Here is a 57,671-nt window from a genome sequence, read left to right as displayed (position 1 = left end):
GGCGTTGATCTGCGACAGGGTCTGGTAGGCTTCGAGCGCCACGGGCGCATTGGCCAGCACCCCCAGCAAATTGGACAGGTAGCCGGCGCCCTGCTCGGCCGCGGCCAGGGCAGCGCGGGTGGGTTCGGGCGCACTTTGCGCGGTGTGGACGGTCAAACGGGCCATGAGAGTCTCCTGGAAGACGTTCGATGAAAACACGATTGTGCGGCCGCACCGCGAAGCGCGACAATGCACGGGGATCGCAAGCTGATGCTCGATCTTATCGACTTTCAGCAATGCCCATATAACCATGCCATCTACTGCCTCCCCGAACACCGACCAAGCCGCCGTCGACGCCCTGCTGCTGTCCAGCCTGGAAGTGCAATCCAGCTTGTATCACCTGGGCCAGTATTGCGGCAATTGGACGGCCAGCACCAGCGGCCGGGCGCGCGCCAGCTTTCACCTGATCCTGCACGGACGCTGCCGGGTCGACCTGGGCGGCGAGCAGGCGCCGCTGACCCTGTCGGCGGGCGACGGCGTGTTCTTCCTGCGCGACGTGCCGCACGCGCTGACCCCGCTGGACCCGCCCGATCCCGGCGCGCCCGCCTGCCGCGCGATGCAGCCGCTGGCCCCGGCCCAGCCCGATGGCACCGGCCTGGCCTGCGGCTTTTTCCAGTTTCGACCCGGCCTGGCCGACCTGCTGGCCGACACCCTGCCCGACGTCCTCTTGCTGCGCGCGGGGGACGAGCGCTATGCCGGCGCGCGCGGCGTGTTCGACCTGATCCTGGGCGAAACCGCGCGCGAAGGCGGCGCGTCGGCCGTGGTGCTGGAACGCCTGACGGACATGCTGATCTTCTTCATGCTGCGGCATCTGGCCATCCACGACCGCCACGCCTACGGCCTGTTCGTGCTGGCGCGCGACCCGGCCATGGCGGGCTTGCTCCAGGCCATCCTGGCGCGGCCCGAAGACGACTGGAACCTGGACGACATGGCGCGCCACGTGCATATGTCCAAAGCGACGTTTCACCGCCGCTTCACGTTGCACAGCGGCACCACGCCCGCGCAATTGCTGCAATTGCTGCGCATGCGCGTGGCGCGGCGCTTGCTGTCGCAAGGCGTGGGCATCCAGGATGCCGCCGAACGCGTGGGCTACCGCTCGCAGGCGGCGTTCAGCCGGGTGTTCCTGCGCACCGAGGGCGTGGCGCCCTCGGCCTGGAGGAAAGGCCTGAAGCCCGGGGCTTAAGACAGCCCCAGCAGCAGATCGGCCAACAGCGCCGGATGCGTGATGTGCGCCTCATGGGGCGCCGCGATGTCGACCCAGTTCCAGCCCGGTTGCGACTTCACCAGCCTGCGCGATTCCTCCAGCACCGGCAGTTCAGGCTGGGTGCAGTGGATGTAGGTGCGCGGGCGGCCGTTGCCGATGGGATGCTTGAGCGTCAGCGGCGTGGTGTAGCTGGCCAGCGGATGCGCGGTCAGGCGCCGCTTGACCCAGGCTTCGTCGGCGCTGCCCGGCTTGAAGCCCCAGGCCGCGGGCAGCGGATCGGGAATCGGCACGGCCAGGCCGTTGGTGGCCTTGGACGCCGCCGCGATGCGGGCATCGGCATCCGCCTTGGGGTACACCGAAAACGCGTTCTGGCCGCTTTGCAGCACGATCGAGTCGAAGTACACCAGGTGCGCCAGCCGCTCGGGGATGCGGTCCGCCACGCCCGAGATCGGAATGCCGCCAAAGCTGTGGCCCACCAGGATGACGTCGTTCAGTTCTTCGGACTGGATCACCTGCACCAGGTCTTCGACGAAGGTGTCGATGGTGATGGCCGGGTTCAGCAGATGCGCGCGGTCGCCCATGCCGGTGAAGCTGGGCGCAAAGACGCGGTGACCGGCGGCCTGCAGCCGGTCGGCCACCGGCCGCCAGCACCAGCCGCCATGCCACGAGCCGTGCGCCAGCACGTAGGTCTTGGCGCGGGCGGCTTGCGGCTGGGCTGCGATGGCCGGGGCCGCCGCCAGCGCGGGCAGGCCCGCAGCCAGTTTCAACAGGTTCCTGCGGTGAATCATCGTCATGCCGTTCACACCTTGCCCAGGGCCTGGTCCAGATCGGCCAGCAGGTCGTCGATGTGCTCGATGCCGATGGACAGGCGCACGGTTTCTTCGCGCACGCCGGCCTTTTGCAGCTCTTCAGGGTTCAACTGGCGGTGGGTGGTGGACGCCGGGTGGGTCGCCAGCGACTTGGCGTCGCCGATGTTCACCAGGCGCGTGAACAGCTGCAGCGCGTCCTGGAAGCGCGCGCCGGCTTCGCGGCCGCCCTTCACGCCAAACGTGAACAGGCCCGGCGCCTTGCCGCCCAGGTACTTCTGCACCAGCGCGTGGTCGGGGTGGTCCGGCAGGCCGGCGTAATTGACCCATTCGACCTTGGCGTGTTCGCGCAGGTAGCGCGCCACCTTGACGGCGTTTTCCACGATGCGGTCCACGCGCAGCGCCAGCGTTTCGATGCCTTGCAGGATCTGGAACGAGTTGAACGGCGAGATCGCCGCACCCGTGTTGCGCAGCGGCACCACGCGGGCGCGGCCGATGTAGGCGGCCGGGCCGAAGGCTTCGGTGTAGACCACGCCGTGGTAGCTGACGTCGGGTTCGTTCAGGCGCTTGAAGCGGGCCTTGTGCTCGGCCCAGGGGAACTTGCCCGAGTCGATGATGGCGCCGCCCAGGCTGGTGCCGTGGCCGCCCAGGTACTTGGTCAGCGACTGCACCACGATGTCGGCGCCGTGCTCGATGGGGCGCAGCAGGTACGGCGACGGCACGGTGTTGTCGACGATCAGCGGCAGGCCATGGCGGTGGGCCAGTTCGGCCAGCGCGGCGATGTCGGTGATGTTGCCCAGCGGGTTGCCGACGGACTCGGCGAAGATGGCCTTGGTGCGGTCATCGATCTGCGCTTCGAAGGCAGCCAGGTCGCTGGGGTTGGCAAAGCGCGTGGTGATGCCGTACTGCGGCAGCGTGTGCGCGAACAGGTTGTAGGTGCCGCCGTACAGCGTGCTGGACGAGACGATGTTGTCGCCGGCTTCGGCGATGGTCAGGATGGCGTAGGTGACCGCGGCCTGGCCCGAGGCCAGCGCCAGCGCGGCGATGCCGCCTTCCAGGGCCGCCACGCGCTGCTCCAGCACGTCGGTCGTCGGGTTCATGATGCGGGTGTAGATGTTGCCCGCGACCTTCAGGTCGAACAGGTCCGCGCCGTGTTGCGTGTCGTCGAACGCGTAGGCCACGGTCTGGTAGATCGGCACGGCCACGGCGCGCGTGGTCGGGTCGGGACGGTAACCGCCATGCACGGCAATGGTTTCCAGCCGCCAGTCGGGCTTTTTCGCTTCAGTCATGTGTCTCTCCTTGAGATGCGTGATGGTGAGGGGATCAGGCGGCGAACCCGCGCGCGGCGCGCAGGATGCGTTCGATGTCCCCGTGATTGTTGTAGGCGCCGACGGACAGGCGCAGGTAACCATACTCGACAATGCTCGCCACCACACCCTCGCGGGCCAGGTGCGCCAGCGCGGCGGCCGGATCGGCCACGCGTACGGCCGTGGTGGTGCTGCGCAAGGCGTCGTCGGCCGGGGATACTACCTGCAGCCCCAGTGCGCGTAAACCATCGCTCAATGCCGTGGACAGCTCCATCACCCACGGTTCGATGCGTTCAGGCTGCGCCCATTCAATGAGATCCAGCGCGCCGGCCAGGCCGGCGATGCCGGGATAGTTCAGGTTGCCCGATTCCAGGCGGCGGGCATCGCCCGCGTCCGACACGGCCACTTGCCATTGCAGGCCGGCCTTGCCCAGCGTGGTCACTTCGGATGGGCCGATGTAGAGCGGGTCCAGCGCGTCCAGCAGCCTGGGCGACACGTGCAGGAAGCCCACGCCCAAGGGGCCCAGCAGGCCCTTGTGCGCGCCGCTGGCAAAGGCATCCACGCCCCAGGCATCGACCTCGGCGCGCAAAAGGCCCGCGCCCTGCACGCCATCGACCACCAGCCAGATGTCGCGTTCGGCGCAGCGCCGGCCGAGCTCGGCGATGTCGGTGCGCAGGCCCGTGCCGTACTGCACCCATGACACCGCGATGAGCCGTGTGCGGGCATCGACGTGCTGCCACAGGTCGTCAACCGTATAGCGGCCGGCGCGCGACGGCGGCACGCGCACCTGCACGCCGTGGCGGCGCAGATTGAGCCACGGCAAGGCGTTGGTGGGGTGTTCCTGGTCGTCGACGATGAGGTTGTCGCCCTCTTGCCAGGCCAGGCCTTGTGCGACGGTGTTCAGGCCTTCGGTGGTGTTCTTGGTAAAGGCCACGCGGCGCGCGTCGCCGCCGATCAGGCGGGCCAGGCGCGGGCGCAAGGCTGCCGCGTCGCGCAGCCATTGCGGCTTGTCGCTGCGGGCATGCGTGATGCCGTCAAAGAAGTCCGCCACCGCAGCGGCCACCTTGGGCGCCAAGGGGCTGGTGTAGGCGATGTTGGCGTAGGCCTTGTCGCGTGTGATGGGAAACAACTGCCTGAATTCGTCCTGCCAGCTCATGCGCGACCTTCTTCGTCTATGCAACTTGGTATGGACGGATTCTAGGTATATGACGCGAATCTGGATAAGGCTAAGTTCTCATAACCATATGACCATATAGTCGCTCGCCGCACGGGTGCGCCACCCTAGAATTCATGCCTTTCTTGCATATAACGAATACGGGAACGGCATGCGGTTGATCTCTCTTCTCAAGACCGCCGGTGTGGCGGCGGCGCTGGCTTATGCCGGCGCGTCCACGGCAGGCGTCACGGTCGACGCCATCAAGAAACGCGGCGAACTGGTGTGCGGCGTGAGCCAGGGCTCGGCGGGCCTGTCCATTGCCGACAAGCAGGGCCGCTGGACGGGCCTGGATGCCGACCTGTGCCGCGCGCTGGCCGCCGCCGTGCTGGGCGATGCCGAGAAGACCCGCTTCGTGCCGCTCAGTTCGCAGCAGCGCTTTCCCGCGCTGCAAGGCGGCGAGATCGACGTGCTGAACCGCAACACCACCATCACCTCGGGCCGCGATGCGGGCCTGGGCATCGTGTCCGCCGGCATCGTGTTCTACGACGGCCAGGGCTTCCTGGTGCCGCGCAAGCTGGGCGTGAAAAGCGCTGCCGAGCTGGATGGCGCGCAGGTCTGCGTACAGCCGGGCACCGTCAACGAACAGAACCTGGTCGACTACTTCAAGAAGAACAAGCTCACCTATCGCCCCGTGGTGATCGAGAACCTGGTGGAGCTGGAACAGGCCTTCTACGCCGGCCGCTGCGACGTCTATCTGTCGGATGCGTCCACGCTGGCCGCCAGCCGCGCCGCGCGCGCCGCCAATCCGGACGACTTCATCATCCTGCCCGAACGCATCAACAAGTCGCCGCTGGGCCCCTTCGTGCGCCAGGACGATCCGAACTGGACCGCGATCGTGCGCTGGACGGTGAACGCGCTGGTGGCCGCCGAAGAACTGGGCATCACGTCCAAAAACGTCGACAGCCAGGCGCAGAGCACCGATGCCCAGGTGCGCCGCCTGCTGGGCCTGGACCCGGGCATCGGCAAGAGCTTCGGCCTGGACGAAGGCTGGGCCCGCAACGTCATCAAGGCGGTGGGCAATTACGGCGAAGTGTGGGACCGCAACCTGGGCGCGGCCACGCCGCTCAAGCTGGAGCGCGGCCTGAATGCGCAGTGGAACAAGGGCGGCCTGCTGTATTCGCCGCCGTTCCAATGACATGATCGCCACCCTTGCCCTGCCCGCGAGCCCCGCCCTGAGGCGCTGGCTGCCCGCCCTGGCCTGGACCCTGGCGCTGGGGGGCATGGCCGCCGTGCTGATCCTGCACATCGAATCCGTGCAGGCGGCGCGCGGCATCCGCGGCGGCTTCGGCTTCCTGTTCCAGCCAGCGGGCTTTCGCATTTCGGAAAGCCTGCTGCCGGTCACGCCCGAAGATCCGTACTGGATGTCGCTTGCCGCGGGGCTGGTCAATACGCTGACGGTGGCGTTGGTGGCCATCCCCGTGGCGACGCTATTGGGCATCGGGCTGGGGCTGCTGCGCCTGTCGTCGCAGGCGCTGGCCGCGCGCACCGCCGCGGCCATCATCGCGCCGCTGCGCAACACGCCGGTGCTGCTGCAACTGTTCGTCTGGTATGGCCTGCTGCTGCGCCTGCCGGATGCGCGGCAGGCCTGGCAGCCGCTGCCATCGGTGCTGCTGTCCAACCGCGGGCTGGCGCTGCCCGCCCTGCACGGGTGGCTGCCGTATGCGCTGGCGGCGCTGGGCGCGTTGCTGGCCGGCTGGCTGGCGCACAGGCGGTGGGGCCGCGAGATCGGTTCTCGCTCAGGTCGGCTCGCCCAAGGCGCCACGTGGCTGCTGCCACTGGCGCTGGCCCTGCTGGCCTGGACGTTGCTGCCACCGGTGCAGGTCGATTTGCCCGTCCGGCGCGGCCTGGGCCTGCAAGGGGGCTGGCAGCCCAGCATCGAATTCGCCGCGCTGGCCATCGGCCTGATCGTGTTCCACGCCGCCTACATCGCCGACATCGTGCGCGCCTCGGTGCGCGCGGTGCCGGTCGGCCTGGTGGAAGCGGGCCAGGCCATGGCGTTGACCCCGGCCAGCGTCTTGCGCCGGGTCATCGCGCCCTACGCCGCGCGCGTCGCCCTGCCGCCGTACGCCAACCAGTGCCTGGCGCTGGTCAAGAACAGCACGCTGGCGATTGCCATCGGCTACCAGGAACTGATGGCCGTGATCAACACCGCCATCACGCAGACCGGCCTGGCGCTGGAAGGCATTGCCCTGGCCGTCGCCGTGTACCTGGGCCTGGCGCTGGCGCTGGGCGGCGCCCTGTCCACCTGGAACGCGCGCCATGCGCGTCATGGCCCCGGCGACAGCCACGGCGCCCGCCTGGGCGACCGGCCGGGCTTGCCGCTCCTGGGCGGGGACGCGCGCCGAGCACCCCCCTGGCGCCGTTGGCTGGGATCGGCCGTGGTGGCCGTGCTGCTGGCCACCGCTGCCTGGTCTGTACTGGATTGGGCCGTGCTGCGCGCGGTGTGGCACGGCGCGCCGGCCGAGTGCGCCGCGGCCGCCGGCGCCTGCTGGGCCGCGGTGACCGACAACGTGCCGCTGCTGCTGTTCGGCGCCATGGCGCCAGAGGACCGGCCCCAGGCCCTGGTCGCTTGCGCCGCGCTGCTGGCCGGCGTGACGGTGGCCTTGGGCGCCGGCCGCCTGCCGGCGCGCGTGCGCCTGGCGCTGATTGCGCTGGCGCTGGCCGTGACGCTCGGCGCGCTGTCCGGAATGCCCTGGGGCACGGCCATCGGCCCGTTGCGCTGGGGCGGCCTGCTGGTGACGCTGATCCTGGCGATCTCGGCGCTGGTGGCGGCGGTGCCGCTGGCGTTCGGGTTGGCGCTGCTGCGCCGTTCGGGCAGCCGTGGCGGGTCGCTGGCCGCCGCTGCCTTGATCGAGGCCGTGCGCGGCGTGCCGCTGGTCACGCAATTGCTGTTTGCCTCGTTCGTGCTGCCGCTGCTGTTGGGCGGCGGCGTATCCAAGTTCAGCATGGCGCTGGCCGCGCTGACGCTGCACACCGCATGCCTGCTGGCCGAGGTGCTGCGCGGCGCCTTGCAGGCCATCCCCGCGGGCCAGATGATGGCAGCGCGGGCGCTGGGCATGCGCCCCGCCGTGGCGTATTGGACGGTGATCTGGCCGCAGGCGCGCCGCATCGCCGCGCCCGCCGCGCTGGGGGTGTTCGTCGGCGCGGTGAAAGACACGTCGCTGGTCAGCATCATCGGCGTGTTCGACGTGCTGGGCGCGGCCAAGTCGGTGGTCGCGGGCACCGACTGGCGGCCCTATCACGTCGAGGTCTACCTGGCCGTGGCGTTGCTGTATTTCGCGGCCAGCCTGGCGCTGTCGCGCGTGGCGCGGGCCATGGAAGGCCGGCGGGGTTGAACTGGCCTGGCTAGGGCACCGCCGCCAGCCGTTCCAGCCAGGCGGGACGAGGCGCGGCGTCCAGCCAGTTCTTCACGATCAGCCCCAGTTCGGTGTCACCCGAAATGCGCAGCCGGCGCTGGAAGAACAGCGTGTCGGCATCGGTCTCGGCGCGCATCAGCGCCAGCAGGTCGGCCAGCCGCGCGCCCAGTTCCAGCTCGCAGGGCGACGCGTCCCAGCGCGGGCGGAAGGCGCCGCCCCGCACCGCGAAGCCGCTGCGCAAGCCCAGGTCTTCGATGGTGATGGCAAAGCTGCGGCCGTCCAGTTCCGGCGGCGGCGCCAGCCATTTCAGGCGCCGCGCCAGTTCCAGTCCGGCCGCGAAATGCAGCGAGGCCAGCGGCGCCGGCACGCGGCGCCCCAGGCGTGCCACCAAGGACGGCAAGGTGAAGGCGGCGTGGTTCATGCGCGCTCCTGCCAGGCGATGCCCGACTGGCCATGGAAATAGCCGTTGCAGCGGCCGATGCCGGCAGGCGGCGCCACCTCGTTCTGCACCCGGCCTTGGCGCACGGCGTCCAACGCGGCGATGGCATCCAGCGTGCCGCTCGATTGCGGGCTGACGCGCAGCACCTGCGCGCCCAGGTCCGCCAGGTACGCTGCCTGGTCCAGCAGATCCAGGCATGCGGCCGACTGCACCTGGATGCCGTTGATCGCCAGGAATTCGTGCGATTCGCGGGTCCGCATGTCCAGGCCGTCGGGATGCTCGATGCAGCGAAAGCCGCAGTCGTCCTTCTTCAGGCGGAAATGGCGCGCGGTAAAGCAGCGGGCCGAAAATGCCAGCGCCATGCGGCCCCACACCATGACTTCGGCCTGCAAGCCCGCCGGCCGCTCGGCCAGCAGCCGGGCCAGCGCGTTCACATGCATTTCCAGCGGCGCCACGAAGCGCGCCGCGCCTCGCGCGGCCAGCCATTCCAGCGTACCGCCGTGGTAGGCGTTCATGTGTGGGCCGGCCACGAACGGCCGCCCGCCCAGGTGGCGCAACGCGCCGACCTCGCCGGCTTCCACCATGAAGTCGCCCTGTTCGCACAGGCGCCGCAACGCCGCAGCCTCGGCGCCGGTTTCGATCAGCGTGCGGGCCGACAGCACCACGTCCTTGCCGGCGGCGCGCAGGTCGCGCGCCAGGTCCAGCCAGTCGTCGGCGCGCAGCTCGTGGCGTCGGCTACAGACGGTTTCGCCCACGTAGACGATGTCGACGGGGCTGTCGGCCAGCGCCGCATAGCATTCCAGCGTGCGCGCACGCGGCCAGTAATACAGCAGCGGACCCGCCGAAATGCGGAAAGCCTTGGGTGTCATTTCCATGGACGTTCGAATGCGCCTTGCGTGACTTGGGAACCCTCGGCATGGCGCGCCAGCATGGCGTTCCAGTCGGGGCGTGGGGAATAGCGGTTGGGGTCGGCATGGGCGCTGTCCAGCGCCGCGCGCAGCGTGGACACCACTTGCGTGACGTAGGCCGGGCTGCGCTGGCGCCCTTCTATCTTCACGGCCGACACGCCCATTTCGGCCAGCTTGGGCAACAGGCCGATGGCGTTCAGGCTGGTCGGTTCTTCCAGCGCGTGGTCGGCGTGGCCGTCGACCTCGAAGCGGCCCTTGCACAGCGTGGGGTACGCGGCCGGCTCGCCGGGTTCGTAGCGGTCGATCAGGATGCCGTTCAGGCGCGCGTCCAGGCGGCCGTCCTGCTCGACCCAGCGCACCGCGCCGGCCGGCGAACAGACGCCCTTGTTGTTGGGCGAATCGCCGGTGACATATGAAGACAGCAGGCAACGTCCTTCGGCCATGACGCACAGGCTGCCGAAGCCGAACACCTCGACCTCGACGCTGACGTTGGCGCAGATGCGTGCAATTTCGGCCAGGGTCAGCACGCGCGGCAGCACCACGCGGCGGATGCCGAACTGCGCTTTCATCAGCTCGATGGCGTCGGCGTGGGTGGCCGAGCCTTGCACCGACAGATGCAGCCGCAGGTCGGGATAGCGATCGCGGGCATAGCCCAGCAGGCCGGCATCGGCCATGATGACGGCGTCGGCGCCCAGCGCGCAGGCGGCATCGACCGCCTCGCGCCATTCGTGGCCGCGGCCGGGCTGCACAAAGGTATTGATGGCGAACAGCACCTGGCGGCCCTTGGCATGGGCCAGGGCAACGCCCTCGCGGATATCGCTTTCGGTGAAATTGAGCCCGGCGAAATTGCGGGCGTTGGTGGCGTTCTTCAGGCCCAGATAGACGGTGTCGGCGCCTGCCTCGATCGCCGCCTTCAGCGCGGCCAGGCTGCCGGCGGGCGCCACGAGTTCCAACGGAGAGGTTCGGGTATGCATGCCGGCCAGTCTAGGGGCCGGCCGGCGGCAAAGCCTTGTCGAAGATCAAATGCCCTGGCAACGAGCTAGGTCAAGCGTCACGCGGCGGCCGGTTCAGGCCGCGTCGTCGCCATGCAGGCCGTGCTCGACCGCGTACACGGCCACTTGCACCCGGCTGGTCAGGTTGAGCTTTTTCAGTACGTTCTGCACATGGATCTTGACCGTGCTTTCGCTGACATCGAGTTCGCGTGCGATGACCTTGTTGCTGGCGCCGCGCGCCAGGCACTGCACGATCTGGCGTTCGCGCGCGGTCAGGCGATGGCGTTCGGCCTGCCCCGGCGGCGCCTGGGCGGCCAGGTTGGCCTGGCCGCGGAATTGTTCGACCAGCTTGGCCGTCATGCTTTCGGCAATGACGGGTTCGCCGCCCGCCGCGCGGCGGATGGCCGAGGTCAGCACGTCGGCATCGATGTTCTTGAGCAGGTAGCCGCGGGCGCCGTCGCGCAGCGCCTGGCCCAGCTCGTCGGCTTCTTCGGACACGGTCAGGATGATGACCGCGCTGCCCGGCACGTCCTGCGTCAGCAGTTGCAGCGTTTCCAGGCCAGACAGGCCCGGCATGTTCAAGTCCAGCAGCACCACGTCGGGCTTGAGTTCCTTGGCGCGCTTGACGCCTTCGACCCCGTCGCCGGCTTCGGCCACGATTTCGAAATCGGGCTGGCGTTGCAACAGCAGGCGCATCCCCGAGCGGAACAGGGTGTGATCGTCGACGAGCAGGATACGGATGGGCATGGTCTTGATGGGCTCAGGCGGCCTGGCGTTCGGCGCCGGGCAGCAGCAGCGCGATGTGCGTGCCGTGGCCGGGACGGGATTGCATTTTAATCGTGGCTTGCATGCGCGCGGCGCGTTCGCGCATGATGTGCAGGCCGACGTGGGCCTCGCCGCGGCGCGCCACTTCGGCCGGGTCGTAGCCCTGGCCGTTGTCGATGATGTCCAGGCTGAAATCGCGCGCGTTGTGCACGCGGATCTCGACCCGATCGGCCTCGGAATGCTTGCGCACGTTGGACAGCGCTTCCTGCAGGATGAACAGCACCTGCAATTGCTGCTCGGGCGGCAGCGGCGCGCCCTCGCCCTGCTGGAACGCCAGCGTGACGGACAGGCCGGTCTGGCGGCGAAAGCGTTCCACCGTGTCCTGCATGGCGTCGCGCAGATCGCCCTGGCCCAGCTTGCTGCGGAAGTTGGTCAACAGCTCGCGCACGTCCTGGTAGCTTTCGTCCACGCCAGTGCGCAGCAGCGGCAGGATCTCGTCGATCTCGGCCTGGTCGCCGCGCTTGACCGCCGCGTCCAGCAATTGCAGTTGCAGGTTCAGGAAGTTCAGCCCCTGCGCCAGGCTGTCGTGCAGGCCCTGGGCTACCAGCCCGCGCTCTTGCACCACGGCCAGCTGGCGCGCCTGGGCGGAAAGGCGGCGGTTGTCCAGCGCCACGCCCAGGTGCTGCCCCAGGGTTTCCAGCAGCTGCGATTCGGACGGCGCCAGTTGCCGCGGGTTGCGGAAATGCAGCGAATACGAGCCCAGCACCTCGTCGCGGGTCACGATGCGAAACACGGCCACGCTGGCAAAGCCGTCGCGCTGGCAGTTCAGGTCTTGCGGCGCCGGCGCCTGGCGCAGGTCCTGAATGACGATCACGCCGGCCTGGCGCGTGGCCACGCCGCAGTAGCAGTCGTCCACCCGCATGCAGTGTTCGGATTCGACCAGGTCTTCGGACAGGCCCACCGACACCACCAGGTTGAGCGTGTCGTTGTCCGGGTCCAGCGCGCGGATGCTGCCGCCTTCGGCATCGAATTGCAGCATCACCCGGCGCAGGAAGCCCTGGCACATGGCCTCGATCTCGTTGGGCTGGTTCAGGAAGGCGGCCATGTCGTACAGCGCGCCGATGTCGCGGTTCTGCGCGGCCAGCTGGGCGGTCTTTTCGCCTACCCGCTGCTCCAGTCCCGTGTACAGGCCCTGCAATTCGTCGGCCATGCGGTTGAAGCCACGCGCCAGCACGCCGAATTCGTCGCGGCTTTCGACTGGCAGGCGGGTGCTGAATTCGCGCGCCGCCATGCGCTGCAGGCCGTCGCGCAGCCGCAGCACGGGCGAGATGATCCACAGGTACAGCAGGTAGATCATGGCCAGGGTGCCGGCGCTGGCAATCGCCGCCAGCACGCCCTGCGACAGCCGCAGCGACGTGGTCTTGCCGGCATTGTCCTGCTCGATCATGCGCACCAGGGCGTCCGCGCGGGCCACGAAATCGGGCAGCGTTTCCAGGTAGTCGGCGGCGTCTTCGCGTTCGATGGCACGCGCCGCCGCCGGCCGCATGATGCTGCGCCAGTAATCGGCCACGCCCAGCCATTGCTCGCGGATGGCCGGATCGTTGGGAATGAACAGCGGCCGCGCCGGGTTGCCGCGCGCCAGCCGGGCGATGGTGTCGTCCATCAGGCGCAGCTGTTCGTCGGTGCGGACCTGCCGGCCAGCCTGCGGCCGCATCAGTTCCACCGCCACCCGGTTGGCGCGCATGCGCAAGCTGCCGGTATCGTTGATGGCCGCCCCCGCGCCTTCCAGCTGCCACGACAGCCACAGCGTCCAGCTGACCATGCTGAGCACCACGATCAGCGCCACCAGCGAACTGGCGATGATGCGGGTGGACAGGCGATGTCGCGACGACGGCAGGCCGTCGGCATCGGCGGGGGTGGAAGACAGGGGCATGGAAGCGGGACTTGCAGGGACTTTCGAGGAAAATCGCAGACGATCAGTGTAGTTCAGTCCCGCCCGACCGTGCGCCGGATGAACGCGGCCACCGCCGCTGGATCGTTCAGGGGCAGGCACGGCAAGGCCGTGTCCAGCGCGGCGTCGGTCACCACCGCCAGGAAGCCGGGGTCGTCCCCGTGCAGCGGCGGCTTGCCCAGCGCCGGCCGGTAGACCTCGATGCGCGGAATGTCGGCCGCCTTGAAGCCTTCGACCAGCACCAGGTCGGCCGGCGCCAGCCGGGCCACCTGCTCTGCCAGCGACGGTTCCGGCGCATCGCGCAGTTCATGCACGATGGCGTAGCGAAAAGGCGAGGCCACCATCACTTCGCGCGCCCCGGCCAGGCGAAAGCGCGCGCTGTCTTTTCCGGGCGGCTCCATCTGGAAATCGTGGTGGCTGTGCTTGATGACGCTGACCGCCAGCCCGGCCGCGCCCAAGAGCGGCAGCATGGCCTCGATCAGGGTGGTCTTGCCGCTGCCGGAGCGGCCGGCGATGCCGAATACGGGGGTCATGCTGGCTCCGTGAACAAAGGACACACGATGGGCAGAAACGCGTCCGCCCGCGCCGAGTATGCCAGCAAAGCCCCCGCCACCAGGTCGAAATACCAGCCGTGCAGGGTCAGGTCGCCCGCCGCCACCCGCCGCCCCACGCAGGGCAAGGCTTCCAGGTTGCGCAGCGAAATCAGGATGGACGCCTGCTCGCAGGCCCGCCGCCGCTCGGCGCGGGACGCCTCGGGCATCTGGCTCAGCACGCGCTGGCGGGCCGGTTCGGCGATGTCCATCCAGCGGTTCAGGTAGTCGGGGTCGCCGTCGCTGCGGGCGGGCCGGTCCATCAGCGCGCGGATGCCGCCGCATTGCGCGTGGCCCAGCACGATGATCCGGCTGACCGCCAGTTGTTCGACGGCGAACTGGATCGCGGCCAGCACGCCGTGGTGGCCCTGGTCGCGGTCGGCCGGCGGCACCAGGTTGGCCACGTTGCGCACGGTGAAGATGTCGCCGGGGTCGCAGCCCAGCAGCATGGCCGGGTCGACCCGCGAATCGCAGCAGCCCACCAGCAAGGTACTGGGATGCTGGCCGTCGCGCAGGTTGCGGTACAGCGACGGGGTGGCTTCATAGTATTGGTGCTGGAAGCGCTGGAAGCCGTCGACCAGCCGTTCGATGTCACCCATGCGTTGGCCCATGCCTTACCCTCCCGTCTGCGACATGAAGCGCACGATGCGCTCGGGCCGGGCGTTGAATTCGTGCCTTTCCGGCTTGGCGGCGATACCGGCCCGGATCGCCGCTTGCAGCTCGGCATCGCTGGCCCCGCCGCGCAGCAGGCGGCCCAGCGGCATCTGGTCTTCCTGGCCCAGGCACAGGTACAGCGTGCCGTCCACGCCCAGGCGGACGCGGTTGCAGGTCGCGCAGAAGTGCCGCGACAGGGGCGTGATGACGCCCAGGGCCGGCGCCCCGGCGCCCGCCGTCCAGTAGCGCGCCGGGCCAGCGCCCTGCCCGGCCAGCGCCGGCACCAGGCCATGCTCGGCCGCCAGCCGCGCGCCCAGGGCGCCCAGGTCGGCATGGGTGTAGCGGCGGCCGCTGTCACCGATGGGCATGGGTTCGATCAGGCGCAGGATGAAGCCCTGCGCCAGCGCGTAGCCCAGCAGCCGGCGCACGTCGGCTTCGGGCGTGGCGGCGTGCACCACGCTGTTGAGCTTGATGGGGGCAAAGCCGGCGTCGCGGGCCGCCATCAGGCCGGACAGCACCGCGTCCAGGCAGTCGCGGCCGGTGATGCGGGAGAATTCGGCGGCGTCCAGCGTGTCCAGGCTGATGTTGAGCCGGCTGACCCCGACCGCGCGCAGCGCCCCGGCATGTCGAGCCAGCTGGGTGCCGTTGGTGGACACCGACAGGTCGGCTACGCCGGGCAGCGCCGCGATGGCGCCCGCCAGGTCCGCCACGCCGCGACGCAGCAAGGGTTCGCCGCCGGTCAGGCGCACCTTGCTCACGCCCAGCCCGGCGAACAGGCCCACCAGCCGCGCCATTTCGTCATGGCGCAGCCAGTTGGCGGGCGTCTCGAATCCCTTGAAGCCCTTGGGCATGCAGTAGCCGCAGCGCAGGTCGCAGCGGTCGGTGACCGATACCCGCAGGTAGTCGATGCGGCGGCCATGGCCGTCAACCAGCCCCTGCGGCGCCGGCGCGGCGCCCAACGAATCGCTTGCCGGTCGCGGGTTCATGACGGACTCCCGAAGACCCGGTCGTCCTCTGCCCCGCCCAGGTCGATGCCGCGCACGTCGGCGCGCTCGACCAAGAGCTTCACGTACTGGCGCCAGGCAGTGTCGCGGCTGAGCGCCGACAAGGCCGCGGCGATCTGCTCGCGCACCTCGTCAAAGCGCAGCCGCCGCCCCTCCACCCGCCGCGTCACCCGCACGATATGCAGGCCATGGCGGGTTTGCAGCACCTGCGGCAACAGGCCGCCGGCCGGCAAGGCGAACACCGCCTTTTCGAATTCAGGCACCGTGTCGCCGCGCCCCAGCTGCCCCAGGTTGCCGCCCAGCGCGGCCGAGGGGCAATTGGACTGCTGCCGCGCCACCTCGGCAAAGCGCGACGGATCGGCCAGCAGGTCCGCCAGCACCGCGTCGGCATGGGCGCGCAGCATGTCCAGGTTCACGCCCGGCGTGACCTGGAACAGGATGTGGTCGGCCTCGATCAGTTCGCCCACCACGAAGCGCTGCGGGTGGGACTGGTAATAGCGCAGGCAGGCGTCCTCGTCGGCCTCGGGCGTCGGGGCCTGGCGGTCCAGCAAGGCGCCGATGATCTCGTCCTCGCGGGCCAGATCCGGGGTGACGTCCAAACCCGGGGCGGCGCCCGGATCTGCACGGCGGTCGGCTCCCGAGCGCACGCCCTGCCCTTGATCCACGCCCTGCCGCGCCGCCTCGTCCAGCAGCACGCGCCGCAGCACCAGCGCCGTGATGGCGGCGCGCATGGGGTTGGCGGCATCCGCGTGCCGCGGCAGTTCTTGTTCCAGCTCGGCGTCGTTCAGTTCGACGCCATTGACGATCACAGGCATGTCCGGCTCCTTGGAAAACACGCCTCAGCGCGGGCGCACTAGTTGCCAAGCGCGGCCCAGGTAGCCCAGCGACGCAAAGCCGCTCCAGACATGCACCAGCCGGGTGAAGGGAAAGATCACGAACAGCGTCAGGCCCATGAACAGGTGCGCCTTGAACAGCAGCGGCACGTCGGCGATGTGGCTGGCGGCGTCGCCGCGCAGGGTCACGATGTGCTGCGCCCAGGTCATCAGGCGCACCATCATCTCGCCGTCCATGTGGCCGGCCGACAGCGCAATGGTCGACAGGCCCAGCAGCAGGGTCACCAGAATCCACAGCAACAGCAGCTTGTCGCCAGGGCGGGTGGTCTTGCGGATGCGCGGGTCGCTCAGGCGGCGGTGGATCAGGATCAACAGGCCGATCAGACACAGCCCGCCCATGACGCCGCCGGCCACCATGGCCACCGTCTGCTTGAGCGTGTGCGACACGCCCAGCCAGTCCCACACCGCCACGGGTGTCAACAGGCCCGCCAGGTGGCCGAAGAACAGCCCCAGGATGCCGATGTGGAAAAGGATATTGCCCAGCCGCAGCTGGCCGCGGTGCAGCAGCTGCGAGCTGTCCGTCTTCCAGGTGTATTGCTCGCGCTCGAAGCGCGCCAGGCTGCCGAGCAGGAACACCGTCAGCGCGATGTAGGGGTAGATGCCGAAGAGGAACTGATTCAGGGAATTCATGATGCTTGGGTCCTGAAAAGACGGGGATTCAATGGGCGGCTGGCGCGCGCGGATAGAACCGCACCGCCTGCGCGCCATCGCCCGAGAACGGCCGCAAGAGCGGCTCGACGCCATCGGGGCCGGCGCCGAAGGTTTCCATCGCCTCGTCCATGTCGCGCACCGGCGGCGCGGTCTGTTCGCGCGGCGTCACCCGCGACAGGCCGCGCAGCACGGCAAACACGCTGGCATAGGGGCTTTCGCTGCGGGCCAGGCGCGCGCCCACCGCCGCCAGCACGTGGATGGCCTCGTCCAGCAGGTCCTGCGCCACGGCCGGGTCGATCACGCCCAGGAATTCCAGGAACAGCGGTACGTGGTCCGGCAGTTCGGACACCACCGGCTCGAAGCCATGGCCGCGGTAGGTATCCAGCAGGTCTACCATGGCCTGGCCGCGGTCGCGGCTTTCGCCGTGCACGTGTTCGAACAGGTGCAGGGAGTGCGCCCGGTTGCGGTCGAAGGTGGCGACGTAGGTTTCCTGCAGGGCAATCAGGTCGTGGCTGGCCAGATGGGCAACCAGCGGTTGCAGGGTTTCCTCGGCGTCCGGGTGGGCGGCCAGCCGTTCTTCGAGTTCGGGTAGCGCATCCACCAGGTCCTGTTCGGGGTAGCAGAGCAGCGCGGAAAGCAGTTGATAGAGTTTCATGGCGTTTCTCCTGGGTCAGGCCGTGGCGGCCTTCTTGCGCGACTTAGGCATGTCGATGAAGATCTCGCTGCCCTGCGGCTTGCGGCCGAACAGCGTGCCTTCCGACACCCCGCCCGAGCAGCCGTTGCCGAAGGTGAAGCCGCAACTGCCCTTTTCGTTGAAGCTGTCTTCGACGATTTCCTTGTGGCTGCTGGGCACCACGAAGCGGTCTTCGTAGTTGGCGATCGCCATGATGCGGTACATGTCCTGCACGGTGGCATCCGTCAGGCCCACCTGTTCCAGCAACGCGGTGTCGCGTTCGCCATGCACGGTTTCCGACCGTTTGTAGGCGCGCATGGCCAGCATGCGTTCCAGCGCCTGCAAGACCGGCGCTTCCTTGCCGGCGGTCAGCAGGTTGGCCAGGTAGCGCACCGGAATGCGCAGGCTGGCCACGTCGGGAATCATGGCGCTCTTGCCCAGCGTGCGCTGCGGCATCTGGCCGGCTTCGGCCGCCGTCTGGATGGGCGACAGCGGCGGGATGTACCAGACCATCGGCAAGGTGCGGTATTCGGGGTGCAGCGGGAAGGCGACGCGCCACTGCACGGCCATCTTGTAGACCGGCGACTGGCGCGCGGCCTCCAGCCACGATTCGGGGATGCCCTGTTCGCGCGCGGCGGCGATCACCTCGGGCGAATGCGGGTCCAGGAACAGGCCCAGTTGCGATTCGTACAGGTCCTGCTCGTCGCCCACGGCGGCGGCGCGTTCGATCTGGTCGGCGTCATACAGCAGCACGCCCAGGTAGCGGATGCGGCCCACGCAGGTTTCCGAGCACACCGTGGGCTGGCCGGCTTCGATGCGCGGATAGCAGAAGGTGCACTTCTCGGCCTTGCCGCTGTGCCAGTTGTAGTAGATCTTCTTGTACGGGCAGCCCGAGATGCACATGCGCCAGCCGCGGCATTTGTCCTGGTCGACCAGCACGATGCCGTCGTCTTCGCGCTTGTAGATCGAACCCGACGGGCAGCTGGCGACACAGGCCGGGTTCAGGCAGTGTTCGCACAGGCGCGGCAGGTACATCATGAAGGTGTTCTCGAAGGTCGAGTACATCTCTTTCTGCACGCCTTCGAACAGCGCGTCGCGGCTGCGCGCGGCGAATTCGCCGCCCAGGTCGTCTTCCCAGTTCGGGCCCCAGACGATCTTGTCCATCTTCTTGCCGGTCAGCACCGACACCGGGCGCGCGGTGGGCGGCGTCTGCGACAGGGGCGCGTTCTTCAGGTGTTCGTAGTCGAAGGTAAAGGGTTCGTAGTAGTCGTCGATCTGCGGCAGGTTGGGGTTGGCGAACAGGTTCGCCAGGATGCGCAGCTTGCCGCCCTGGCGCGGTTCCAGCTTGCCGGCCGCGGTGCGCTTCCAGCCGCCCTGCCACTTTTTCTGGTTTTCCCATTCCTTGGGATAGCCGATGCCGGGTTTCGTTTCGACGTTGTTGAACCAGGCGTATTCGACGCCGTCGCGGCTGGTCCAGACGTTCTTGCAGGTGACCGAGCAAGTGTGGCAGCCGATGCACTTGTCCAGGTTCAGCACCATGCCGATTTGGGCGCGTATCCTCATGATTGCTTCTCTTCCAGTTGCGTTGCGGCGGCGGGGTCTTCCACCAGCGGGCCTTCCATCCAGTCCACTTTCTTCATCTTGCGCAGCACCACGAATTCGTCGCGGTTGGCGCCCACGGTGCCGTAGTAATTGAAGCCGTAGGCCTGCTGCGCGTAGCCGCCGATCATGTGCGTGGGCTTGAGCACCGTGCGCGTGACCGAGTTATGGATGCCGCCGCGCTTGCCGCTGGTTTCCGCGCCCGGCACGTTCACGATCTTTTCCTGGGCGTGGTACATCAGGCACATGCCCACCGGCACGCGCTGGCTGACCACCACGCGGGCGGTCAGCGTGCCGTTGACGTTGAAGACCTCGACCCAGTCGTTGTCGACCAGCCCGGCTTGCTTGGCCTCGGTCTCGGACACCCACACATGGGGGCCGCCGCGGCTGAGCGTCAGCATGCGCAGGTTGTCGGAATAGGTGCTGTGGATGCCCCATTTCTGGTGCGGCGTCAGCCAGTTCAGCACCAGTTCCTTTTCGCCATTGGGGTAGCGGCCCAGCATCGGCGCGATGGTCTTGGTGTCGATGGCGGGCTTGTACACGCACAGGCCTTCGCCGAAATCCAGCATCCAGCGGTGATCCTGGTAGAACTGCTGGCGGCCGGTGAGGGTGCGCCATGGAATCAGCTCGTGCACGTTGGTGTAGCCGGCGTTGTAGCTGACCTCTTCGCTTTCCAGGCCCGACCAGGTGGGCGCCGAAATGATCTTGCGCGGCTGCGCCTGGATGTCGCGAAAGCGGATCTTGTCGTGCTCGCGGCCCACGGCCAGGTGGGTGTGGTCACGCCCGGTGATCTTGCCCAGCGCTTCCCAGGCCTTGACCGACACGTGGCCGTTGGTCTCGGGTGCAAAGGTCAGGATCATCTCGGCCGCGTCGATGGCGGTGTCCAGCCGCGGCCGGCCCTGGCTTACGCCCGCCTCGGCCACGTTGTCATTGATGCCGCCCAGTTCGTGCACTTCGTGCTCGGTGTTCCAGTTGATGCCCTTGCCGCCGTTGCCCAGCTTGTCCAGCAGCGGGCCCACCGACGTGAACTTGCGGTAGATGTCGTTGTAGTCGCGTTCCACCACCGTCATGTTGGGCGCCGTCTTGCCCGGCACCAGGTCGCACTGGCCCTGCTTCCAGTCTTTCGGCTCGAAGGCCTGGCCCAGCTCTCCCGGGGTGTCGTGCATCAGCGGGGTCAGCACCAGGTCGCGGCGCTTGCCCAGGTAGGGGCCGCCGATGTCGCTGAACTTCCTGGCAAGCAGCTTGTAGATTTCCCAGTCGGTCTTGCTTTCCCACAGCGGCTGCACCGCTTCGCTCAAGGGGTGGATGAACGGGTGCATGTCCGACGTGTTCAGGTCGTCTTTCTCGTACCAGGTGGCGGTGGGCAGCACGATGTCGCCGTACAGGCAGGTGGTGCTCATGCGGAAGTCCAGCACCGTCAACAGGTCCAGCTTGCCTTCGGCCGCGTCTTCTTCATAGGTGACTTCGGTCGGCCGGATCGCGTCGCCCTCGTCGCCGAAGACGGCGTTCTGCGTGCCCAGCAGGTACTTCAGGAAGTACTCGTGGCCCTTGCCGCTGGAACCCAGGATGTTCGAGCGCCACACGAACATGTTGCGCGGGAAGTTGGCGGGGTCGTCGGGGTTTTCGCACGACATTTTCAGCGCGCCGGACTTGAGCTGTTCCGCGGCGAAGGCCACCGGGTCCTTGCCGGCGGCCGCGGCCTGGTCGGTCAGGTCCAGCGGATTGGTGCGCAGCTGCGGCGCCGACGGCAGCCAGCCCATGCGCTCGGCGCGGGCGTTCAGGTCGATCATGCTCAGGTCGCCATAGCGGCCGCGGTCGGCGGTGGGGCCCAGCACTTCCTGCACGTGCAGCTTTTCGTGGCGCCATTGGCTGGTGTGGGCGTAGAAGAACGAGGTGCCGTTCATCTGGCGCGGCGGGCGCACCCAGTCGGACGCAAACGCCAGCGGCGCCCAGCCGAACTGCGGCCGCAGCTTTTCCTGGCCCACGTAGTGCGCCCAGCCGCCGCCGCTCTTGCCCACGCAACCGCACATCATCAGCATGTTGATGATGCCGCGGTAGATCATGTCCATGTGGTACCAGTGGTTCAGGCCGGCGCCCACGATCACCATCGACTTGCCTTCGGTGTCGTGCGCGTTCTGCGCGAACTCGCGCGCCACCTGAATCACCTGCGCGCGCGGCACGCCGGTGTGCTTTTCCTGCCAGGCCGGGGTGTAGGGCACGTCATCGTCATACGACGTGGCCACATTGCCGCCGCCCAGACCGCGGTCCAGGCCGTAGTTCGCCATCTGCAGGTCATAGACGCTGGCCACCAGGGCCTCGCTGCCGTCCGCCAGGCGGATGCGGCGGGCCGGCACGTTGCGCACCATCAGGTCGTCGTGTTCGGCGCCGAAGTACGGAAAGCCCACGCCCACCACGGCATCGGCCCGGTCGATCAGGCTGAGCACCGGCTCGATCTCGCGGCCGCTGCCGCCGTCGCGCGATTCCAGGTTCCAGCGGCCGACCTTCTCGCCGCCGTTGACCGCGCCCTCGCCCCAGCGGAAACCGATGCTGCCGTTGGGCGCCACCAGATCACCGCTGGCGGCATCGATGACCAGCGTCTTCCAGTCGGGGTTGTTCTGTTCGCCCAGCGCGCCGTCCAGGTGCGAGGCGCGCAGGAAATGGTCGGGCGCGTAGAAGCCGTCGCGTTCCCGCAGCAGCACGAGCATGGGCATGTCGGTGTAGCGGCGCACGTAGTCGCGGAAATAGGCCGAGGCGCCCGACAGGTGGAATTCCTTCAGGATGACGTGGCCCATGGCCATGGCCAGCGCGGCGTCGGTGCCCTGCTTGGGCGCCAGCCAGATGTCGCCGAACTTGACCATTTCGCCGAAGTCGCTGGATACCGCCACCGTCTTGGTGCCCTTGTAGCGGACCTCGGTGTAGAAGTGGGCGTCGGGGGTGCGCGTCTGCGGCACGTTCGAGCCCCACACCATCAGGTAGGTCGAGTTGTACCAATCGGCCGATTCCGGCACGTCGGTCTGCTCGCCCCAGACCTGCGGGCTGGCCGGCGGCAGGTCGCAGTACCAGTCGTAGAAGCTCAGACAGGCGCCGCCCAACAGGCTCAGGTAGCGGGCGCCGGCGGCGTAGCTGACCATCGACATGGCGGGAATCGGCGAAAAGCCGATCAGGCGGTCAGGGCCGAATTGCTTGATGGTGTAGGCGTTGGCGGCGGCGATCATTTCCATCGCCGTGTCCCAGTCGGTGCGCACGAAGCCGCCCAGGCCGCGAACCGACTTGTAGCGCTTGGCGCGCACCGGGTCCTGGCTGATCCATTCCCAGGCCACGATGGGGTCCATGGTCTTGCGGGCCTCGCGCCACATTTCCATCAGGCGGCCGCGCATCATCGGGTACTTCACGCGCTGGGCGGAATAGACGTACCAGCTGTAGGACGCGCCCCGCGGACAGCCGCGCGGCTCGTGGTTGGGCAGGTCGGGCCGCGTGCGCGGGTAGTCGGTCTGCTGGGTTTCCCAGGTGATCAGGCCATTCTTGACGTACACCTTCCACGAGCAAGAGCCCGTGCAGTTCACGCCGTGGGTCGAGCGCACCACCTTGTCGTGTTGCCAGCGGGCGCGATAGGCGTTTTCCCACTTGCGGTCTTCATTGACCAGCTCACCGTGACCGTCCGCGAAGGTGGATTTCACCCGCGACATGAACTTCAACCGGTCCAGAAAATGACTCATTATGGTTCTCCAAGGGCGCCGGGTTTGCCGGCGCGTACTGCCATCAGTGCTGTCCAGACCACTTTAGGCGCGGGCCCGGCGGGCGACCATTCGCCAGTGGCATAGGCCGGGCGCGGCAGAGTGACTAGTCACCCCGGCCAGCCCGGCGCTTCAGCAGGGCACCGGCGCATTACGGCGCGCGTAGTACCACCAGGTGATCACCATGCACGTGGCGTAAAAGCCGATGAAGCACAGCAGCGCGGCCTGCGCGCCGCCCGTCAGGTCCAGCGACGTGCCGAAGCTGCGCGGGATGAAAAAGCCGCCATAGGCGCCGATCGCGCCGGAAAAGCCCAGCACTGCCGCGGATTCACGGGCCGCGTCCGTCAGCGCCTGCTTTTCCGCCTTGGCGCCCTTGCCTTGCGCGGCCTGGGTGCGTTCGCGCAGGAAAATCACGGGAATCATGCGGAAGGTGGACCCGTTGCCCACGCCGGTCAGCGCGAACAGCACGATGAACATGGCCAGAAAGCCGTTGAAGTCACCGCCCTGCCCGTGCACCGGCAGGAACGCCATCACGCCCAGCACGGCGGCGATCATGCCGGCGAAGGTAAACAAGGTGACCCGCGCGCCGCCCAGTTTGTCGGACACCCAACCGCCCACCGGCCGGGTCAGCGAGCCGACCAGCGGCCCCAGGAAGGCATAGGTCATGGGGTCCACCTGCGGGAACAAGGTCTTGGTGAGCATGGCGAAGCCCGCCGAAAACCCGATGAACGAGCCGAAGGTGCCCACGTACAACCAGCACATCAGCCAGTTGTGCTTGCGCTTGAAGATCACGGCCTGGTCGGCAAACGACGCGCGCGCATCGGCGATGTCGTTCATGCCGAACCAGGCGGCCAGTGAGGCCAGCGCAATGGGCAAGACCCAGATGAAGCCGGCGTTCTGCAGCCACAGGCTGCGCGGCGCGTCGCCCGCCACCGTCTGCGGATCGCCGCCCAGGGCGCCGAACATGCCCACCGAGATCACCACCGGCACCACGAACTGCGCCAGCGACACACCCAGGTTGCCGATGCCGGCGTTCAGCCCCGTCGCCAGGCCCTTCTTTTCCTTGGGAAAGAAAAAGCTGATGTTGGCCATGCTGGAACTGAAATTGCCGCCGCCCAGGCCGCACAGCAGCGCCAGGATCAGCAAGGTGGGAAACGAGGTGGTCGGATCACGCAGCGCAAACCCCATGCCCAGCGCCGGAATCAGCAGCGAGGCGGTGGAGATCGCCGTCCACTTGCGGCCGCCGAACACCGGCACCAGGAACGAATAGAAGATGCGCAGCGTGGCGCCCGACAAGGCGGGAAGCGCGGTCAGCCAGAACAGCTGGTTCTTGGACAGCATGAAGCCGGCGCGGTCCAGGTTGACGACCACCACGCTCCAGAGCATCCAGATGCTGAACGCCAGCATCAGCGCGGGAATCGAGATCCACAGGTTGCGATTGGCGATGCGCGCGCCGGTCTGTTTCCAGAAGCCGGGGTTTTCCGGCTCCCAGCGCGCCAGGACATGGGTAGACATAGGGTTCTCCGATCAGGGACGGGGTCAGGCGGCTTGCCGCCGGGCAATGGCGGCGCTTTCGGGCCGGAAACTGAAATGCATGAAGATGAGCGAGACGCAGACCGTGCCGTACAGCAGCATGAAGGCGCTGGAGCGCACACCGGTCAGGTCCAGCAGCACGCCGAACAGGATCGGCAGCACGAAGCCGCCCAGGCCGCCGGCCAGGCCGACGATGCCGGACACAGCGCCGATGTTGTCGCTGAACTCATCCGAGATGAACTTGAAGACCGAGGCCTTGCCGATCGCCATCGCGATGCCCACCACGAACAGCAGTACGGTGAAGCTGGTGGGGCCCAGGGCGATGTCGAACTGGCGCGGGCCGCCGGTGGTCAGCACAGTGAAATGGGTCTGCGGATAGCTCAGGATGAAGAACGCCACCCAGCACACCCACATCACCCACCAGGTGGTCTTGTAGGCGCCGTAGCGGTCAGAGATCCAGCCGCCCAGGGCGCGCAGCACGCCGCCCGGCAGGGAAAAGCAGGCTGCCAGCAGCGCCGCCAGCTTCATGTCGAAGCCGTATTCGCCGATGTAGTACTTGGTCATCCACAGCGCCAGCGCCACGTAGCCGCCGAACACCACCGAGTAGTACTGGCAGTAGCGCCACACCCGCGGGTCCTTGAGCATGGCGAACTGGGCCGACAGGCTGGCCCCGCCCGCCACGCGGTGCGAGGGGTCCGATGCCGAGAACAGCCAGAACAGGATCGCCGTCACCAGCAGCGCCACGGCATATACCTGCGGCACGATCACCCAGGCGCCGCCCGCGGCCGCGATCAGCGCAGGCGCCACGAACTTGGTGATGGCCGAACCCGAATTGCCGGCGCCGAACACGCCCATGGCCAGGCCCTGCTTGCTGCGGGGAAACCAGCGCGCCACATAGGGCGTACCGACCGAGAACGACCCGCCGGTCAGGCCCACGAACAGCGCCAGCACCAGGAACTGCCAGTACTGCGTGGCATAGGACAGCAGCCAGATCGGCACCACCGCCAGCAGCATCAGCACGAAGAACACGGGCCGGCCGCCGTAGCGGTCGGTCCAGATGCCCAGCGGCACGCGCACCAGTGAACCGGTCAGCACCGGCATGGCGGCCAGCAGGCCGAATTCGGTTTCAGACAGGCCCAGCTGGGCCTTGATGGGAATGCCCAGCACCGCAAAGATCATCCACACCGCAAAACAGATGGTGAAGGCGAAGGTGCTGGATACCAGGACCCGCATGGGCGCGCTGGCCGAGGGGTGAGTTGATGCCATGGTGATTCTCGCTAGTTGTGCACTCGGATACGACTGCACCCAGCGTAGGCATGCCGGGCGCGGCCCACCATTGCCCACCCGACCAAACACCCCCTGCCGTTGTGACTAGTCACCCCCGGGAAGCGGCCGTGTTTGCGCTGGATCAACCCGCCGCGCTGGCCGCCGGCCGTTCAACGGTATTAATATGTATTTGAAATGAATGTTTATCGCCGCCATGGCGGCCACGACGGGCAAAGACCCCATGAACACCCTGCTGACCCTGGAAGAACCCGCTGCGCCCCGCGATCAGAATCGCCCGCCGGCGCCCGACTGGCGCGCCTTCACGGAAATGGGCTTTCGCCCGCTGTACCTGGCCGGCTGCGCCTGGGCGCTGGTTTCCGTGCTGCTCTGGGTGTTCGCGCCCGCCCGGCTGACGGGCGTGTTGACCGCCATGCCTTGGCACGCCCACGAGATGCTGTGGGGCTTTGTCGCCACCATCGCGGTGGGCTTTCTGCTGACGGCGGGCGCCAACTGGACCGGCAGGAATCCCCTGCGCGGCCTGCCGCTGGCGCTGCTGTGCGGGGCCTGGCTGGTGGCGCGCGCAGCCTACCTGGCGCCGGGCACGGCGGCGCTCTACGTCGCCGCGGGTGCCGACCTGCTGTTCTTCCTGTGGGGCGCCGCGGCGCTGGGCCGTTCGGTCTGGGTCACGCGCAACCGCCGCAATTACGGCGTGCCGCTGCTGTTGGTGGCGCTGGCCGCCGCCCACGTGCTGTATGTGCGCGCGGTGCTGGCCGGCGACTACCTGGCGCTGATGCGCTACTTCAATGCGGGCTTGCTGAGCATGGCGGTGCTGACCCTGCTGATCGCGCGGCGCGTCATCCCCTTCTTTGCCAAGCGTGCGGTCGCCGGCCTGGAGATTGCCCCGCATACCCGCAGCGGCCATTGGCAGCTGGCCACGGGCGTGCTGGCCATCGCCTGCCTGCTGGCCGGCGTGCCGCGCGCGGCCGCACTGTTGCTGGCGGCCACGGGCCTGATTGCGCTGGCGCAATGGCTGGCCTGGAAGCCCTGGGCCGCGCGCCGCGTGCCCTTGCTGTGGATTCTGTACGCGGGTTATGCCGGCCTGGGCATCGGCCTGCTGGTAGGCGCGGCGCAACTGGCCGGCTATGTGGGACGGCCCGCCTGGCCCGCGCACGTCATTGGCGTGGCCGGCTTTTCCGTGCTGATCCTGGGCATGGCCACGCGCACCGCGCTGGGCCACCTGGGGCGGCCGCTACGCACCGACCGCAGCATGGTGCTGAGCTATGCGTTGGTGATCCTGGCGGCGCTGCTGCGCCTGGCGGCATTGCTGCCCACCGCGGGTGCACTGAGCCTGCTGCACGCGTCGGCTGGTGCCTGGGCGCTGGCGTTCGGGCTGTATCTGTGGCGCTTTACGCCGTGGATGATCCGGCCGCGCTTTGACGCGCCGGCCAAGGGCGCGGCGCCGATGATGCGCATCGTGCCGGCGGGGCCGCGGCAGGCGCCCTGAGCGTCTTGAGCGCCTTGGTCCGCAAAGGCCTCGACCGGATTACGCGCGGTCGTCGCGCCGCTTATTCGCGTCCAGCTGCTTCTTCATGGCCTTCAGCCAGGCCTTGACCTGCTGCATGTCCACGAACTGCGTCAGCTCGAATTCCAGTTCGCCGATGTATTCCTCGGCGTCTTCGATCTCGGCGGCCAGGTCTTCCATCAGCTCGGCCGGGTCGATGTCCTGATCCGGATCGAAGTGAAAGCGGGCCGCGAAGTGCTCTTCGACCGCCAGCAGTTCACGCCGCACCGCGGCCAGTTGCGCCGCCAGGTCCGGGCCCGGATCGGGTTCAGCCGGCACCGCCAGCGCCAGGGTCACCGCATGGGCCTGGATTTGCGCCAGTTCGTCGGCCACCTCGGCATCGAAGTCCGACCCGCTGTGCTTCAAGTACACGGCCTTGAGCCGGTCCACGTCGCAGTCGGCCGGCGTGCCGTCCAGCACGATGGCCGCCAGCGTCTCTTGCCCCAGCTGCTGCACCAGTTCCGAGGCCAATTCGCGTTCGGCGCGGGTCAGCTCTTTCTGCTTGCAGGCATGGTCAAAGCACAGCACCAGCTTGGCCTTCAGTTCCAGCGCGGCTGATTCCAGGGGCGCCAGCACGTCTTCGAACTGCTTCTGGTAGGCGGGTTCCACCTCGCGCCACAGGCGCAGCTTGGCGCGCGCGGCGTCCAGTTCGAGCGCGAGCGCTTCGGGAGATTGTTCTGGCATGGCTGAAACCTGTTCGATGAATGCGGCGCACCGCGCGCCACGGCATGATTGGACGGCATTTTATCCCTGCGGGCGCACGCTTGCCGATTCCAGCCCCTGTCCCCACCCTGCGGCCATGGCCCGCACCTGCTGCACCGGGTCGGCCGCCAGGACCTGCTGGTTGCGGGTCCGGCACACGTCGGGTTCCGTGACGAACAGGGCCTGCGCAAACCCGCGCGCCTGTTGCGTCAACTGCGCGGTCTTGGGCCCCCGAATTCGAGTGAAACGCTGCAACGCGGCGTCCAGGGTGGCGCCGGCCTCTTCCAGGCAACGCGCCAGGTGCCAGGCATCTTCCAACGCCTGGCAGGCGCCTTGCCCCGACGTGGGCAACGGCGCATGCGCCGCATCGCCCACCAGCAGCACGTTGGCCCGGCTCCAGACGGGTAGCGGCTCCAGGTCGTGCACGGCAATCAGCCGCAAGGCCGCCGTGGGCGTGGCCTGGATGATCCGGGGAATCGGCCCCGCCCACTGGCCAAAAAGGCGTTGCACGTCGGCGCGCAGATCCGTCGCCCCGGCCTCGGCAAGACCTGGTGCATTGGGCCGCGCCTGGGCCGCGGCCCAATACACCAGGTCTTGCCGGACCGGCACCAGGCCGAAGCGCTCGCCCACGCCCCAGTAGTCCTGGATGGCCATATCGTCCACCAATGCGCCGGCGTCCGACGCCACGCCTATCCAGTTCACGAAGCCCTGGTAGACCGGCGCGTTGTCGCCCGCCACGAAGCGGCGCGCGACCGAACCCATGCGGCCATCGGCGCCGATGAGCAGGTCGGGCCGAATGCGCACACCGTTCTCGAACGTGGCCACGGCCCTGCCGCCATCGTCCAGGTCGATCGCCATGGCGCGGTGGCCATACAGGACGTCGATCCCGGCCCTGGCAGCGTGGTCCAACAGCACGGCCAGCAAATCGCGCCGCAGGATCGTATGGGTGGGATACCCCATCAACCGGTCCAGCAGCCCGATATCCATGCCTCCCAGCGACTGGCCCGCCGAGTCCAGGCGGCGCATCGCCACCGGCCGCCCCCCGACCCGGGCGACGTCGCGCAACAACCCCAGCTCGTCCAGCACCAGGCCGGCATTGGGCCACAGCGTGACGCCGGCCCCCATGGTGGCCGGCCCGTCGCCGCGCTCGTAGACCGTGGGCCGGTGCCCCAGCCGATGCAGGGAAAGCGCGACGCTCAAGCCCGCCACGCCGCCGCCCACGATGCCGATGTCCATGTTGAAGACTCCTTGGTATGTTGCCGTCCACCGCCTGCGGGGACCAGATTTGAAACGAGACGGCATCGTAGATTGCGCCAGATGCGATAACCAGCATGCAAAAATAGGATCGTTTCTTACCCTATTCGGGATAATCATGCGACAGGCCATGGATCTGAATGCCGTGCGCGTCTACGCCGCCGTCGTCGACGAACAGAGTTTCGCGGGGGCCGCGCGCCGGCTGGCGATGCCGTCGTCCAACGTCAGCCGGCACGTGGCCACGCTGGAAAAAAGACTGGGCGCCCGATTGCTGGAACGCAGCACCCGCCACCTGCGCATGACCGAGGCCGGCCAATTGCTGTACCAGCGCGCCAAGCCCCTGCTCGATGCGTTGGCCAGCACGGAAGAGGAACTGGGCGCCGTGCGGCGCGAACTGCGCGGCCCGCTGAAGATGTGCATGCCCGGCGAGGCGCCGCGGCTGCTCGCCCCCATCCTCGCCGAGTTCTGCGATCTGCATCCCGCCATCGAGCTGGAATGCGATACCCGTCTGACGGGCATCGACGCGCTGCGCGAAGACGTGGACCTGTCCATCGTGTTCCACCGCGGCCGCCTGGAAGACAGCGCGCTCATCACCCGCGACCTGGTCACGCTGCCCAGCCTCGTGGTCGCGGCCCCGGCCCTGCTCGCCAAGACTGGCACGCCCCGCCACGTGCGCCAACTGAAAGCCTTGCCCTGCATCACCACGCTCAGCGCGCTCAAGGGCCAACCCTGGCAGTTCGACGACGGTGCAGGCGGCATCGTGAAAGTGCCGGTGCGCAGCCGCTACCGGGTCAACAGCGGGGAATTGGCGTTGGCCGGCGCCCGCCAGGGCATCGGCTTTGCCATCCTGGCAGCAATGTCATGCCAGGACGACCTGGCGGCAGGCCGCTTGCAGGAGGTGCCGCTGGACCTGCGGCCCGCCCCGCTGCAACTGCTGGGCGTGTACACCCATCGCCACTCGGTGACCGCGCGCGTGCGCGCCTTGCTGGAATTCATGCAATCGCGCCTTTCCCCTTGAAACCTGACAATTTGCTGATGCCAAAACGCTAATAATTATTATTCAGATAGAATCACGAACTGTCCCCAACCCCTGACCCTGGCAGTACCGATGTCCCTGCCCCTGCCCGCGGGCCCCGTTTCCCCCCGTCTCCCCCCGCCTGAAAAACGCCGCGCCAAGGCGCTGGCAGCCGCCCTGATCGCGGTCGCGCTGGCCGCCTGGGGCGTGTGGCGCTATCTGTCGCCCGGCCCAGGCGCCCCCGCCATCCCCAACTACGACCAGCAGCCCGTGGCCGTCAGCGTCGCCGCCGCGCGCAGCGGGCCGCTACCGCTGGACCTGCACGCCCTGGGCACCATCACCCCGCTGGCGCAAGTGGTCTTGCGCAGCCAGGTCGACGGCCAGTTGCAACGGCTGCACTACACCGAAGGCCAGGCGGTGCAGCGCGGCCAGCTGCTGGCCGAGATCGACCCGCGCCCCTACCAGGCCGCCCTGGCCGCGGCCGAAGGTGAATTGGCCCATACCGATGCGCTGCTGCACAACGCCCGCATCGACCTGGACCGCTACCGCACCCTGGCCCGCCAGGAGGCCGTGGCGGGCCAGCAGTTGGACACCGCCGAGGCCCAGGCGCGCAGCTATGCCGCCCAGCGCCAGCGCCTGGCCGCCCGCGTGGCCGACGCGCGCCGCCTGCTGGACCAGACCCGTATCACCGCGCCGCAGGACGGCCGCATCGGCCTGCGCCGCGTCGACGCCGGCAACCACGTGCGCGCCACCGATGCCAATGGCCTGACCACGTTGGTGCAGATGCGGCCGATCTCGGCGCTGTTCGCCATTTCGGAAACCCGGCTGGACCTGCTGCGGCAAGCGCAGGCCCAGGCGCGCGCCGACAGCGCGGTGCTGCGGGTACAAGCCTGGGATGCCGACGACCGGCGCCTGCTTGCCGAAGGCACGCTGCAAGCGCTGGACAACCGCGTCCACGCCGCCAGCGGCACCGTCAAACTGCGCGCCCTGTTCGAGAACGCCGACGAATCGCTGTTCCCCAACCAGTTCGTCAACATCCGGCTGGCCCTGGCGCAGCACGAAGACGTGCTGTCCATTCCCACGGCCGCGGTGCAATACGGCACCGAAGGCGCCTTTGTCTACGTCATCGACGACGCCCTGAAGGCCACGCGCCGCGAACTGACGCTGGGCCGCGCCAACGCCGGCCGCATCACCGTCGTGTCGGGCCTGGCGCCCGCCGAGCGCGTGGTGGTCGAAGGCGTGGACCGCCTGCACGATGGCCGCGGCGTGCAGGTCGTGGACACCCGGAACTAGGGCCTGTTAATACGAGCCGCCCCCACCATGAGCCTGTCCCGCCCCTTCATCCTGCGCCCGGTCGCCACGTCGTTCCTGATGATCGCGCTGCTGCTGTCGGGCATTCTGGCCTGGCACCTGCTGCCCGTGGCGGCCTTGCCGCAGGTGGACTACCCCATCATCCAGGTCACCACGCCCTACCCTGGCGCCAGCCCCGACGTAACGGCCCGCGCCGTCACCGCGCCGCTGGAACGCCGCTTTGGCCAGATTCCCGGTTTGAAGCAGATGTCGTCGTCCAGCGGCAGCGGCATCTCGGTGATCACGCTGCAATTCTCGCTGGACGTGTCGCTGGGCGTGGCCGAACAGGAAGTGCAGGCCGCCATCAGCGCCAGCGGCTCGCTGCTGCCCAACGACCTGCCCACTCCGCCCGTGTACCGCAAGGTCAACCCGGCGGACGTGCCCATCCTGACGCTGGCCGTCACGTCCGATTCGGTGCCGCTGCCGCAGGTGTACGACCTGGTCGACACCCGCATGACCCAGCGCCTGGCGCAGCTGTCCGGCGTGGGCATGGTCAGCCTGGCCGGCGGCCAGCGGCCCGCGGTCAGGGTGCAGGCCAACCCGATGGCGCTGGCCGCGCGCGGGCTGCAACTGTCGGACCTGCGCGACACGATCGCGAAGGCCAACTCCAACCAACCCAAAGGCAGCTTCGACGGCCCGGTGCGCTCGGTCATCATGGACGCCAACGATCAATTGCAAAGCGCCCAGGAGTACCGCGACCTGATCGTGGCCTGGCGCAACGGCGCCCCGGTGCGGCTGGGCGACGTGGCCACGGTGGAAGACGGCGCCGAAGACCGCTACCTGGCCGCCTGGGTCGACCGCCAGCCCGCCGTACTGGTGAACATCCAGCGCCAGCCGGGCGCCAACGTCATCGCCGTGGCCGACCAGGTCAAGGCCCTGCTGCCGCAACTGACCGCCAGCCTGCCCGCCGCCGTGCAGGTGCGCATCCTGACCGACCGCACCGAGAGCATCCGCGCATCCGTACGGGGGGTTCAATGGGAACTGGCCTTTGCCGTGGGCCTGGTGGTGCTGGTCACCTTCCTGTTCCTGCGCAACCTGCCGGCCACGCTGATCCCCAGCCTGGCCGTGCCGCTGTCGCTGATCGGCACGTTCGGCTTCATGCACCTGGCGGGGTTTTCCACCAACAACCTGACGCTGATGGCGCTGACCATCGGCGCCGGCTTCGTGGTGGACGACGCCATTGTCATGCTCGAGAACATCGCCCGCTATCGTGAACAGGGCCACAGCCCGATGTCGGCTGCGCTCAAGGGCGCCGGGCAGATCGGCTTCACCCTGGTGTCCCTGACCCTGTCGCTGATCGCCGTGCTGATTCCGCTGCTGTTCATGGAAGACGTGGTCGGCCGCCTGTTCCGCGAGTTCGCCATCACGCTGGCCGTGGCCATCCTGATATCGCTGGCCGTGTCCCTGACGCTGACGCCGATGATGTGCGCGCGCCTCTTGCCCGCGCACACCGAACGCCCGCCCGGCCTGCTGGACCGCCTGCAGGAACGCTATGCCGGCTGGCTCGACGCCACCCTGCGCCACCAGCGCCTGACCCTGCTGGCGATGCTGGCCACGGTCGTGCTGACGGGGCTGTTGTACCTGGCCGTGCCCAAGGGCTTTTTCCCGGTGCAGGACGGCGGCGTACTGCAAGGGGTGACCCAGTCCGCGCAAAGCACCTCGTTCGAGGCCATGTCGCGGCGTCAGCAGGCGCTGGCGCAAAGCCTGCTGGGCGATCCCGACGTGGCCAGCCTGTCGTCCTTCATCGGCATCGACGGCATGAACCCCACGCTGAACACCGGCCGCCTGCTGGTCAACCTGAAACCCTGGAGCGAGCGCAGCGCGCCGCTGGCCGACATCATGGCGCGGCTGGACGCGCGGGCCCGCCAGGTGCAGGGCATTTCCCTGTTCCTGCAACCGGTGCAGGAACTGAACATCGAAGACCGCGTCAGCCGCGGTCAGTACCAGTTCACGCTGACCTCGCCCGACAGCGCATTGCTGGCCCGCTGGAGCGCAGCGCTGACCCAGCGCCTGGCTGCCGCGCCGCAATTGGCCGACATCTCGTCCGACCTGCAGGGCGATGGCCGCCAGGCCTACCTGGACGTGTCGCGCGACGCCGCCGCCCGCCTGGGCGTGACGCTGGACGACGTGGCGCAGGCGCTGTACAGCGCCTTCGGCCAGCGCCAGGTCGCCACGCTGTTCACGCAGTCGAACCAGTACCGCGTGGTGCTGGAAGTGGACCGCCGCCTGGCCGCCAGCCCCGACGCGCTCGAACGCATCCACCTGCAAAGCAAGGACGGCCAGGCCATTGCGCTGTCAGCCCTGACCAGCGTCAGCGAACGCGCGGTGCCGCTGGCGGTGAACCACCTGTCGCAGTTTCCGGCCGTCAACCTGTCGTTCAACCTGCCGCCGGGCGGTTCCCTGGGCGAGGCCATCGCCGCCATCGAGGCCGCGCGGCAGGACATCGCCATGCCGCCCAGCGTCGAACTGCGGCTGCAAGGCGCGGCATCGGCCTTCCAGGCCTCGCTGTCCAACACCTTGTGGCTGATGCTGGCCGCCGTGGTCACCATGTACCTGGTGCTGGGCATGCTGTATGAAAGCGCCATCCACCCGATCACCATCCTGTCGACCCTGCCGTCCGCCACCGTGGGCGCGCTGCTGGCGCTGCTGTTGACCGGCCGGCCGCTGGACCTGATCGCCGTCATCGGCATCATCCTGCTGATCGGCCTGGTCAAGAAGAACGGCATCATGATGGTGGACTTCGCGCTGGAAGCCGAACGCAGCCGCGGCCTGGCGCCGCAGGCCGCCATCCGCGAAGCCGCGCTGCTGCGCCTGCGGCCGATTCTGATGACCACGCTGGCCGCGCTGTTCGGCGCCCTGCCGCTGATGCTGGCCACCGGGTCGGGCGCGGAATTGCGCCAGCCGCTGGGCTGGGTGATGGTGGGCGGCCTCTTGGTCAGCCAGGTGCTGACGCTGTTCACCACGCCCGCCGTCTATCTGTTCTTCCACCGCCTGGGCCAGCGCCGCCGCGCTGCCGCCCCGGCCGCCGCCGACCGGCCGGCGCCATGATCCGCGCGCTGCTGCACCGCCCCATCGCCTGCATTTTCCTGGCGGTGGCGCTGACGCTGCTGGGCGCGGTGGCCTGGCGCCTCTTGCCCGTCGCGCCGCTGCCGCAGGTGGACTTTCCCACCATCGAGGTGCGCGCCGAGCTGCCCGGCGCCAGCCCCGAAAGCATGGCCAGCACCGTGGCCGCGCCGCTGGAACGGGCGCTGGGCGCCATTGCCGGCGTCAGCGCCATGAGCTCGTCCAGCAACCAGGGCGCCACCCGCGTGCTGTTGCAATTCGCGCTGGACCGCGACATCAACGAAGCCGCGCGCGACGTGCAGGCCGCCATCAACGCTGCCCGCGCCGAGCTGCCGTCGGGCATGCCCGGCAACCCCACCTACCGCAAGATCAACCCGTCGCAAGCCCCCATCATGGCCCTGGCGCTCAGCTCGCCCACCCGGCCCGCGGGACAGCTGTATGACCTGGGCGCCACCGTGCTGGCGCAGAAGATCTCGCAGGTCGTCGGCGTGGGCGAAGTGACGCTGGGTGGCAGCTCGCTACCGGCCGTGCGGGTGCAGGTCAACCCCAACGCGCTGGCCCACTACGGCATTGCCCTGGACGACCTGCGCCAGGCCATCGCCAACGCCGCCCCCATGGGCCCGCAGGGCCAGCTGGACTCGCCCGGCCAGCGCTGGGAAGTCGGCACGCCCGGCCAGCCGCGCACCGCCCACGACTACAACGGCCTGATCGTGCGCCACCAGGACGGCGCCACCACCCGCCTGGCGCAGGTCGCCAAGGTCAGTGATTCGGTCGAGAACCGCTACAGCAGCGGCTTTCACAACCAGAACCCGTCGGTCGTCCTGACCATCAGCCGCCAGCCCGGCGCCAACATCATCGAGACCATCGCCGCCATCAACCAGGCCCTGCCCGGCCTGCGCGCGCTGATGCCGGCCGACGTCGACCTGACCGTGGTGCTGGACCGTTCTCCCGGCATCCACGCCACCCTGCGCGAGGCCCACATCACCCTGGCCCTGGCCGTGGGCCTGGTGATCCTGGTGGTGTGGCTGTTCCTGGGCAGCGCGCGCGCCGCCGCCATTCCCAGCGTCGCGATTCCCGTGTGCCTGGTATCCACCTTCGCCGTCATGTACCTGTGGGGCTTCTCGCTGAACAACCTGTCGCTGATGGCGCTGATCGTGGCGGCCGGCCTGGTGGTCGACGACGCCATCGTGGTGCTGGAAAACATCACCCGCCACCTGGAACGTGGCCTGGCCCCGCGCCAGGCCGCGCTGCGCGGCGTGCGCGAAGTCGGCTTCACCCTGGTCGCCATGACGCTGGCGCTGTCCGTGGTGTTCGTGTCGATCCTGTTCATGGGCGGCCTGGTGGAACGCCTGTTCCGCGAGTTCTCGATCACGCTGGTCGCGGCCATCGTCATCTCGCTAGTGGTGTCGGTCGCCATCATTCCCAGCCTGTGCGCGCGCTGGCTGCGGCCGGCGGCCCCCGTGGCCCACGCCGCCCGCCCCTCCCGCCTGCGCGCCGTCTTCGGCCGCCTGCACCATTGGTATGGCGTGTCGCTGACGCGCGTGCTGGGCCACGCCCGCCTGACCTTGCTGCTGCTGGCCGGCGTCGTGGCCCTGAACGTCTACCTGTACGCCCAGGCGCCCAAGGGCTTCCTGCCGCAGCAGGACACCGGCCAGCTCGTGGGCTTCGTGCGCGGTGACGATGGCTTCTCGTTCCAGGTCATGCAGCCCAAGATCGACGTCTACCGCCAACTGGTGCTGCGGCATCCGGCCGTGCAGGACGTCATCGGCTACAACGGCGGCAGCCTGGGCATCAGCAACTCGCTGTTTCTCATCCGCCTCAAACCCGCCGCCGAGCGCGGCGAATCGTCGGCCCAGGTGATCAACTGGCTGCGCGCCAACGCCCCGCCCGTGCCGGGCGGCATGTTCTTTTTGAACGTAGACCAGGACCTGCGCATGCCCGGCGGCTTCGGCAATTCGGGCGACCACGAACTGGCCATCATGGCCAGCGACGTGCCCGCCCTGCGGCAATGGTCGCGCCGCATTTCCCGCGCCATGCAGGACATTCCCGAACTGCGGGACGTCGACGCCGTCGGCGACGCCGCCACCCAGCAGGTGGTCATCAACATCGACCGCGGCGCCGCCCAGCGCCTGGGCGTGGACATGCAGACGATCAGCAGCGTGCTCAGCAATTCGTTCAGCCAGCGCCAGGTCGCCACCCTGTACGACCCCATGAACCAGTATCGTGTGGTGCTGGAGCTGGACCCGCGCTACACCGAAGACCCCGAGGTGCTGGAACGCGTGCAGGTCGTGGCCGCCGACGGCAGCCGCGTGCCGCTCACGGCCTTCGCCACCTATGAACATGGCCTGGTCAACGACCGCGTCTTTCACGACGGCCTCTTTGCCGCCGTGGGCGTGGGCTTTTCGCTGGCCGAAGGCGTATCGCTGCAGCAAGGCCTGGCCGCCATTGACGCCGCCATGGCCAAGCTGATGGTGCCCGCCCACATCCAGACCCGCCTGGGCGGCAACGCCCGCAGCTTCCAGCAAAGCCTGCAGGACCAGCCGTGGCTGATCCTGGGCGTGCTGGTGGCCATCTACCTGGTGCTGGGCATCCTGTACGAAAGCCCGCTGCACCCGCTGACCATCCTGTCGACCCTGCCGTCGGCCGGCGTCGGCGCGCTGCTCGCGCTGCGGCTGGCCAACATCGAGTTCACGCTGATCGCGCTGCTGGGGCTGTTCCTGCTGGTGGGCGTGGTGATGAAGAACGCCATCCTGATGATCGACTTCGCGCTCAGCCTGGAGCGCCGCGAAGGCCTCACCCCCGAACAAGCCATCCACCGCGCCGCCATGCTGCGCCTGCGCCCCATCGTCATGACCAACCTGGCGGGTCTGTTGGGCGCGCTGCCGCTGGTCTTGGGCATGGGCGAAGGCTCGGAACTGCGCCGCCCGCTGGGGGTCGCGATCGTGGGCGGCTTGATGATCAGCCAGTTCCTGACGCTGTACACGACGCCGATCGTTTATCTGGCGTTGGAAAGGATGCGGCTGCGGGTGGCGGGGTGGCGCGGGCGTACATCAGCGGGTTGAAGACTCACATTGAGATGCTTCGTTCTCAATTTGCGTCTCTTGGAGCAAGTCAATCCCAGCACACCGTGTACACGTGGAACCCCGCGCCAGGCTCGGGCGCTGCCGCGTGCTTGCCATAGGGCCAGCCGACGATAAGGCCGTCCGCCTCCAGCCCTTCGAGCCATTGCTCGGCCGTTTCCTGCGGGGCCGACGAAATCACGTGGATGTTTTCGGCGGCGGGCCAATCGTCGCACTCCAGCGCCATGCCCCAATCCTGATGCAGTCCGACATAGACGCCCTGCACGTCAGGCCGTTGCGCGATGGCCTGGAAGTGCGCATGGATCTCGCGGATCGGCGGGCGTCCGTACTCCCACTGGTTCGGCGCGATGGATTCTTCCTGATCATTGCCGGTGAAGTATTCATCCAGCGTCACCACCGGAAAATGCGCATCGTCCAGCGCATCCAGCGCTTCGAGTTTTTCCAGCAGTTGCTTGCGGGGGTCCATGGGGTCTCCTGTAAAATCATGCGCAGCCGACACATTCAAGTTGCCGGCGCACAATCAACAACAATAAAAAAAATCAACAACAATAAAAAATGCATAACAAAAAGAATACCGACACCAGCAAGTTTCTCAGCTATATCCTGCGCCACGCGCCCGAATCCATCGGCCTGGCACTCGACCAGGAAGGCTGGGCCGACATCGATCAACTCATTGCCGCGGCAGCCCAACACGGCCGCCGCCTGGACCGCGATCTGATCGCGGACGTCGTGCGCGACAACGACAAAAAGCGCTTTTCGATCTCGCCGGACGACGCCCGCATACGCGCCGTCCAGGGGCACACCAGCGACAGCGTCGACATCCAGCACATCGAAAAAGAACCGCCGCCGTTCCTGTATCACGGCACCGCCACGCGCTTTCTTGAATCGATCCAGCAACAAGGCCTGATCCCCGGCCGCCGCCATCACGTCCACCTGTCGCAAGACATCACCACCGCCGTGTCGGTGGGGCGGCGCTATGGCAAACCCGTCGTGTTGAAGGTCGCTGCAGACCGGATGCGGCAGGCGGGACACGTGTTTTTCCAGGCGGACAACGGCGTATGGCTGACGGCGCATGTGCCGGTGGGGTTCTTTGATGTGGATGTGGCAGCAGGCTGAGCTCGCTGCCTCAAGCCGACGAAGACTGGCGCCGATCGTAGCGATCGCCATAAACGGACGCCTGTCCCTCACGAGCCTCTACAGAAACCGGATATCCAATCTATCGATCTTCCACGAGACCACTCTGCCTTCCAGGAAACCAAAATCCGAAAGGAGAACCTCATCTTGAAATTCAAGACCGCAACTACGCAGGCAGTCGTCTGCCAGTTCGCCAATGATGCGATAGGCATATGCATTTCCCGTGCGAATGATGGCAGGCACTTGATCGGCGACTTCTTCCACCGAGTAGTCTTCAAACACCATGCAAGACAATTCCACCGGATAGACCTTACCTGCCTCGAGCAGGTACGGAGCGCAGTTCGCAAAGCAGGTCAATCGCTGCCCAGCGATCACGACAGTAACCTCTTCTTCGATCACTGAGCCGAAGGATTCCACAAGCGCCGGATATATCATCGATCAAGTCGCTTCATTTGCCAGGGTCCTGCCGCCGATGCAACTGCCATCGTGTGTTTCGATTCTTTCAATTTCGCAAGGTCTGGCTTGCGGCCCGCGTGAACGCTGGCACAGACGAGCCCTGGTACGACACAGCCGTAAAACGGCATAGTGGAACAGGATTTTAAGTACTTCCCGCTGATGCCGCTACGTTACGCATCCCGATCCGAAAAGCGCATGGGAAGCGTCCAATTCTCGATCATCCCCCGCCCCGCTCCCCCTCCGGCGCCCGCGGCGCCGCATTCAAGCGTTCCGCCAGCAACCCCAGGAACTCCCGCGCCAGCGGCGGCAAGGTGCGCCCTTGCAGCGTCACCACCTGGATGCTGCGCTGGCGCATTTCCGGATTGCTGAACGGCACGGCCACCAGGCCCGCGCCGTGCATCTGCCCCATCAATGTCAGATACCCCGACAAGGCCACGATCTGGCTGCCGGGCAGCATCGGCAGGAAGGCCGCCGAATGGTTGGACACGTAGGCCGGCTCGATGTGCAGGCCGGCGTTGGCACAGGCGGCATCGAACAACTGGCGCACGGTCGTGCCCGGGTCGCCCAGCGACAGCGGCACTTGGGTCAGGTCGCGCATGCCGATGCTGCGCCGGGTGGCCAGCGGGTGGCGCCGGCACATGATGGCGTAGACCGGGGCGCGGCACAGCAGTTCGGTCTTCAAGCGGTCGTCCTGCGCGACGGTGTAGCGCAGGGCCAGTTGCGACAGGCCTTCCAGCACGTGGCGGTTGACCTCTTCGGGATGCTCGACGCGCAGGTGAAAGCGCGCCTCGGGGCGGCTGCGCTTGAAGTCGGCCATGCACATCGGCAGAAAGCCATGGGCGAAGCCTTCCGTGCAGGCCACGCGGATGGTCACGTCGCCCAACGCGTTGCGCTGGCGGATGCCGGCGGCGACGCGTTCGGCTTCCAGTTCGGCGGCGTTGGCGTAGGCGGCCAGTTGCAGGCCGGCCTCGCTGAGCGCCATGCCGCGGGCGCGCCGCTCGAACAACGTCACGCCCAATTCATCTTCCAGTTTTGAAATCTGGCGGCTGACGGCCGAGGCGGCCACGTGCAGCGCGGCAGCCGCGGCGGCGATGGAGCCGCCGCGCGCGACTTCCAGGAAATATCTCAGACCCAGCGAAATCATGGCAACCTCGTCACGGCAGCGCCGTCTTCGTAAATACCGTCATCGCCAACCCGTCATGGAATACCCGCAGTGCGCCGCCTTGCCAAACCCTGCAGCGCCGCCTCGCCCTGCCCCACCCTCTGGGGACGGCTTCCAATCCATGCCTAAATAGCAATGCTCATATGCGAAATATCTAATTGTGGCACGCGAGCAAGCGTAATAACTTTGTGCCTTTGCCGCCTGCCCCGAGACCGCCGTGACCCGAGAACTCGCTATCCAGCATGCCACCCACGCCTATGACGACGGTTCCCTGCTGGCCGAACTGGCCGGCCGCGTCGCCTACCCGACCGAAAGCGAGGTGCCCGACCAAGGCCCGCGCCAGCATGCCTACCTGAACGACAACCTGGTGCCGGCGCTGACCGACCTGGGCTTTTCCTGTCAGGTGCATCCCAACCCGGCCGGCATGGACCTGCCCATCCTGGTGGCGCGGCGCATCGAAGACCCACTGCTGCCGACGGTGCTGATGTACGGCCACGGCGACGTGGTGCGTGGCAACGCGGCCAAGTGGGAAGCAGGCCGCGACCCCTGGCGCCTGCAGGTCGAGGGCGACCGCTGGTACGGCCGCGGCACGGCCGACAACAAGGGCCAGCACACTATCAACCTGACCGCCCTGCGCCAGACCCTGCGGGCGCGCGGCGGCAAACTGGGCTTCAACGCCACGTGGCTGATCGAGACCGGCGAAGAAGCCGGCTCACCCGGGCTGGCGGCGTTCTGCGAAGCGCAGCGCGAGGCACTGGCGGCCGACGTGTTCATCGCCAGCGACGGGCCGCGGTTGAACGCCGCGCGTCCCACCCTGTTCATGGGCTCGCGCGGCGCGGTGAATTTCGAACTGTCGCTGCGCGCGCGTGAACGCGGCTACCACTCGGGCAACTGGGGCGGCCTGCTCGCCAACCCCGCCATCGTGCTGTCGCACGCCATCGCCTCGCTGGTCGATGCCAACGGCCGCATCCAGGTGGCGGGCCTGCGCCCGCCGCCCATCCCCGCGGCGGTGGCCGCGGCGCTGGCCGACCTGGAAGTGGGCGGCGGCGCGGACGATCCCGAGATCAACGCGTATTGGGGCGAACCGGGCCTGTCGGCGCCGGAGAAAGTATTCGGCTGGAACAGCCTGGACGTACTGACCTGCGGCGCGGGCGATCCAGCCAAGCCGGTCAACGCCATTCCGCCCGAAGCCGTGGCCTGGTGCCAGCTGCGCTTCGTGGTGGGCACCGACTGGAAGGCGTTGGAATCGCACGTGCGCGCGCACCTGGACCAGGCGGGCTTCAGCGACGTGAAGATCCACGTGGGCATGCAGGCCGGCGCCACCCGCCTGTCGCCCGACAACGCCTGGGTACGTTGGGCTGCCGCCTCGCTGGAACGCACCACGGGCCGGCGCCCGGCGCTCTTGCCAAACCTGGGCGGCTCGCTGCCCAACGACATCTTCGCGGACCAGCTTGGCCTGCCCACGCTCTGGGTGCCGCATTCCTACCCCGCCTGCGCGCAGCATGCGCCCAACGAACACCTGCTGGGCAGCGTGGCGCGCGAAGGGCTGGCGATCATGGCGGGCCTGTTCTGGGACCTGGGCGCTCAGGGCGCCGCGCTGCGCCAGGCCGCCAGGCCCGCTGCCTGACCGATTACCCCATCCCGCTCCCACACCGTCCATGACCCTGCCCTTGTGCCCCCGCTTCCTGACCCGCCTGTCCGCCGCCGCCCTGCTGGCGGCCACCCTTTGCGCCGCGACCTGGGCGGACGACGCCCGCGCCGCCTATCCTGAACAGGCCATCAAGCTGGTCGTGCCGTTTACCCCGGGCGGCGCCACCGACGCCGTGGCGCGCCTGCTGGCCAACAAGCTGTCGGGCAAGCTGGGCCAGGCCGTCATCGTGGAAAACCGCCCCGGCGCCTCCACCGTCATCGGCGCCGATGCCGTGGCGCGCGCCCAGCCCGACGGCTACACGCTGCTGCTGTCGGGCAGCACCACCTACACCGTATTGCCCGCGTTGAAACCATCGTTGCCCTACGACCCGCGCGCCAGCTTCGAGCACATTGCCATCGTCGCGCTGGCCCCGGTGGTGCTGCTGGTGCAGAACGGCCTTGCGGCCAACACCGCCCAGGAAGCCGCCGAACTGGCCCGCCGCCACAGCGCCAGTGGCGGCCTGATGTACGGCACCTTCGGCCCGGGGTCCGCGCCGCATCTGGTGGGCGAAATGTTTGCCGAGGCCGCCGGCGCCAAGATGACGCCGGTGCCCTACAAGGGCAGCGCCCAGTTCATCACGGCGCTCATCGGCGGCGAGATCGCGCTGGGCGTGGATACCGTGTCGTCGGCCGCGCCGCAGGTCAAGGCCGGCAAGGTGCGCGCGCTGGCCGTCACCGGCGAACACCGCGTGCCGCAATTGCCCGACGTGCCCACCTTCATCGAGAGCGGCCTGCCCGGCGTGTCGATGGTGGGCTGGTACGGCCTGGTCGCGCCGGCCCGCACGCCCGCCCCGGTGCTGGATACGCTGAACCAAGCGGTGTCGAGCATCATGCAGGATCCGCAGGTGCGCCGCGCCATCAATGACCTGGCGCTGGAACCCGTGTACCTGCCTGGCCCGGCCTTCAAGGCCCGCATGGAAGACGAGCTGCGCACCTTTGCCGAAGTGGGCCGGCGCGCCGACATCAAGCTGGATTGAGCCTGGGCCAGCCTACGCGCATCCAGCGCCATTGACGCCGCCGAGCGGCCCTCTGGCAGCGCTGCCGGCATACGGCGACGAGCTCGTATCAGGAAAAACGGGCCGCACGCCGCTGCGGCCCACCCACTCCGACCCCATTTAGACTAGAATCAGAACCATTCTCAATAAAATGCCCGCGCCCCTTCTGCGGCCGCGTCGACAATAAAGAGGCCCGTTCTGAAATCCGGTTTCCGCTTATCCATGGCCTGGCTGCACACCTGGGTCGGCCTGTGGTTTTCCTGGTTGCTGTTCGCCGTGTTCCTGACCGGCTCGCTGGCGGTGTTTTCCGAGGCCATCACGCACTGGATGACGCCCGAGCACCACGCCGCCGAAGCCCAGGCCGCGCAGCAGACGTCCGCCCCCGTGAACCGCGAACGCCGGCTCGAGCTGGCCGTGCAATACATGACGCGCCACCACCCCGGCGCCGGCATGTGGGAGATCTGGCCCGTCGACCGCTTCCACGACAATGGCCTGGTGGCCTACTGGTTCGACAAGAACGGCGAATACGCCGACGCCGAACTGGACCCCGACACGGGCGAGGAACTCGCCGAAGATGCCCACGGCGCCGCGCGCGCCACGATCGGCGGCACGCACTTCGTCGACTTCCACTACACCCTGCACGCCGATCCCGTCGGCCTGTGGATCGTGGCCTTCGCGGCCATGGCGATGCTGGTGGCGATGGTGTCCGGCGTGGTCACGCACAAGCGCATCTTCAAGGACTTCTTCACCTTCCGCGCCAGGAAAGGCCAGCGTTCATGGCTGGACGCGCACAACGCGACCGCGGTGCTGACGCTGCCGTTCCAGTTCATGATCGTCTACACCGGCATCGTGATTTCCAGCGTGTCGCTGATGCCCGCGCCCATGGTGGCGGCGTATGGGCCCGGCATGGACGCGTCGCGCCAGTACCTGGCCGAGCTGATGGGCGAAGACAAGCCGGCCCCCACCGGCACGCCGCTGGCCGTGCCCGCGCTGGAACCCCTCGTGGCCCGCGCCGAACGGATGATCGGCCAGAGCGCCCGCGCCATCGTCATCAACAACCCGGAAGACGGCGCCATGCGCATCGGCGTGTATGGCTGGAACGAAGACGCCACGACGTACCGGTCGATCAGCAGCACCACCGGCATGGTGGAGTTTTCCGGCGCCACCGGCGAAGTGCTGCGCATGCGCACGCCCGGCGGCGTGCACGGCGGCAGCGCATCGCTGACCCGCCAGGTCATGTCCGACCTGCACATGGTCAAGTTCGGCGGCCTGGCCATGAAGTGGCTGTACTTTCTGTGCGGGCTGGCCGGCACCGCCATGATGGGCACGGGCGCCGTACTCTTCATGGTCAAGCGCCGCGCCAGGATGGGCAACGAATTCGGCGCCGCCACCGCGCGCGTCTACCGCCTGATCGAAGGGCTGAACGTGGCGGCAATGGCGGGACTGGCCATCGCCTGCATCGCCTACCTGTGGGCCAACCGCCTGTTGCCGGTGTCGCTGCCGCAGCGCGCGGGCTGGGAAGTGCGCGTGTTCTTCATCGTGTGGGCGCTGACGCTGGCGCATGCCTGGCTGTGCACGCCGCGGCGCGCCTGGATCGGGCAGCTGGGTCTGTTGGCAGCGCTGTGCCTGCTGCTGCCCGTGCTGTCGCTGGTGACGCTGGGCGATCATCCGCTGGCGCAGATCGGCCGCGGCGACTGGGAAAGCGCCGGCGTCGAGCTCACGGCCATGGCCACGGGCCTGGCCGCCGCCTGGGCTGCGATACGATTGCGCAACAAGCCGCTCTCGGCCCCGCCGCAAGGCAAACCCCGCCCTCCCCGCGCCCCACAGGAAGCCGCCGCATGAATCTGAATGACGCCGCCGGCATTGCCATGGCGCTCTTGCTGACCTATTCCGGCATGGCTTGTCTCAGCCTGGCCATGCCGCGCCATTACGACCAGGTCTGGGGCCGCGACCCGTCGACCAGCCATACCCGCGTGCTGCGCGGCGCCGGCATCCTGTTGCTGCTGCTGGCGCTGCTGCCCTGCGTGGGCCTGTGGGGCAATACCGTGGGCGTGGTGGCCTGGCTGGGCTGGCTGTCGGCCGGCGCCCTGCTGTGGGTCGGCATGCTGTCGTGGGCGCCGCGCCCGGCGATGCGCACGGCAGCCCTGGCGGTGGTGATTTCCATCGCGGGCGTCAGCTTCGGGTTCTAGGGCCGCACTGCCGAATTGCGCCGGCGCGGGTGCGCCCGCCCCCATTTGACCCGCATCAAACCCGGCCGACAAACAGCGCCGCCGGGACGCATCGAGCACCATAGGTGGTGGTAGAGTTTTCTCACCCCACAACATATGGTGCCAGCGATGCAACTCGAACACATCCTCAAGCGCGACGGCCGGGTCGTGGAATTCGACCGCGCCAAGATCGCCGCGGCCATCGCCGCCGCGGGCCACAGCACGGCCGAACTGGACGCCGACGTCGCCCAGGCGCTGACCGCTGCCGTGATCGACGCGCTGGCCGCCGACGGCAATGTCTGCCCCGGCGTAGAGACCATCCAGAACCAGGTCGAAGAGACGCTGGTGCGCGCCGGCTACTGGCGCACCGCCCGCGCCTACATCGTGTACCGCGAACAGCACGCCCGCCTGCGCTCGCTGCGCCACACGCTGGTGGACGTGGAAAGCGCCATGGAGGAATACCTGGAACAGCGCGACTGGCGCGTCAACGCCAACGCCAACCAGGGCTACAGCCTGGGCGGGCTGATCCTGAACGTGGCCGGCAAGGTCACCGCCAACTACTGGCTGTCCAACGTCTTCACGCCCGAGGCCGGCCGCGCCCACCGCGAAGGCGACATCCACATCCACGACCTGGACATGCTCAGCGGCTATTGCGCCGGCTGGTCGCTGCGCCAGCTGCTGACCGAAGGCTTCAACGGCATTCCCGGCAAGGTCGAGGCCACGCCGCCGCGCCACATGTCGGCGGCCATCGGCCAGATCGTGAACTTCCTGGGCACGCTGCAGAACGAATGGGCCGGCGCACAGGCGTTCAGTTCGTTCGACACCTACATGGCGCCCTTCATCCGGCGCGACGCGATGACCTACGGCGAGGTCAAGCAGGCCATGCAGGAACTGATCTACAACCTGAACGTGCCCAGCCGCTGGGGCACGCAGACGCCGTTCACCAACCTGACCTTCGACTGGACCTGCCCGGCCGACCTGAAGGAACAGATTCCCTACGTGGGCGGCGAGGAAATGCCCTTTGCCTACGGCGATCTGCAAGTTGAAATGGACATGATCAACCGCGCCTACATCGAAGTGATGATGGCCGGCGACGCCAAGGGTCGCGTGTTCACCTTCCCCATTCCCACCTACAACATCACGCCCGATTTCGACTGGGACCATCCCAACACCACGCGCCTGTTCGAGATGACGGCGCGCTACGGGCTGCCCTACTTCCAGAACTTCCTGAATTCCGACCTGGAACCGCACATGGTGCGATCCATGTGCTGCCGCCTGCAACTGGACCTGCGCGAGCTGCTCAAGCGCGGCAACGGCCTGTTCGGGTCGGCCGAGCAGACCGGCTCGGTCGGCGTGGTGACGGTGAACTGCGCCCGCCTGGGCCATACCTGCCAGGGCGACGAAGCCGCGTTGATGGCGCGCCTGGACCATCTGCTGGGCCTGGGCCGCGACGTGCTCGAGACCAAGCGCAAGGTGGTGCAGCGCTACATCGACCAGGGCCTGTACCCCTACACCCGGCGTTACCTGGGCACGCTGCGCAATCACTTCAGCACGCTGGGCGTGAACGGCATCAACGAGATGATCCGCAACTTCAGCGGCGATAGCGACGACGTCACCACGCCTGCCGGCCACGCGCTGGCCGTGCGCCTCCTGGACCGGGTGCGCGAGCGCATGACGCAGTTCCAGGAAGAAACCGGCCACCTCTACAACCTGGAAGCCACGCCGGCCGAAGGCACCACCTACCGCTTCGCCCGCGAAGACAAAAAGCGCTGGCCCAACATTCTGCAAGCCGGCACCGCGGCCCAGCCGTACTACACCAATTCCAGCCAACTGCCGGTGGGCCACACCGACGACCCGTTCGAGGCGCTGTCGCTGCAGGAAGCGCTGCAAGGCAAATACACCGGCGGCACCGTGCTGCACCTGTACATGAACGAAGCCGTGTCGTCGGCCGACGCCTGCAAGGCGCTGGTGCGGCGCGCACTGTCGAATTTCCGGCTGCCCTACATCACCGTCACGCCCACGTTCTCGATCTGCCCCAACCACGGCTACCTGGCCGGGCACCACGAGTTCTGCCCGAAGTGCGATGCCGAACTGCAAGCCAGGCAGGCCGCGTGCTGCGCCCCGGCTTGAATTTTTTCACCGGGCATTCCCGCCCGGCCCAACCCCAAGGAACCGCCATGCAAACCTTGATCTCTGTTGCACCCACTGCGCCCCAGGACGTGCGCCTGCCCGACAGCCAGCGGGTGCGCTGCGAAGTCTGGACCCGCGTCATGGGCTATCACCGCCCCGTGTCTTCCTTCAACACCGGCAAACAAGGCGAATTCAATGAGCGCCGCTTCTTCGTCGAACGGCGTGCCTGACGCACCCGCTGGCCGCAAGGCCGCCCCGGCGGCGCGCCGCCAGGCGCTGCGCGTGGCCCACGCCGCGCCGCCGCGTCCGGTGGCGCAGCCGCTGCCGCGCCATTGCGCGGCGGTGGGCGGCCTGACGCCGTTTTCCACCGTGGACTGGCCCGGCACGCTGGCTGCCGTGGTCTTCATCGCCGGCTGCCCCTGGCGCTGCCACTACTGCCACAACCCCGAATTGCAGACCCGCGCCGCGCGCTACGACTGGCGCGACGTGCGCGCCTTCCTGGACAACCGCCAGGGCCTGCTGGACGCCGTGGTGTTCTCGGGCGGCGAACCGCTGAGCGAACCGCGCCTGCCCTCGATGATCCGCGAGGCGCGCCGCATGGGTTTTCGCATCGGCCTGCACACCGCCGGCATCTACCCGCTGCGCCTGGCCGACGTGTTGCGCTACCTGGACTGGGTGGGCCTGGACATCAAGGCCGACGCGCAAGGCTATGACGACATCACTGGCCGGCGCGACTCGCAACGTCCCGCCCAGGCCTGCCTGACGCAATTGCTGACGGCCGGCGTGGATTTCGAATGCCGCCTCACCTGGCATCCGGACTGGCTGAGCGAAGCCCGTCTGCTGGCCCTGGCCGGCGAACTGGCGCGCCGCGGCGTGAAGCGCTTTGCGGTGCAAAGCGCGCGGGCCAGCCCCGATGCGATGCCGGCCTGGCACCTGACCGCCCCGGCGCAGGCCGCATTGCAGGCCCTTTTCGAACAGTTCGCCTACCGTTGACCCGGGCGCCGCCCGGCCTGGCCCAGCTGCGCCGCCAGCGCCGTCTGAAAGCGCGGCGACACCACCGCGCCCACGTTGCAGCGCGACCAGGGCGACACCGCCGTCGGGTCCACGCTGAACACGCGGCCCGGCGCCATGATGACTTTCTCGGGCATCAGGTCCTGCGCCAGCGTCAGTGAATTTTCCACGCCCGGAAACGCCGCCCACAGATACAGCGAGCGTGTCGGCCGCACGTGCACCTTGGCCCCCAGTGCATCCAGCACCTGCAAGGCGTTGCCCGTGGCGGCCTGCAAACGCTGGCGCAAGCGCACCAGGTGGCGTTCGTAGTGGCCCTCGCGCAGCATCACGTCCACCATGCGTTCGCAGTATTCCGAACTGCTGACGTGCACCAGCGCCTTCAGGTCGGCCAGGTCACTGGCCAGCGCCGCGCCGCAGGCAATGAAGCCCACCCGCAGCGCCGCCGAAAACGATTTGGAAAAGCTGCCGATGTAGACCGTGCGCTCCAGCTGATCCAGCGCCGACATGCGCACCGCCGAGGTCGGCTTGAAGTCGGCCAGCGGGTCGTTCTCGACCACGATCAGGTTATGGCGTTCGGCCAGTTGCAGCAGCTTGTAGGCCTTGGCCGGCGAGATATCCGACCCCGTGGGGTTGTGCGCCAGCGATTGCGTGAAGAACAGCCGCGGCTTCTCGCGCTGCAGCAAGGCTTCCAGCACGGCCAGGTCCGGGCCGTCCGGCAGGCGCGGCACGCCCAGCATGCGTACCCCCGCCAGCTTCAGCTTGCCGAACAGCGGGTAGTAGCCCGGATCGTCCACCAGCGCCGCCGCACCCGGCGGCAGGAAGTAGCGGATCACCAGGTCCATGGCCTCGTTGGCGCCGTGCGTCAGCACCAGCTGCGACGGCGCCGCGCTGATACCCACGTCGCCCAGCTTGCGCACCAGGCTTTCGCGCAGCGGGGCGTAGCCAAAGCGGCTGCCATAGCGGAACAAGGTGCCCAGGCCGGTGCGCACCACCCTCTGGTGGTAGCGGTCCATGCGCATGTCGGCAAGCCATTCCACCGGCGGAAAGCCGTCGCCTGCGGCGATGGCGTCGGGCTGCGTCTTCAGCTGTTCGCGCATCAGCCAGACGATGTCCATGGCGCGGCTGAGCTGGCCCGGTTCTTCGTCGGCCGCGCGTTGCGCCGGGCCCGTGTCCAGCACATAGAAGCCGGACCCGCGGCGCGGCTCGACCAGCCCGCGCGCCACCAGCATTTCAAACGCCACCACCACCGTGTTCTTGGCGTAGCGGTGCAATTGCGCCAGCTCGCGCAGCGACGGCAGCTTGTCGCCGGGCCGGTAGACGCCGTCGGCGATCTGGCGTCCGATCAGGCGGGCCAGGCTTTCGGCGATGGGTGCGGCGCGCGGGGCGCGGCCCAGGGGATTGTCGTCGTCCACGGGGTGGGATTCCAGTCGGGAGAAGGCCGAAATTGGTGCAGTGCAATGGTACTGTTCGTCCAAACTGTACCTCTGAATGCCGGTACAGTTTACCTAGAATCTCGCCACCTGATTCTTATATGGAGACATGCCATGGTGGCCGATTCACGCCTGCCGAACTTCCGCGCCCTCGCCCCCGCCCAACGCCTGTCGGCCATCGCCGACGCCGCCGAACTGACGCCCGAGGAACGCCAGTTGCTGGCCGAACCCGGCGCGCTGGGCCTGGACCGCGCCGACGGCATGATCGAAAACGTCATCGGCGCCTTCGAGCTGCCGCTGGGCGTGGCCGGCAACTTCCAGATCAACGGCCGCGACGTGCTGGTGCCCATGGCGGTGGAAGAGCCGTCGGTGGTGGCGGCCGCCTCGTTCATGGCCAAGCTGGCGCGCAGCGGCGGCGGCTTCGAAACGTCCAGCACCCGGCCGCTGATGCGCGCCCAGGTTCAGGTGCTGGGCCTGACCGACCCGCACGGCGCGCGCCTGGCGCTGCTGCGCGAACGCGAACGCATCGTGACGCTGGCCAACAGCCGCGACAAGGTGCTGATCGGCCTGGGCGGCGGCTGCCAGGACATTGAGGTGCACGTGTTCGCCGACACCCCGCGCGGCCCGATGATCGTGCTGCACCTGATCGTGGACGTGCGCGACGCCATGGGCGCCAACACCGTCAACACCATGGCCGAGGCCGTCGCCCCGCTGGTCGAGGAAATCACCGGCGGCTCGGTGCGCCTGCGCATCCTGTCCAACCTGGCCGACCTGCGCCTGTCGCGGGCCCGCGTGCGACTGACGCCCGACGTGCTGGACACCAAGGACCGCAGCGGCGCCGAGATCATCGAAGGCGTGCTGGACGCCTACACCTTCGCCGCCATCGACCCCTACCGTGCCGCCACGCACAACAAGGGCATCATGAACGGCATCGACCCGGTCATCGTCGCCACCGGCAACGACTGGCGCGCCGTCGAAGCCGGCGCCCACGCCTACGCCTGCCGCGACGGCCGCTACACGTCGCTGACCCATTGGGAAAAAGACGCTTCGGGCGCCCTGGTCGGCACGCTGGAAATGCCGATGCCGGTGGGCCTGGTGGGCGGCGCCACCAAGACCCATCCGCTGGCACGCATCGCGCTCAAGATCCTGGCGGTGCGCTCGGCCCAGGAACTGGGCGAGATCGCCGTGGCCGTCGGCCTGGCGCAGAACCTGGGCGCGCTGCGCGCCCTGGCCACCGAAGGCATCCAGCGCGGCCACATGGCGCTGCACGCACGCAACATCGCGCTGACGGCAGGCGCCGTCGGCGCCGAAATCGACGCCATCGCCAAGCGCATGGCCGCGGAACACGACGTGCGCACCGACCGCGCCGTGGCACTGCTGGAGGAACTGCGTAAACCGGTCTAGGGGCTGGCATCGGCTGGCGGCCCACCGCCGGCCGCACAAGAACAGAGGCGGCGCGCCAGACCTGGCCGCCGCCCATCCATCAAGGAGACAGACATGGATAGAGACAGCAAGGTGTCCGCCGGACGCCTGGCCGAAGTATGGAACGACACGGTCGACCTGCGCCACCTGGCCTGGGCGATCGCCATCGGCATCGGTGTCAGCGTGGCCGGCTTCTACGCCGCCAGCAGCTGGCTGCGCACCCGCGTGGCCTCGCCCGAACTGGCCCACGCCTACGCCATGCTGGCGGGCCTGGCCGGCTGCGTGCTGGCCGGCGTGATCTGCGCACGCCTGTTCCCGCCCAAGCGCGAAGTGGTCGAGCACAGCGCGTCGCACGATCCCGCCTGGCGGGCCGAAGTGCTGGCCGAACTGGCCGCGCAACCCGGCGGCCTGGGCACCCTGGCCGACCTGCCGCCCGCGGTGGTCGAGGAACTGAAAGCACTGGACCTGTACGAACTGTTCGCCGCGCCGGCCCCCGCGCCCGCCGCCCGCAACCTGCCGCAAGGCGCCGCCAAAGAGGTGCTGGCATGAGCGATCCCGCACTGCTTGAACAAATCATGGTGGCCGCCGCCATGGGTCTCTTGGGCGCCGTGGTATTCGCCGCCATCGGCCTGGTGTCCGGCACCGACGAGACCACCACGCTGGCCCCGCTGACGCTGCTGGTCGTGCTGCTGGGCGTGCCGCCCGCCGGCGTCTTCACCTTCTTCCTGGCGGGCGCCGTCGCCAAGCACATGACCCACGCCGTGCCGACCGCGCTCTTGGGCATACCGGGCGACACGCTGGCCACGCCATTGCTACAGGACGCCAACATGCTGCGCAAGCTGGGCGTGCCGCACATCGCGCTGCGCAAGATGGTGTCCGGCGCCATCGTCGCGGCCTTCGTGGCCGTGCCGCTGGCAGTGCTGTTTGCCGTGCTGCTGGCGCCGTTCGGCGGCGCCATCACCAAGTCGGCGCCGTGGATCTTCCTGGCCGCGGCCGTGCTGATTGCCTACTTCTCGGCCGGCCGCTGGGCCGCCGTGGCGCTGCTGGTGCCCTTCGTGGTGGTGATCGTGGCGCTGCAAAGCCTGACGGCCAAGTACGGCGTCAAGCTCAGCATCAGCTACTTCCTGGGCATTGCCATCGGCCCGCTGATCGCCGACCTGTTCACGGTAATCGCGCCGCAGGGCCGCGCCAAGATGATGCGCGACAAGGTGCGCACGTTCTCGCTGGCGCCGGACGTGAAGGGCTGGTCGGGTTACTTCCCCAACCCGCTCAAGGTCATGGACCGCATCCAGACCCGCTGGACGCTGGCCACCGCCACGATTTCCAGCGCCACCTTCGTGTTCAGCCCCGTCGCCATGACCGTGGTGCTGGGCGAACTGGTCGGCTCGCGCATCAAGCACGCCTACCACCGCCTGACCACCGTGCTCAGCGCGCGCAACGGCGTCACCGAGGCGACCTACATCGCCGAGGCCCTGATTCCGCTGATCGCCTTCGGCCTGCCGCTCAGCCCGGTGGCTGCCGGCCCCGCCGCGCCGTTGTTCAACGCCCCGCCCCGCTTCACGGTGGATGCGGCCACCGGCGAAACCCACAACCTGCACAACCTGCTGAACCACTGGGAATTCCTCGGCTACGGCATGCTGGCGGTGTTGCTGGCAGCGGTGGTGTCGTACCCATTCGCCATGAACTTCGCGCGCCGCGCCGCGCTGTTCGTGTCGCGCAAGGTCAGCCACGAGGCCATCATTGCCACCTTCGTCGGGTTGATCATCGTGATCAGCGTCTGGGAAGGCCAGTTCCTGGGCCTGCTGGTGATCCTGACCATGGGCCTGTTCGGCGGCCTCTTGTCGCGCCTGTTCGGCTTTAACACCGGCGTGCAGTTCATGGGCTACTACACCGCCGTGCTGACGGTGCCGGCGCTGGTCAAGCTGGTGGCGTAACGCGCGGTCCATTCAGGCGGAGCCGGTGCGCTCCGCCTGTATCCCCCTCCCACTTGATCCCGCGCAAAGCGGCGCGTCATGCCTTGCTCTAGCCTCGGAACCACTGTTCCTATGAAAGGCTTCTTCATGACGTGGTTCCAATCACTCACCCTCGCTGGACGCGAATTGCTGCCCATCGTCCAGGGCGGCATGGGCGTGGGCGTGTCCGCCCATCGCCTGGCTGGCGCCGTCGCCAGCCAGAACGCGGTCGGCACCATTGCCAGTGTGGACTTGCGCCATCACCACCCCGACCTGGTCGAACAGACCGAGCACTGCCGCGACCGCGAACGCATCGATGACGCCAACCGCGTGGCGCTGGACCGCGAAGTGCGCGCGGCGCTGGACATGGCCGAGGGTCGCGGCCTGGTGGCCGTGAACGTCATGAAAGCCGTGCGCGACCATCCGGCCCTGGTGCGCCAGGCCTGCGAAAGCGGTGCCCAGGCCATCGTCATGGGCGCCGGCCTGCCGCTGGACCTGCCCGACATGACCGCCGACTATCCGAAGGTCGCGCTGATCCCGATCCTGTCCGAAGCGCGCGGCGTGGCCGCCGTGCTGAAAAAATGGATGAAGAAAGGCCGCATGGCCGACGCCGTCGTCATCGAACACCCCGGCTACGCCGGCGGCCACCTGGGCGCCGCGCGCCTGGACGACATCCACGACGAACGCTTCGAATTCAAGCGCGTGCTGGGCGAATGCCACCAGCTGTTCCAGGACCTGCAACTGGGCAGCGACGCGCCGCGCCTGATCGTGGCCGGCGGCGTGGGCAGCCATGAGCAGGTCAGACACTGGCTGGCCAACGGCGCCGATGCGGTGCAGGTCGGCACCGCCTTTGCCGTCACGCAGGAAGGCGACGCGCACGAGAACTTCAAGCGCGTCCTGATGGACGCCGACCCCGCCAAACTGGCCGAATTCACCAGCGTGGCCGGCCTGCCCGCCCGCGCCGTCGCCACGCCGTGGCTGACCCGCTACCTGCGCCAGGAAAAAACGCTGCAGGCCGGCGCCCGCTGCGACCCGCGCCGTTGCAGCCAGCGCATGGACTGCCTGACGCAATGCGGCATCCGCGACGGCATCTCGCGTTTCGGCCAATTCTGCATCGACCTGAAGCTGGCCGCCGCCATGCGCGGCGAAGTCAGCCGCGGCCTGTTCTTTCGCGGGGCGTCCAGGCTGCCATTCGGCGATGCGATGCGCAGCGTACGGGAATTGATGGATTACCTGCTGAACGGCAGGATGCCGGCCGCGGCATGACGATTGGCGGGTGCGGGGGCAACGGCCCCTGAGGCTTCCGTAAATTTCTGAACGACGTACAATATTATTCGTTGTCCAATAATTTACAGCCCCATGCCCACCCCCGCCACGCCCGCTCTCCCCGCCCCCGGTCTGCGCGAACGCAAGCGCCAGCAAATGCTGGACCATCTGGCCCAGACCGCCTATCGCCTGTTCGAAACGCTGGGCTACGACGCGGTCACCATGGAACAGATCGCGGCCCAGGCAGACGTATCCAAGGGCACGCTGTACAACCACTTTCCGGTCAAGGAAGCGCTGCTGGCGCATCGCTTCCACACTGAACTGGCCGCGAGCGCCGCCGAGCTGTTGCCCGCCCTGCGCGCCCAGCCCGACTTCGCGAAACGACTCAAGCGCGTGCTGCATGCGTCGGCGCACTGGTCTGAATCCAACCGTGCCTATCTGGGTCCCTACCTGCGGTACCGCCTGTCGACCCTGCGAGCGGATGACGTCACCGAAAAATCGCCACGCAGCGGCATGCAGGCGCTATTCGAAGGGCTGATCGCGCAAGGCCAGGCTGCCGGCCAATTGCGCACGGACCTGTCCGCCGCACGCCTGGCCCACCAGTTGCAGTTCCTGCACCTGGGCGCCCTGCTGCGATGGCTGGACCTGCCCGGCACCAGCTTGCGCAAGGAATTCGACGCCCTGTTGTCGCTGTTCGTGCAGGGCGCCGCCGCGCCCGGGAACGCACCATGACACCGCAAACGCCCACTGGCCCGTCCCCTGATCCCACGGCGGAATCCCTGCCTGCACTCGCCCCGCCGCCCGCTGCCACGGCCGACGCCGACATCCTGGATTGGGCCGCCGCCCGCCACGCCGGTCCCGCCGTCGTGGGAGGCAAGGGTTGGCAACTGGCGCGCATGGCCGAACTGGGCGTCCCGGTGCCGCCCGGGTTTGTGCTGTCGGCCCAGGCCGGCGCCACCCATCGACACGGTGCGCCCGTACCGCAAGGCGTGGCCCAGGGGCTGCGCGATGCCTTGCACGCAAGAGGCTGGCTCGACACGCCCTTGGCCCTGCGTTCGTCCGCCCCGCAGGAAGACGGCGGGACGGCTTCATTTGCCGGCATCCACCTGTCGTGCCTGAACGTGCGTGGCGCGCAGGCCGCCCTTGATGCGCTGCAACGCATCCGGGATTCGGCCTGGACACCGCAGGCCGATGCCTACCGTCAGCGGCTGGGCCTGGGCAATGATGACCGGCCCATGGCGGTGGTCGTCATGCCGCTGGTGGCCGCCATCGCGTCGGGTATCGCCTTCACCTGCGATCCGCTGACGGGGCGCCACGACCACATGGTGATCCACGCCAACTGGGGCCTGGGCGAATCGCTGGTCGGCGGCCTGGCCGACGGCGACGAATACCGGCTGCGCGCAGACGCGTTGACGCTGACCTGGTCGCTGATGGACGCGCGCATCGGCGCCAAGCGCCGAACCACGCAGTCCATCGAAAGCGGTGGCACGCAACTGGTGGACCAAACCGCAGACCAGGCCACGCGGGCCGTACTGACGGCCGCGCAGATCGACACCTTGGCGGCGCTCGTGCGCGACGCCGCGCGCGCCCTGGATTATTCCGCCGCGCCCTACGATCTGGAATGGGCCTGGGACGGCAGCCGCTTCTGGATCGTGCAGGCGCGCCCCGTCACCGCCCTGGCACGCCACACCTATCCCGGCCTGCAATCACAGCCGTCGTACTGGTCCCGCGGCAACACCCGCGAGGTGCTGCCGCAGCCCATGTCGGCGCTGGAATGGGACGGCGGCCGCCTCATGGCGCAACGCATGTTGACCTGCGGATTCGAGCTCAGCGGCTACCCCACGCTGCCGGGCGTGCGGATGGTGACAATGTTCCAGGGCCGCGCCTACCTGGATGCCTCCGTCATCCAGTGGATCGGCCACGACGCGCTGGGCATCGCACCGCACGCCATGAACGCCATGCTGGGCGGCCCGCAGCCCGATATCCAGGTGCCGCGCCCCACCCTGCTGCAACGGCTGAACCATGGCCTGCGCATGCTGCGCTATCTGCGCCGGGCCGCGCCGCTGCGCCGCCGCGCCAAAGACGATCTGCCGCGCCAGTTCGCCCGCGCCCAGGCCTGGCTCTACGAAGCGCTGCCCGCCACGCCTGCCGAACTGGGCGCCAACCTGCACGAACAATTCCTGACCGTGGCCGCGGCTGACGACCTGTTCTTCCTGCAAGGGTCCGGCGGCGGCGCGCTATCCAAGTTGCTCGACATCGTGGAACGGGCCCGTCCCGGCGCGGGCCACGCCTTGACCGCCGCGCTGATGGCCGGCGGCGAGCCCAGCGTGACCGCGGCGCAAAGCTATGCCTTGATGGCGCTGGCGCAATTGGCATCGCTTGAACCGCAGGCGCTGGCCTGGCTGCGTACGCCTGACCGCGACAGCGCAGCCTGGGCCGACCAGTTGCCGCCGGACAGCGCGTTTCGCCGCGCGCTGGCGGATTTCCTGGCGCGCTACGGGCACCGCGCCGTGTACGAAACCTATATGCGCAACCCCCGCTGGCGCGAGGCGCCCGGCTATGTCCTGGACAGCGTACTGAACCTGATCGGCACCGATCCCGACGCCCTGCGCGCCCACCAGGAACAGGGGGCGCGAGAGGCCTGGCGCCAGGTGCGCGCGGTCTTGCCGTGGTGGCAGCGGCCGCTGGCCGCCAAGCTGCTGGCGGCCGCCCGAATCGAAGGCGCCCAGCGTGAAGCCGCGCGCAGCGTGCTGGTGGCCTACCTGGCGGCGGCGCGGCGCAGCGCGCTGGAACTGGGCGCAAGGCTGATGGCTACGCCCGATGACATCTTTCACCTGACCGCCGAGGAAGTCTTCGCGCTGGCCGATGGCCGCCTGGCGCCCGTCCACGCCGAGCGACGCGCGGCGGACCGGCGCGCGCAATTGCAACGGTGGGCCGAGACCCCGGACACCGACGTGATCGTCGAATATGAAAACGCGTCGGCAGCGCAGGCAACCCTGGCCGCCGGCACGGCCGCGCGCAACGCCGCTGCGCCCGCGGACGCCGACACATGGCGTGGCACCCCTGTATCTGCCGGTCGGGCCCAAGGCCCGGCCTTCATCGCCCGCGACCCGGCCCAGGCGCTGGCCATGCCCGTAGGCGCCATCCTGATCGCGCCATCCACCGACCCCGCCTGGACTCCGCTATTCCTGCGCGCCGGCGCCGTGGTGATG

The 57,671-nt window shown here is 68.3% G+C and carries 47 protein-coding genes (2 of these 47 cut by a window edge); 22 read left to right on the top strand and 25 right to left on the bottom strand.

Features of this window, described 5'->3' with window-relative positions; genetic code table 11:
- On the bottom strand, positions 1-165 hold the 5' portion of the coding sequence (locus AC3WMR_RS07280; protein WP_492263380.1) for a carboxymuconolactone decarboxylase family protein. The gene continues 393 nt to the left of window position 1, outside the view; only the first 165 of its 558 coding nucleotides appear in the window; it begins with the start codon at positions 163-165; its stop codon lies off the left edge, out of view.
- Positions 166-289: 124 nt separating this feature from the next.
- Here AC3WMR_RS07280 and AC3WMR_RS07275 point away from each other — a divergent pair, with 124 nt between their 5' ends.
- A complete protein-coding gene (locus AC3WMR_RS07275; RefSeq protein WP_492263379.1) occupies positions 290-1,222 on the top strand; it encodes an AraC family transcriptional regulator in 933 nt (310 codons plus the stop codon).
- Here AC3WMR_RS07275 and AC3WMR_RS07270 read toward each other — a convergent pair.
- The 3 genes from AC3WMR_RS07270 to AC3WMR_RS07260 are packed head-to-tail and all read right to left on the bottom strand — an operon-like array spanning position 1,219 to position 4,512.
- A complete protein-coding gene (locus AC3WMR_RS07270; RefSeq protein ID WP_492263378.1) occupies positions 1,219-2,037 on the bottom strand; it encodes an alpha/beta fold hydrolase in 819 nt (272 codons plus the stop codon). The genes AC3WMR_RS07275 and AC3WMR_RS07270 overlap by 4 nt on opposite strands.
- Positions 2,038-2,042: 5 nt before the next feature.
- On the bottom strand, positions 2,043-3,338 hold the full coding sequence (locus AC3WMR_RS07265; protein WP_492263377.1) for an O-acetylhomoserine aminocarboxypropyltransferase/cysteine synthase family protein: 1,296 nt from the start codon (positions 3,336-3,338) through the stop codon (positions 2,043-2,045).
- Positions 3,339-3,372: 34 nt separating this feature from the next.
- Entirely contained in the window at positions 3,373-4,512 is a 1,140-nt protein-coding gene (locus tag AC3WMR_RS07260; RefSeq protein WP_492263376.1) for an aminotransferase class V-fold PLP-dependent enzyme, read from the bottom strand.
- A 169-nt stretch (positions 4,513-4,681) separates the two neighbouring features.
- Here AC3WMR_RS07260 and AC3WMR_RS07255 point away from each other — a divergent pair, with 169 nt between their 5' ends.
- A complete protein-coding gene (locus AC3WMR_RS07255; protein WP_492263375.1) occupies positions 4,682-5,707 on the top strand; it encodes an amino acid ABC transporter substrate-binding protein in 1,026 nt (341 codons plus the stop codon).
- A 1-nt stretch (position 5,708) separates the two neighbouring features.
- Complete coding sequence (locus AC3WMR_RS07250; RefSeq protein ID WP_492263374.1) at positions 5,709-7,907, top strand: ABC transporter permease subunit; 2,199 nt, start codon at positions 5,709-5,711, stop codon at positions 7,905-7,907.
- A gap of 10 nt (positions 7,908-7,917) precedes the next feature.
- Here AC3WMR_RS07250 and ubiT read toward each other — a convergent pair whose 3' ends face one another.
- The 15 genes from ubiT to AC3WMR_RS07175 form a co-directional block, all read right to left on the bottom strand.
- Positions 7,918-8,349, bottom strand: a complete 432-nt coding sequence (gene ubiT, locus AC3WMR_RS07245) for a ubiquinone anaerobic biosynthesis accessory factor UbiT (RefSeq protein ID WP_492263373.1) — start codon at positions 8,347-8,349, stop codon at positions 7,918-7,920.
- Positions 8,346-9,236, bottom strand: coding sequence for a U32 family peptidase (locus AC3WMR_RS07240; protein ID WP_492263643.1), 891 nt, complete (start codon positions 9,234-9,236; stop codon positions 8,346-8,348). Before AC3WMR_RS07240 ends, ubiT begins: the two co-directional genes overlap by 4 nt.
- Positions 9,233-10,249, bottom strand: a complete 1,017-nt coding sequence (gene ubiU, locus AC3WMR_RS07235; protein ID WP_492263372.1) for a ubiquinone anaerobic biosynthesis protein UbiU — start codon at positions 10,247-10,249, stop codon at positions 9,233-9,235. Before ubiU ends, AC3WMR_RS07240 begins: the two co-directional genes overlap by 4 nt.
- Positions 10,250-10,342: 93 nt before the next feature.
- The gene (locus AC3WMR_RS07230; protein ID WP_492263371.1) at positions 10,343-11,014 is read right to left on the bottom strand and encodes a response regulator; all 672 of its coding nucleotides are present in this window, start codon (positions 11,012-11,014) and stop codon (positions 10,343-10,345) included.
- Positions 11,015-11,027: 13 nt separating this feature from the next.
- On the bottom strand, positions 11,028-12,965 hold the full coding sequence (locus tag AC3WMR_RS07225) for a type IV pili methyl-accepting chemotaxis transducer N-terminal domain-containing protein (RefSeq protein WP_492263370.1): 1,938 nt from the start codon (positions 12,963-12,965) through the stop codon (positions 11,028-11,030).
- A 53-nt stretch (positions 12,966-13,018) separates the two neighbouring features.
- Positions 13,019-13,516: a molybdopterin-guanine dinucleotide biosynthesis protein B gene (gene mobB, locus AC3WMR_RS07220; RefSeq protein ID WP_492263369.1), complete on the bottom strand. Its 498-nt coding sequence runs from the start codon at positions 13,514-13,516 to the stop codon at positions 13,019-13,021.
- The gene (locus tag AC3WMR_RS07215; RefSeq protein WP_175196123.1) at positions 13,513-14,172 is read right to left on the bottom strand and encodes a carbonic anhydrase; all 660 of its coding nucleotides are present in this window, start codon (positions 14,170-14,172) and stop codon (positions 13,513-13,515) included. The genes mobB and AC3WMR_RS07215 overlap by 4 nt, the downstream gene beginning before the upstream one ends.
- A gap of 15 nt (positions 14,173-14,187) precedes the next feature.
- Positions 14,188-15,213, bottom strand: a complete 1,026-nt coding sequence (moaA, locus tag AC3WMR_RS07210; protein WP_492263368.1) for a GTP 3',8-cyclase MoaA — start codon at positions 15,211-15,213, stop codon at positions 14,188-14,190.
- Positions 15,210-16,046, bottom strand: a complete 837-nt coding sequence (locus AC3WMR_RS07205; RefSeq protein ID WP_492263367.1) for a peptidylprolyl isomerase — start codon at positions 16,044-16,046, stop codon at positions 15,210-15,212. The genes moaA and AC3WMR_RS07205 overlap by 4 nt, the downstream gene beginning before the upstream one ends.
- 24 nt (positions 16,047-16,070) lie before the next feature.
- Positions 16,071-16,754, bottom strand: coding sequence for a respiratory nitrate reductase subunit gamma (gene narI / locus AC3WMR_RS07200; RefSeq protein ID WP_025138548.1), 684 nt, complete (start codon positions 16,752-16,754; stop codon positions 16,071-16,073).
- A 28-nt stretch (positions 16,755-16,782) separates the two neighbouring features.
- Positions 16,783-17,430, bottom strand: a complete 648-nt coding sequence (gene narJ / locus AC3WMR_RS07195; RefSeq protein ID WP_492263366.1) for a nitrate reductase molybdenum cofactor assembly chaperone — start codon at positions 17,428-17,430, stop codon at positions 16,783-16,785.
- A gap of 15 nt (positions 17,431-17,445) precedes the next feature.
- A complete protein-coding gene (narH, locus tag AC3WMR_RS07190) occupies positions 17,446-19,011 on the bottom strand; it encodes a nitrate reductase subunit beta (RefSeq protein WP_492263365.1) in 1,566 nt (521 codons plus the stop codon).
- Positions 19,008-22,763, bottom strand: coding sequence for a nitrate reductase subunit alpha (locus tag AC3WMR_RS07185; protein WP_492263364.1), 3,756 nt, complete (start codon positions 22,761-22,763; stop codon positions 19,008-19,010). The genes narH and AC3WMR_RS07185 overlap by 4 nt, the downstream gene beginning before the upstream one ends.
- Positions 22,764-22,913: 150 nt before the next feature.
- A complete protein-coding gene (locus AC3WMR_RS07180; RefSeq protein WP_492263363.1) occupies positions 22,914-24,296 on the bottom strand; it encodes a NarK family nitrate/nitrite MFS transporter in 1,383 nt (460 codons plus the stop codon).
- Between the two features lie 24 nt (positions 24,297-24,320).
- Entirely contained in the window at positions 24,321-25,580 is a 1,260-nt protein-coding gene (locus tag AC3WMR_RS07175; RefSeq protein ID WP_025138553.1) for an MFS transporter, read from the bottom strand.
- Positions 25,581-25,821: 241 nt separating this feature from the next.
- Between AC3WMR_RS07175 and AC3WMR_RS07170 the strand changes: the two genes are divergently transcribed.
- Positions 25,822-27,084, top strand: a complete 1,263-nt coding sequence (locus tag AC3WMR_RS07170) for an NnrS family protein (RefSeq protein ID WP_492263642.1) — start codon at positions 25,822-25,824, stop codon at positions 27,082-27,084.
- A gap of 39 nt (positions 27,085-27,123) precedes the next feature.
- Here the strand turns inward: AC3WMR_RS07170 and AC3WMR_RS07165 are convergent, their stop codons facing one another.
- Both AC3WMR_RS07165 and AC3WMR_RS07160 read right to left on the bottom strand, forming a co-directional pair.
- Positions 27,124-27,825, bottom strand: coding sequence for a hypothetical protein (locus AC3WMR_RS07165; protein ID WP_492263362.1), 702 nt, complete (start codon positions 27,823-27,825; stop codon positions 27,124-27,126).
- 60 nt (positions 27,826-27,885) lie between these two features.
- Positions 27,886-29,079, bottom strand: a complete 1,194-nt coding sequence (locus AC3WMR_RS07160) for an FAD-dependent oxidoreductase (RefSeq protein ID WP_492263361.1) — start codon at positions 29,077-29,079, stop codon at positions 27,886-27,888.
- A gap of 136 nt (positions 29,080-29,215) precedes the next feature.
- Between AC3WMR_RS07160 and AC3WMR_RS07155 the strand changes: the two genes are divergently transcribed.
- The 4 genes from AC3WMR_RS07155 (at position 29,216) to AC3WMR_RS07140 (ending at position 37,587) form a co-directional block, all read left to right on the top strand.
- Complete coding sequence (locus AC3WMR_RS07155) at positions 29,216-30,115, top strand: LysR family transcriptional regulator (RefSeq protein ID WP_492263360.1); 900 nt, start codon at positions 29,216-29,218, stop codon at positions 30,113-30,115.
- Between the two features lie 90 nt (positions 30,116-30,205).
- Positions 30,206-31,405 (top strand): efflux RND transporter periplasmic adaptor subunit, encoded by a 1,200-nt coding sequence (locus AC3WMR_RS07150; RefSeq protein ID WP_492263359.1) that lies wholly within the window; start codon positions 30,206-30,208, stop codon positions 31,403-31,405.
- 27 nt (positions 31,406-31,432) lie between these two features.
- A complete protein-coding gene (locus AC3WMR_RS07145) occupies positions 31,433-34,510 on the top strand; it encodes a multidrug efflux RND transporter permease subunit (protein WP_492263358.1) in 3,078 nt (1,025 codons plus the stop codon).
- Positions 34,507-37,587: an efflux RND transporter permease subunit gene (locus tag AC3WMR_RS07140; RefSeq protein ID WP_492263357.1), complete on the top strand. Its 3,081-nt coding sequence runs from the start codon at positions 34,507-34,509 to the stop codon at positions 37,585-37,587. Before AC3WMR_RS07145 ends, AC3WMR_RS07140 begins: the two co-directional genes overlap by 4 nt.
- 49 nt (positions 37,588-37,636) lie before the next feature.
- On the opposite strand, the gene AC3WMR_RS07135 is transcribed toward AC3WMR_RS07140, so the two are convergent.
- Entirely contained in the window at positions 37,637-38,071 is a 435-nt protein-coding gene (locus AC3WMR_RS07135) for a hypothetical protein (protein WP_492263356.1), read from the bottom strand.
- 89 nt (positions 38,072-38,160) lie between these two features.
- Here AC3WMR_RS07135 and AC3WMR_RS07130 point away from each other — a divergent pair, with 89 nt between their 5' ends.
- Positions 38,161-38,721, top strand: coding sequence for an RNA 2'-phosphotransferase (locus tag AC3WMR_RS07130; RefSeq protein ID WP_492263355.1), 561 nt, complete (start codon positions 38,161-38,163; stop codon positions 38,719-38,721).
- A gap of 78 nt (positions 38,722-38,799) precedes the next feature.
- Here AC3WMR_RS07130 and AC3WMR_RS07125 read toward each other — a convergent pair whose 3' ends face one another.
- Positions 38,800-39,174, bottom strand: a complete 375-nt coding sequence (locus tag AC3WMR_RS07125) for a UCP019853 family protein (protein ID WP_492263354.1) — start codon at positions 39,172-39,174, stop codon at positions 38,800-38,802.
- A 238-nt stretch (positions 39,175-39,412) separates the two neighbouring features.
- Positions 39,413-40,339 (bottom strand): LysR substrate-binding domain-containing protein, encoded by a 927-nt coding sequence (locus AC3WMR_RS07120; RefSeq protein ID WP_492263353.1) that lies wholly within the window; start codon positions 40,337-40,339, stop codon positions 39,413-39,415.
- Positions 40,340-40,574: 235 nt separating this feature from the next.
- Between AC3WMR_RS07120 and AC3WMR_RS07115 the strand changes: the two genes are divergently transcribed.
- From AC3WMR_RS07115 to AC3WMR_RS07085, 7 genes are all read left to right on the top strand, one after another.
- Positions 40,575-41,984, top strand: coding sequence for a M20 family metallopeptidase (locus AC3WMR_RS07115; protein WP_492263352.1), 1,410 nt, complete (start codon positions 40,575-40,577; stop codon positions 41,982-41,984).
- 31 nt (positions 41,985-42,015) lie between these two features.
- A complete protein-coding gene (locus AC3WMR_RS07110; RefSeq protein WP_492263351.1) occupies positions 42,016-43,023 on the top strand; it encodes a Bug family tripartite tricarboxylate transporter substrate binding protein in 1,008 nt (335 codons plus the stop codon).
- A gap of 240 nt (positions 43,024-43,263) precedes the next feature.
- Positions 43,264-44,883, top strand: a complete 1,620-nt coding sequence (locus tag AC3WMR_RS07105) for a PepSY-associated TM helix domain-containing protein (protein WP_492263350.1) — start codon at positions 43,264-43,266, stop codon at positions 44,881-44,883.
- Positions 44,880-45,230 (top strand): DUF3325 domain-containing protein, encoded by a 351-nt coding sequence (locus AC3WMR_RS07100; RefSeq protein WP_492263349.1) that lies wholly within the window; start codon positions 44,880-44,882, stop codon positions 45,228-45,230. The genes AC3WMR_RS07105 and AC3WMR_RS07100 overlap by 4 nt, the downstream gene beginning before the upstream one ends.
- 147 nt (positions 45,231-45,377) lie before the next feature.
- Positions 45,378-47,378 carry a ribonucleoside triphosphate reductase gene (locus tag AC3WMR_RS07095; RefSeq protein ID WP_492263348.1) on the top strand — a complete coding sequence of 667 codons (2,001 nt, stop codon included), beginning with the start codon at positions 45,378-45,380 and terminating at the stop codon, positions 47,376-47,378.
- 47 nt (positions 47,379-47,425) lie between these two features.
- Positions 47,426-47,608 carry an anaerobic ribonucleoside-triphosphate reductase gene (gene nrdD, locus AC3WMR_RS07090; RefSeq protein WP_492263347.1) on the top strand — a complete coding sequence of 61 codons (183 nt, stop codon included), beginning with the start codon at positions 47,426-47,428 and terminating at the stop codon, positions 47,606-47,608.
- Positions 47,574-48,371, top strand: coding sequence for an anaerobic ribonucleoside-triphosphate reductase activating protein (locus tag AC3WMR_RS07085; RefSeq protein WP_492263346.1), 798 nt, complete (start codon positions 47,574-47,576; stop codon positions 48,369-48,371). Before nrdD ends, AC3WMR_RS07085 begins: the two co-directional genes overlap by 35 nt.
- Here the strand turns inward: AC3WMR_RS07085 and AC3WMR_RS07080 are convergent.
- The gene (locus AC3WMR_RS07080; protein ID WP_492263345.1) at positions 48,362-49,801 is read right to left on the bottom strand and encodes an aminotransferase-like domain-containing protein; all 1,440 of its coding nucleotides are present in this window, start codon (positions 49,799-49,801) and stop codon (positions 48,362-48,364) included. The genes AC3WMR_RS07085 and AC3WMR_RS07080 overlap by 10 nt on opposite strands.
- 132 nt (positions 49,802-49,933) lie before the next feature.
- Here AC3WMR_RS07080 and AC3WMR_RS07075 point away from each other — a divergent pair, with 132 nt between their 5' ends.
- From AC3WMR_RS07075 to AC3WMR_RS07050, 6 genes are all read left to right on the top strand, one after another.
- Entirely contained in the window at positions 49,934-51,223 is a 1,290-nt protein-coding gene (locus tag AC3WMR_RS07075; RefSeq protein ID WP_492263344.1) for a hydroxymethylglutaryl-CoA reductase, degradative, read from the top strand.
- Between the two features lie 93 nt (positions 51,224-51,316).
- Positions 51,317-51,790 (top strand): hypothetical protein, encoded by a 474-nt coding sequence (locus tag AC3WMR_RS07070; RefSeq protein ID WP_492263343.1) that lies wholly within the window; start codon positions 51,317-51,319, stop codon positions 51,788-51,790.
- On the top strand, positions 51,787-53,175 hold the full coding sequence (locus AC3WMR_RS07065; protein WP_025137710.1) for a tripartite tricarboxylate transporter permease: 1,389 nt from the start codon (positions 51,787-51,789) through the stop codon (positions 53,173-53,175). Before AC3WMR_RS07070 ends, AC3WMR_RS07065 begins: the two co-directional genes overlap by 4 nt.
- A gap of 126 nt (positions 53,176-53,301) precedes the next feature.
- Positions 53,302-54,459 (top strand): NAD(P)H-dependent flavin oxidoreductase, encoded by a 1,158-nt coding sequence (locus tag AC3WMR_RS07060; protein WP_492263342.1) that lies wholly within the window; start codon positions 53,302-53,304, stop codon positions 54,457-54,459.
- 93 nt (positions 54,460-54,552) lie between these two features.
- The gene (locus AC3WMR_RS07055) at positions 54,553-55,191 is read left to right on the top strand and encodes a TetR/AcrR family transcriptional regulator (RefSeq protein ID WP_492263341.1); all 639 of its coding nucleotides are present in this window, start codon (positions 54,553-54,555) and stop codon (positions 55,189-55,191) included.
- Positions 55,188-57,671, top strand: the 5' portion of a protein-coding gene (locus tag AC3WMR_RS07050) for a PEP/pyruvate-binding domain-containing protein (protein WP_492263340.1). Its footprint extends 180 nt past the window's final position; the window shows 2,484 of its 2,664 coding nt (coding positions 1-2,484); the start codon lies at positions 55,188-55,190; its stop codon lies beyond the right edge, outside the window. Before AC3WMR_RS07055 ends, AC3WMR_RS07050 begins: the two co-directional genes overlap by 4 nt.

The sequence above is a fragment of the Achromobacter sp. FW305-C-28 genome (assembly GCF_058783235.1).
This window is presented reverse-complemented; position numbering and strand designations above follow the sequence as displayed.

Coding starts and splice junctions, on each gene's coding strand:
- AC3WMR_RS07275 (WP_492263379.1), top strand. CDS start 290: ATGCCATCTACTGCCTCCCCGAACACCGACCAAGCCGCCGTCGACGCC.
- AC3WMR_RS07270 (WP_492263378.1), bottom strand. CDS start 2,037: ATGACGATGATTCACCGCAGGAACCTGTTGAAACTGGCTGCGGGCCTG.
- AC3WMR_RS07265 (WP_492263377.1), bottom strand. CDS start 3,338: ATGACTGAAGCGAAAAAGCCCGACTGGCGGCTGGAAACCATTGCCGTG.
- AC3WMR_RS07260 (WP_492263376.1), bottom strand. CDS start 4,512: ATGAGCTGGCAGGACGAATTCAGGCAGTTGTTTCCCATCACACGCGAC.
- AC3WMR_RS07255 (WP_492263375.1), top strand. CDS start 4,682: ATGCGGTTGATCTCTCTTCTCAAGACCGCCGGTGTGGCGGCGGCGCTG.
- AC3WMR_RS07250 (WP_492263374.1), top strand. CDS start 5,709: ATGATCGCCACCCTTGCCCTGCCCGCGAGCCCCGCCCTGAGGCGCTGG.
- ubiT (WP_492263373.1), bottom strand. CDS start 8,349: ATGAACCACGCCGCCTTCACCTTGCCGTCCTTGGTGGCACGCCTGGGG.
- AC3WMR_RS07240 (WP_492263643.1), bottom strand. CDS start 9,236: ATGACACCCAAGGCTTTCCGCATTTCGGCGGGTCCGCTGCTGTATTAC.
- ubiU (WP_492263372.1), bottom strand. CDS start 10,249: ATGCATACCCGAACCTCTCCGTTGGAACTCGTGGCGCCCGCCGGCAGC.
- AC3WMR_RS07230 (WP_492263371.1), bottom strand. CDS start 11,014: ATGCCCATCCGTATCCTGCTCGTCGACGATCACACCCTGTTCCGCTCG.
- AC3WMR_RS07225 (WP_492263370.1), bottom strand. CDS start 12,965: ATGCCCCTGTCTTCCACCCCCGCCGATGCCGACGGCCTGCCGTCGTCG.
- mobB (WP_492263369.1), bottom strand. CDS start 13,516: ATGACCCCCGTATTCGGCATCGCCGGCCGCTCCGGCAGCGGCAAGACC.
- AC3WMR_RS07215 (WP_175196123.1), bottom strand. CDS start 14,172: ATGGGTGACATCGAACGGCTGGTCGACGGCTTCCAGCGCTTCCAGCAC.
- moaA (WP_492263368.1), bottom strand. CDS start 15,213: ATGAACCCGCGACCGGCAAGCGATTCGTTGGGCGCCGCGCCGGCGCCG.
- AC3WMR_RS07205 (WP_492263367.1), bottom strand. CDS start 16,046: ATGCCTGTGATCGTCAATGGCGTCGAACTGAACGACGCCGAGCTGGAA.
- narI (WP_025138548.1), bottom strand. CDS start 16,754: ATGAATTCCCTGAATCAGTTCCTCTTCGGCATCTACCCCTACATCGCG.
- narJ (WP_492263366.1), bottom strand. CDS start 17,430: ATGAAACTCTATCAACTGCTTTCCGCGCTGCTCTGCTACCCCGAACAG.
- narH (WP_492263365.1), bottom strand. CDS start 19,011: ATGAGGATACGCGCCCAAATCGGCATGGTGCTGAACCTGGACAAGTGC.
- AC3WMR_RS07185 (WP_492263364.1), bottom strand. CDS start 22,763: ATGAGTCATTTTCTGGACCGGTTGAAGTTCATGTCGCGGGTGAAATCC.
- AC3WMR_RS07180 (WP_492263363.1), bottom strand. CDS start 24,296: ATGTCTACCCATGTCCTGGCGCGCTGGGAGCCGGAAAACCCCGGCTTC.
- AC3WMR_RS07175 (WP_025138553.1), bottom strand. CDS start 25,580: ATGGCATCAACTCACCCCTCGGCCAGCGCGCCCATGCGGGTCCTGGTA.
- AC3WMR_RS07170 (WP_492263642.1), top strand. CDS start 25,822: ATGAACACCCTGCTGACCCTGGAAGAACCCGCTGCGCCCCGCGATCAG.
- AC3WMR_RS07165 (WP_492263362.1), bottom strand. CDS start 27,825: ATGCCAGAACAATCTCCCGAAGCGCTCGCGCTCGAACTGGACGCCGCG.
- AC3WMR_RS07160 (WP_492263361.1), bottom strand. CDS start 29,079: ATGGACATCGGCATCGTGGGCGGCGGCGTGGCGGGCTTGAGCGTCGCG.
- AC3WMR_RS07155 (WP_492263360.1), top strand. CDS start 29,216: ATGCGACAGGCCATGGATCTGAATGCCGTGCGCGTCTACGCCGCCGTC.
- AC3WMR_RS07150 (WP_492263359.1), top strand. CDS start 30,206: ATGTCCCTGCCCCTGCCCGCGGGCCCCGTTTCCCCCCGTCTCCCCCCG.
- AC3WMR_RS07145 (WP_492263358.1), top strand. CDS start 31,433: ATGAGCCTGTCCCGCCCCTTCATCCTGCGCCCGGTCGCCACGTCGTTC.
- AC3WMR_RS07140 (WP_492263357.1), top strand. CDS start 34,507: ATGATCCGCGCGCTGCTGCACCGCCCCATCGCCTGCATTTTCCTGGCG.
- AC3WMR_RS07135 (WP_492263356.1), bottom strand. CDS start 38,071: ATGGACCCCCGCAAGCAACTGCTGGAAAAACTCGAAGCGCTGGATGCG.
- AC3WMR_RS07130 (WP_492263355.1), top strand. CDS start 38,161: ATGCATAACAAAAAGAATACCGACACCAGCAAGTTTCTCAGCTATATC.
- AC3WMR_RS07125 (WP_492263354.1), bottom strand. CDS start 39,174: ATGATATATCCGGCGCTTGTGGAATCCTTCGGCTCAGTGATCGAAGAA.
- AC3WMR_RS07120 (WP_492263353.1), bottom strand. CDS start 40,339: ATGATTTCGCTGGGTCTGAGATATTTCCTGGAAGTCGCGCGCGGCGGC.
- AC3WMR_RS07110 (WP_492263351.1), top strand. CDS start 42,016: ATGACCCTGCCCTTGTGCCCCCGCTTCCTGACCCGCCTGTCCGCCGCC.
- AC3WMR_RS07105 (WP_492263350.1), top strand. CDS start 43,264: ATGGCCTGGCTGCACACCTGGGTCGGCCTGTGGTTTTCCTGGTTGCTG.
- AC3WMR_RS07100 (WP_492263349.1), top strand. CDS start 44,880: ATGAATCTGAATGACGCCGCCGGCATTGCCATGGCGCTCTTGCTGACC.
- AC3WMR_RS07095 (WP_492263348.1), top strand. CDS start 45,378: ATGCAACTCGAACACATCCTCAAGCGCGACGGCCGGGTCGTGGAATTC.
- nrdD (WP_492263347.1), top strand. CDS start 47,426: ATGCAAACCTTGATCTCTGTTGCACCCACTGCGCCCCAGGACGTGCGC.
- AC3WMR_RS07085 (WP_492263346.1), top strand. CDS start 47,574: ATGAGCGCCGCTTCTTCGTCGAACGGCGTGCCTGACGCACCCGCTGGC.
- AC3WMR_RS07075 (WP_492263344.1), top strand. CDS start 49,934: ATGGTGGCCGATTCACGCCTGCCGAACTTCCGCGCCCTCGCCCCCGCC.
- AC3WMR_RS07070 (WP_492263343.1), top strand. CDS start 51,317: ATGGATAGAGACAGCAAGGTGTCCGCCGGACGCCTGGCCGAAGTATGG.
- AC3WMR_RS07065 (WP_025137710.1), top strand. CDS start 51,787: ATGAGCGATCCCGCACTGCTTGAACAAATCATGGTGGCCGCCGCCATG.
- AC3WMR_RS07060 (WP_492263342.1), top strand. CDS start 53,302: ATGACGTGGTTCCAATCACTCACCCTCGCTGGACGCGAATTGCTGCCC.
- AC3WMR_RS07055 (WP_492263341.1), top strand. CDS start 54,553: ATGCCCACCCCCGCCACGCCCGCTCTCCCCGCCCCCGGTCTGCGCGAA.